54 protein-coding genes, 2 pseudogenes and 1 riboswitch (1 of these 57 only partly in view) are annotated in these 57,671 nt (G+C 43.9%); of the genes and pseudogenes, 42 read left to right on the forward strand and 14 right to left on the reverse strand.

Going from position 1 to position 57,671, the window contains the following annotated elements:
• The 11 genes and pseudogenes from DX130_RS07540 to DX130_RS07590 form a co-directional block, all read left to right on the forward strand.
• On the forward strand, positions 1 to 670 hold the 3' portion of the coding sequence (locus DX130_RS07540; protein ID WP_116044067.1) for a hypothetical protein. It extends 305 nt beyond the left edge of the window; the window shows 670 of its 975 coding nt (coding positions 306–975); its start codon lies beyond the left edge, outside the window; it ends in the stop codon at positions 668 to 670.
• Between the two features lie 15 nt (positions 671 to 685).
• On the forward strand, positions 686 to 1,141 hold the full coding sequence (locus DX130_RS07545) for a DUF6630 family protein (protein ID WP_116044069.1): 456 nt from the start codon (positions 686 to 688) through the stop codon (positions 1,139 to 1,141).
• A 165-nt stretch (positions 1,142 to 1,306) separates the two neighbouring features.
• Positions 1,307 to 1,456: pseudogene (locus DX130_RS07550) on the forward strand (nucleosidase); the annotation flags it as partial.
• Between the two features lie 162 nt (positions 1,457 to 1,618).
• Positions 1,619 to 2,611, forward strand: a complete 993-nt coding sequence (locus DX130_RS07555) for a DUF2268 domain-containing putative Zn-dependent protease (protein ID WP_116044074.1) — start codon at positions 1,619 to 1,621, stop codon at positions 2,609 to 2,611.
• A 207-nt stretch (positions 2,612 to 2,818) separates the two neighbouring features.
• Positions 2,819 to 3,088 (forward strand): CD3324 family protein, encoded by a 270-nt coding sequence (locus tag DX130_RS07560; RefSeq protein WP_116044076.1) that lies wholly within the window; start codon positions 2,819 to 2,821, stop codon positions 3,086 to 3,088.
• A 197-nt stretch (positions 3,089 to 3,285) separates the two neighbouring features.
• Positions 3,286 to 4,257 carry an alpha/beta hydrolase fold domain-containing protein gene (locus DX130_RS07565; RefSeq protein ID WP_116044079.1) on the forward strand — a complete coding sequence of 324 codons (972 nt, stop codon included), beginning with the start codon at positions 3,286 to 3,288 and terminating at the stop codon, positions 4,255 to 4,257.
• 240 nt (positions 4,258 to 4,497) lie between these two features.
• Positions 4,498 to 4,974, forward strand: a complete 477-nt coding sequence (locus DX130_RS07570) for an RrF2 family transcriptional regulator (protein ID WP_116044081.1) — start codon at positions 4,498 to 4,500, stop codon at positions 4,972 to 4,974.
• A gap of 238 nt (positions 4,975 to 5,212) precedes the next feature.
• A complete protein-coding gene (locus DX130_RS07575; protein WP_116044083.1) occupies positions 5,213 to 5,938 on the forward strand; it encodes a response regulator transcription factor in 726 nt (241 codons plus the stop codon).
• On the forward strand, positions 5,935 to 7,014 hold the full coding sequence (locus DX130_RS07580) for a sensor histidine kinase (RefSeq protein WP_116044085.1): 1,080 nt from the start codon (positions 5,935 to 5,937) through the stop codon (positions 7,012 to 7,014). Before DX130_RS07575 ends, DX130_RS07580 begins: the two co-directional genes overlap by 4 nt.
• A gap of 281 nt (positions 7,015 to 7,295) precedes the next feature.
• Positions 7,296 to 8,651, forward strand: coding sequence for an FtsX-like permease family protein (locus DX130_RS07585; RefSeq protein WP_116044086.1), 1,356 nt, complete (start codon positions 7,296 to 7,298; stop codon positions 8,649 to 8,651).
• Positions 8,648 to 10,162 (forward strand): serine hydrolase domain-containing protein, encoded by a 1,515-nt coding sequence (locus tag DX130_RS07590; protein WP_116044088.1) that lies wholly within the window; start codon positions 8,648 to 8,650, stop codon positions 10,160 to 10,162. The genes DX130_RS07585 and DX130_RS07590 overlap by 4 nt, the downstream gene beginning before the upstream one ends.
• Before the next feature lie 206 nt (positions 10,163 to 10,368).
• Here DX130_RS07590 and DX130_RS07595 read toward each other — a convergent pair whose 3' ends face one another.
• From DX130_RS07595 to DX130_RS07610, 4 genes are all read right to left on the reverse strand, one after another.
• Entirely contained in the window at positions 10,369 to 10,716 is a 348-nt protein-coding gene (locus DX130_RS07595; protein WP_116044090.1) for a DMT family transporter, read from the reverse strand.
• Positions 10,717 to 10,734: 18 nt separating this feature from the next.
• Entirely contained in the window at positions 10,735 to 11,049 is a 315-nt protein-coding gene (locus tag DX130_RS07600; protein WP_116044091.1) for a DMT family transporter, read from the reverse strand.
• A 76-nt stretch (positions 11,050 to 11,125) separates the two neighbouring features.
• Positions 11,126 to 11,557, reverse strand: a complete 432-nt coding sequence (locus DX130_RS07605) for a MarR family winged helix-turn-helix transcriptional regulator (protein WP_116044093.1) — start codon at positions 11,555 to 11,557, stop codon at positions 11,126 to 11,128.
• Positions 11,558 to 11,878: 321 nt separating this feature from the next.
• Positions 11,879 to 12,418, reverse strand: a complete 540-nt coding sequence (locus tag DX130_RS07610; RefSeq protein WP_116044095.1) for an NAD(P)H-dependent oxidoreductase — start codon at positions 12,416 to 12,418, stop codon at positions 11,879 to 11,881.
• A 260-nt stretch (positions 12,419 to 12,678) separates the two neighbouring features.
• On the opposite strand from DX130_RS07610, the gene DX130_RS07615 reads away from it, so the two are divergent.
• Positions 12,679 to 13,047, forward strand: coding sequence for a winged helix-turn-helix transcriptional regulator (locus DX130_RS07615; protein WP_116044097.1), 369 nt, complete (start codon positions 12,679 to 12,681; stop codon positions 13,045 to 13,047).
• A 141-nt stretch (positions 13,048 to 13,188) separates the two neighbouring features.
• Here DX130_RS07615 and DX130_RS07620 read toward each other — a convergent pair whose 3' ends face one another.
• Entirely contained in the window at positions 13,189 to 15,012 is a 1,824-nt protein-coding gene (locus DX130_RS07620; protein ID WP_116044099.1) for an APC family permease, read from the reverse strand.
• A 135-nt stretch (positions 15,013 to 15,147) separates the two neighbouring features.
• Positions 15,148 to 15,302, reverse strand: a riboswitch (cyclic di-AMP (ydaO/yuaA leader).
• 295 nt (positions 15,303 to 15,597) lie between these two features.
• Here DX130_RS07620 and DX130_RS07625 point away from each other — a divergent pair.
• From DX130_RS07625 to DX130_RS07640, 4 genes are all read left to right on the forward strand, one after another.
• Positions 15,598 to 18,198 (forward strand): Ig-like domain-containing protein, encoded by a 2,601-nt coding sequence (locus DX130_RS07625; RefSeq protein WP_116044101.1) that lies wholly within the window; start codon positions 15,598 to 15,600, stop codon positions 18,196 to 18,198.
• A gap of 117 nt (positions 18,199 to 18,315) precedes the next feature.
• The gene (locus DX130_RS07630) at positions 18,316 to 18,744 is read left to right on the forward strand and encodes a MarR family winged helix-turn-helix transcriptional regulator (RefSeq protein ID WP_206098771.1); all 429 of its coding nucleotides are present in this window, start codon (positions 18,316 to 18,318) and stop codon (positions 18,742 to 18,744) included.
• A gap of 83 nt (positions 18,745 to 18,827) precedes the next feature.
• Positions 18,828 to 19,868, forward strand: a complete 1,041-nt coding sequence (locus DX130_RS07635) for an NADH:flavin oxidoreductase (protein WP_116044102.1) — start codon at positions 18,828 to 18,830, stop codon at positions 19,866 to 19,868.
• Positions 19,869 to 20,014: 146 nt separating this feature from the next.
• Positions 20,015 to 20,503 (forward strand): NUDIX hydrolase, encoded by a 489-nt coding sequence (locus DX130_RS07640; RefSeq protein ID WP_116044104.1) that lies wholly within the window; start codon positions 20,015 to 20,017, stop codon positions 20,501 to 20,503.
• 101 nt (positions 20,504 to 20,604) lie between these two features.
• Here the strand turns inward: DX130_RS07640 and DX130_RS07645 are convergent, their stop codons facing one another.
• Complete coding sequence (locus DX130_RS07645; protein ID WP_116044106.1) at positions 20,605 to 22,182, reverse strand: copper amine oxidase N-terminal domain-containing protein; 1,578 nt, start codon at positions 22,180 to 22,182, stop codon at positions 20,605 to 20,607.
• Between the two features lie 688 nt (positions 22,183 to 22,870).
• Between DX130_RS07645 and DX130_RS07650 the strand changes: the two genes are divergently transcribed.
• The 19 genes and pseudogenes from DX130_RS07650 to DX130_RS07740 all read left to right on the forward strand — a co-directional run bounded on the left by DX130_RS07650 (position 22,871) and on the right by DX130_RS07740 (position 40,056).
• Positions 22,871 to 24,043 (forward strand): FAD-dependent oxidoreductase, encoded by a 1,173-nt coding sequence (locus DX130_RS07650; RefSeq protein WP_116044108.1) that lies wholly within the window; start codon positions 22,871 to 22,873, stop codon positions 24,041 to 24,043.
• A 49-nt stretch (positions 24,044 to 24,092) separates the two neighbouring features.
• On the forward strand, positions 24,093 to 24,776 hold the full coding sequence (locus DX130_RS07655; protein WP_206098772.1) for a TetR/AcrR family transcriptional regulator: 684 nt from the start codon (positions 24,093 to 24,095) through the stop codon (positions 24,774 to 24,776).
• 451 nt (positions 24,777 to 25,227) lie between these two features.
• Positions 25,228 to 25,818, forward strand: coding sequence for an adenylyl-sulfate kinase (cysC, locus tag DX130_RS07660; RefSeq protein WP_240644344.1), 591 nt, complete (start codon positions 25,228 to 25,230; stop codon positions 25,816 to 25,818).
• Positions 25,819 to 26,544: a Stf0 family sulfotransferase gene (locus DX130_RS07665; protein ID WP_116044111.1), complete on the forward strand. Its 726-nt coding sequence runs from the start codon at positions 25,819 to 25,821 to the stop codon at positions 26,542 to 26,544. It abuts the gene before it with no gap.
• Between the two features lie 112 nt (positions 26,545 to 26,656).
• Entirely contained in the window at positions 26,657 to 27,274 is a 618-nt protein-coding gene (locus DX130_RS07670) for an FMN-binding negative transcriptional regulator (protein ID WP_116044113.1), read from the forward strand.
• A 194-nt stretch (positions 27,275 to 27,468) separates the two neighbouring features.
• A complete protein-coding gene (locus tag DX130_RS07675) occupies positions 27,469 to 28,947 on the forward strand; it encodes a spore germination protein (protein ID WP_116044114.1) in 1,479 nt (492 codons plus the stop codon).
• Positions 28,948 to 28,959: 12 nt separating this feature from the next.
• The gene (locus DX130_RS07680) at positions 28,960 to 30,156 is read left to right on the forward strand and encodes a Ger(x)C family spore germination protein (RefSeq protein WP_116044116.1); all 1,197 of its coding nucleotides are present in this window, start codon (positions 28,960 to 28,962) and stop codon (positions 30,154 to 30,156) included.
• 38 nt (positions 30,157 to 30,194) lie between these two features.
• Complete coding sequence (locus DX130_RS07685; RefSeq protein ID WP_116044117.1) at positions 30,195 to 31,283, forward strand: GerAB/ArcD/ProY family transporter; 1,089 nt, start codon at positions 30,195 to 30,197, stop codon at positions 31,281 to 31,283.
• Between the two features lie 24 nt (positions 31,284 to 31,307).
• Positions 31,308 to 31,466, forward strand: coding sequence for a hypothetical protein (locus DX130_RS26380; protein ID WP_165861192.1), 159 nt, complete (start codon positions 31,308 to 31,310; stop codon positions 31,464 to 31,466).
• A gap of 216 nt (positions 31,467 to 31,682) precedes the next feature.
• Positions 31,683 to 32,897 (forward strand): MFS transporter, encoded by a 1,215-nt coding sequence (locus DX130_RS07690; RefSeq protein ID WP_116044119.1) that lies wholly within the window; start codon positions 31,683 to 31,685, stop codon positions 32,895 to 32,897.
• Positions 32,898 to 33,066: 169 nt separating this feature from the next.
• Complete coding sequence (locus DX130_RS07695) at positions 33,067 to 33,693, forward strand: GNAT family N-acetyltransferase (protein ID WP_240644345.1); 627 nt, start codon at positions 33,067 to 33,069, stop codon at positions 33,691 to 33,693.
• Between the two features lie 161 nt (positions 33,694 to 33,854).
• A complete protein-coding gene (locus DX130_RS07700; protein WP_116044120.1) occupies positions 33,855 to 34,454 on the forward strand; it encodes a spore germination protein in 600 nt (199 codons plus the stop codon).
• A pseudogene (locus DX130_RS26900) lies at positions 34,363 to 35,346 on the forward strand (GerAB/ArcD/ProY family transporter). The gene DX130_RS07700 and the pseudogene DX130_RS26900 overlap by 92 nt, the downstream one beginning before the upstream one ends.
• Positions 35,347 to 35,667: 321 nt before the next feature.
• Complete coding sequence (locus DX130_RS07715) at positions 35,668 to 36,231, forward strand: redoxin domain-containing protein (protein ID WP_116044126.1); 564 nt, start codon at positions 35,668 to 35,670, stop codon at positions 36,229 to 36,231.
• 20 nt (positions 36,232 to 36,251) lie between these two features.
• On the forward strand, positions 36,252 to 36,947 hold the full coding sequence (locus tag DX130_RS07720; RefSeq protein ID WP_116044127.1) for a response regulator transcription factor: 696 nt from the start codon (positions 36,252 to 36,254) through the stop codon (positions 36,945 to 36,947).
• Between the two features lie 49 nt (positions 36,948 to 36,996).
• Positions 36,997 to 38,025, forward strand: coding sequence for a sensor histidine kinase (locus DX130_RS07725; RefSeq protein ID WP_206098773.1), 1,029 nt, complete (start codon positions 36,997 to 36,999; stop codon positions 38,023 to 38,025).
• A 69-nt stretch (positions 38,026 to 38,094) separates the two neighbouring features.
• Positions 38,095 to 38,775, forward strand: coding sequence for a hypothetical protein (locus DX130_RS07730; protein ID WP_116044130.1), 681 nt, complete (start codon positions 38,095 to 38,097; stop codon positions 38,773 to 38,775).
• Positions 38,775 to 39,491 (forward strand): cytochrome c biogenesis CcdA family protein, encoded by a 717-nt coding sequence (locus DX130_RS07735; RefSeq protein WP_116044132.1) that lies wholly within the window; start codon positions 38,775 to 38,777, stop codon positions 39,489 to 39,491. The genes DX130_RS07730 and DX130_RS07735 overlap by 1 nt, the downstream gene beginning before the upstream one ends.
• Before the next feature lie 13 nt (positions 39,492 to 39,504).
• A complete protein-coding gene (locus tag DX130_RS07740) occupies positions 39,505 to 40,056 on the forward strand; it encodes a TlpA family protein disulfide reductase (RefSeq protein ID WP_116044134.1) in 552 nt (183 codons plus the stop codon).
• A gap of 25 nt (positions 40,057 to 40,081) precedes the next feature.
• On the opposite strand, the gene DX130_RS07745 is transcribed toward DX130_RS07740, so the two are convergent.
• Positions 40,082 to 41,293: a chromate transporter gene (locus DX130_RS07745; RefSeq protein ID WP_240644346.1), complete on the reverse strand. Its 1,212-nt coding sequence runs from the start codon at positions 41,291 to 41,293 to the stop codon at positions 40,082 to 40,084.
• Positions 41,294 to 41,633: 340 nt separating this feature from the next.
• Here DX130_RS07745 and DX130_RS07750 point away from each other — a divergent pair, with 340 nt between their 5' ends.
• The 3 genes from DX130_RS07750 to map all read left to right on the forward strand — a co-directional run bounded on the left by DX130_RS07750 (position 41,634) and on the right by map (position 43,612).
• Positions 41,634 to 42,077 (forward strand): cell wall hydrolase, encoded by a 444-nt coding sequence (locus DX130_RS07750; protein WP_116044136.1) that lies wholly within the window; start codon positions 41,634 to 41,636, stop codon positions 42,075 to 42,077.
• A gap of 180 nt (positions 42,078 to 42,257) precedes the next feature.
• Positions 42,258 to 42,863: a TetR/AcrR family transcriptional regulator gene (locus DX130_RS07755; protein WP_116044137.1), complete on the forward strand. Its 606-nt coding sequence runs from the start codon at positions 42,258 to 42,260 to the stop codon at positions 42,861 to 42,863.
• A gap of 2 nt (positions 42,864 to 42,865) precedes the next feature.
• On the forward strand, positions 42,866 to 43,612 hold the full coding sequence (gene map / locus DX130_RS07760) for a type I methionyl aminopeptidase (protein WP_116044139.1): 747 nt from the start codon (positions 42,866 to 42,868) through the stop codon (positions 43,610 to 43,612).
• Here map and DX130_RS07765 read toward each other — a convergent pair.
• From DX130_RS07765 to DX130_RS07780, 4 genes are all read right to left on the reverse strand, one after another.
• Positions 43,593 to 44,924 (reverse strand): sensor histidine kinase, encoded by a 1,332-nt coding sequence (locus DX130_RS07765; protein ID WP_206098774.1) that lies wholly within the window; start codon positions 44,922 to 44,924, stop codon positions 43,593 to 43,595. The two genes, map and DX130_RS07765, sit on opposite strands and share 20 nt — an antisense overlap.
• Positions 44,899 to 45,600: a response regulator transcription factor gene (locus DX130_RS07770; protein WP_116044141.1), complete on the reverse strand. Its 702-nt coding sequence runs from the start codon at positions 45,598 to 45,600 to the stop codon at positions 44,899 to 44,901. Before DX130_RS07770 ends, DX130_RS07765 begins: the two co-directional genes overlap by 26 nt.
• Positions 45,600 to 46,544, reverse strand: a complete 945-nt coding sequence (locus tag DX130_RS07775; protein WP_165861193.1) for a phosphatidylinositol-specific phospholipase C/glycerophosphodiester phosphodiesterase family protein — start codon at positions 46,542 to 46,544, stop codon at positions 45,600 to 45,602. The genes DX130_RS07770 and DX130_RS07775 overlap by 1 nt, the downstream gene beginning before the upstream one ends.
• Positions 46,545 to 46,739: 195 nt before the next feature.
• Positions 46,740 to 47,633 carry a LysR family transcriptional regulator gene (locus DX130_RS07780; RefSeq protein ID WP_116044145.1) on the reverse strand — a complete coding sequence of 298 codons (894 nt, stop codon included), beginning with the start codon at positions 47,631 to 47,633 and terminating at the stop codon, positions 46,740 to 46,742.
• Between the two features lie 187 nt (positions 47,634 to 47,820).
• Between DX130_RS07780 and DX130_RS07785 the strand changes: the two genes are divergently transcribed.
• The 4 genes from DX130_RS07785 (at position 47,821) to DX130_RS07800 (ending at position 53,089) form a co-directional block, all read left to right on the forward strand.
• Positions 47,821 to 48,702, forward strand: coding sequence for a DMT family transporter (locus tag DX130_RS07785; RefSeq protein ID WP_116044146.1), 882 nt, complete (start codon positions 47,821 to 47,823; stop codon positions 48,700 to 48,702).
• 332 nt (positions 48,703 to 49,034) lie between these two features.
• Positions 49,035 to 50,051 carry an aminoglycoside phosphotransferase family protein gene (locus tag DX130_RS07790; protein ID WP_240644347.1) on the forward strand — a complete coding sequence of 339 codons (1,017 nt, stop codon included), beginning with the start codon at positions 49,035 to 49,037 and terminating at the stop codon, positions 50,049 to 50,051.
• Between the two features lie 314 nt (positions 50,052 to 50,365).
• Positions 50,366 to 50,530 (forward strand): hypothetical protein, encoded by a 165-nt coding sequence (locus tag DX130_RS26910; protein WP_240644348.1) that lies wholly within the window; start codon positions 50,366 to 50,368, stop codon positions 50,528 to 50,530.
• A 1,035-nt stretch (positions 50,531 to 51,565) separates the two neighbouring features.
• On the forward strand, positions 51,566 to 53,089 hold the full coding sequence (locus tag DX130_RS07800) for a methyl-accepting chemotaxis protein (protein WP_116044148.1): 1,524 nt from the start codon (positions 51,566 to 51,568) through the stop codon (positions 53,087 to 53,089).
• An 820-nt stretch (positions 53,090 to 53,909) separates the two neighbouring features.
• Here DX130_RS07800 and DX130_RS07805 read toward each other — a convergent pair.
• The 3 genes from DX130_RS07805 to DX130_RS07815 form a co-directional block, all read right to left on the reverse strand.
• Positions 53,910 to 54,872, reverse strand: coding sequence for an NAD(P)-dependent alcohol dehydrogenase (locus DX130_RS07805; RefSeq protein WP_116044150.1), 963 nt, complete (start codon positions 54,870 to 54,872; stop codon positions 53,910 to 53,912).
• Positions 54,873 to 55,532: 660 nt separating this feature from the next.
• On the reverse strand, positions 55,533 to 56,597 hold the full coding sequence (locus DX130_RS07810) for a flavin-containing monooxygenase (protein WP_116044152.1): 1,065 nt from the start codon (positions 56,595 to 56,597) through the stop codon (positions 55,533 to 55,535).
• 543 nt (positions 56,598 to 57,140) lie between these two features.
• Positions 57,141 to 57,545 (reverse strand): GNAT family N-acetyltransferase, encoded by a 405-nt coding sequence (locus DX130_RS07815; protein WP_116044154.1) that lies wholly within the window; start codon positions 57,543 to 57,545, stop codon positions 57,141 to 57,143.
• Positions 57,546 to 57,671: the final 126 nt, after the last annotated feature.

Consider the following 57,671-nt stretch of genomic DNA (forward strand, 5'->3'; position numbering starts at 1 on the left):
CAGATATCCGGGGATGCGCTTGCGCTATTCATTAAGGGAAGTTGTCGTTACTTTGGTCCATTTTGCAATGTATGGATGGGAGAAAGAAGAGAATCTATTATTTGATTTTATAGCTAACCATTTCGGCGGGCATTTAATGAATGCTAATGAAGGGAACAGGCATGTTTGGTTTTTGCTGGAGTTGTACCTGCAGTACAAAAATAAAACCATTCTGGGAACGAATAAAAAGTTGTATTTAGCTGTGAAAGAAAGCTTTATGCAAAACGGTCAGCGATGCGGCTCAATACCTGATGATTTAGACATTTATGATGAAGTGCTGGAAGGATGGTCGACGGGTGATCTGGTAGAAATAGAGCGCCTGATTACGAAAATGTCCACGTATCATTCAGCATTAGCTTCTGAGATCGGACAACTGGGCGAGTTTGGCGATTTCAGATATGGTTTTTATCCCTTTGAAATATTATTCCTGATACACGTAAGGAGAAAGTTTGGTCTGTCAGTACCTGCTCGATCTGATCATTTGCTGATGAATAATCCAGAAGCCAACATGCTGTTTGCAGACCGTGAGACATATCCGGAATGGGATTCTGTGCTACAGATGATTGATCAATTTTATTGTAAAAACTACCCCGATTATATTTCCAATCAGTATGGAGACTTGTTTCAATAATAGGAGGATGCAAGGATGTCTCTTAAAGAAATAGCACAGTATATATTCAATGACAGCAAGGAAATGGAAACTTTTTTGCAGGAGAATAGAAGCGGTGACTTGCATGAGGATCTATTAAAATATGGATTGACGACGAAACAGTTTTTATATGTTGACTTTAAGGGCGAGGACTATCAGGAAATTGTCAATTTTATTCTGGATTATGAAGCTGCCCACGATATTGAACTAGCCGTACAAGAAGAACTTGAGCAATTAGAAGCATTCCAGTATGAATTTTTGCCTGAAAAGATTAAGGAGACCAACAAAATTTTATTACCGAAAGGGTATGGGCTATTTACATATCCTAATTCGGGCGACTTTTACGCTCTGTTCATTGCAAAATTAGAGAATTTGACAATCTTGCTTCAAGAGGAATTACTGTTCGATGATTACATCCCCTTTCAAGAAAGGTGTATTCAGTATTACAGCTAGCGTAGAAAAATTAAAGTCTTATTTATAAAGAAGAGATCATTCATAATTTAAGAAACCTGTATCGAAATGGTTGGTGCAGGTTTTCTGCACGTCGATCGTTTTGCGTGATTACGAAAAAATATGCGCCGCCTTTGCTTACATGAATAAGCTATAGGAGAGATAACGATGATTCACACAATAATCTTTGATATGGATGGAACCCTCTTTCAAACGGAGACGATATTAGAAATCTCGCTTCAAGATGCCTATGATCGCTTGAGGGCGCAAAATCAATGGAATAAAGAAACGCCCATCGATAAATTTCGCGAAATAATGGATTTTAGCATGATATACACTTTCTCATTATGAAACACCCCCATATGATTGGATTTGGGGGTGTTTGCTTGAGGAATTATGTTTTTATTTCAATAATTTAGGAGGGTTAATTGTTATTATGTCGAAATTAGTAGCAATGCCATAAACTTAAAGGAGATTCAAATGAAACGAATACTTGTCTTACTTCTTATGCTCTCGACATTCCTGCTGCTGATGAGCTGCTCCAGCGATTCTGAAGGGAATAGTGAAACGAATCATTTTCCGGATAAAGTACCTTCACAAGTATACCATCAATTTACTCACAATGAACAAATGTTTGAGATTATTCCTCTCTATGAAGAGGTTCTTGATTACACAGCTCGAATAAAGGAAGATCCTTCTCTCGACAATTGGGAGGAATATTATAACCACGTTGTTATGTCTTTTTATAACATGGCTACTGAGAGAGACTCAGACTTGCCAAGCTTTTTTTATTCCTTTTTTAGTCTGACGCTTCTGGAGCAGGAATTAGAGGATAATACAATAAAATTGCTTAAGATGCAAAACAAGATCAATGAATATATACAAGAATCAATCATTTCCTCTGCTCAGTTGCTTACGGGTGGAAAAACAACGATTTTTATTGTGCCCTTTAGCCCTGACAATCCTACTATTATTCGGGAAATGGGAGGCGCAACAGGCGTAACTTTGAGTGAGAACATCATCTTACTGCACATTGATCCATCATTTTCAAAAATGACTTTAAAATATTTAGTGGCACATGAATACAATCATACGGTCGCTATGAAGGGGCTAGCATTTTCAGACTTCACACCTCTCGATGCCATTATTTTAGAGGGAAAAGCCGATTCATTTGCCACAAACGTTTACCCGAATCATAGGGCTCCTTGGTTAGAGCCACTATCAAAGGATGAGGAAAAGATTATTTTAGAGGAAATAAGCGAACACAAGGATTCTACTGATCAATTTCTTTATCAAACTTTGTTTTCCGGCAATGATAATAAGGGCATTCCCAGATGGTCGAATTATAAGATAGGCTATAGTATTATGCAAAATTATTTAGAAAAAAATTCCAATTTATCTTTTGACGAATGGACCAGTCTTGACCCGATTACAATCCTTCAGGGCAGTGATTACCGAGATTTATTAAAGTAACATGGATATGGTATACTGGCATAGTAAAAGGGGAGGTGCTTTACTGATGGAGAATCTCTTGGGATTGTCTGTGACTACTTTCACTCATGCAAAGCCATTATTGGAAAAGCGTTACTTTGTATGGGGTTAAACTTTTTTAAACGCTGAATAAGCTTTTCTAATCATTTGGCTTTGCACCTTATTCACCAAAATAAGGAGTGAAGCAAATTGAAATATTCAAATGCTAAAAATGTATTGCCTGAAAAGCTTATTATAGAGATTCAACAGTATGTCCAGGGAGAGACGATCTACATTCCTAAGCAGGAGAAGGAATTTCATCATTGGGGAAGCCTAAGTGGCGGAAGACAGTGGTTGGATCAACGTAATGCCGCTATTCGATATGCATTTAGGAATGGCAGCAGTATTGAACAACTTGCTGAAGACTATTCGCTCTCCATGGAAACGATTAAGAAAATGGTTTATTCGAAAAATAAGTAGCTAACGGCACTGATGAGGTTAACTTCATCGGTGCCGTTTTTTATGGCAAGAACATTTCTAAGTCATGATTTACATTTAATTAGCTATTTGCGTTTTATAAAATGGAAGCAGGCGGATGCGTAGTCATACCGAAATTTTTGAAATCAATCCCAACGGGGAATAATGAACCCATCACAAAATACGAGGAGTAGACAACGATGAGCGAACAAAAAAGCAGAAGCAGACATCTGATCGATCAGGAGATTATTAGTGCGATTGATTTAATACCGACGAGCGATCTTTCGGCGGATACGTTAGCAGAATCACGGGAAAATCAGTCCAAAACGATGCACCAAATGGATGTAACGGAGCTGTTCTCTGTTACATTCGAGGAAAGAACGGTCCCTAGTTATTTTGGCGGACCCGATATTCACATAGAAATCATTAAACCCCTTAAACCCAAATACGATAAGATGCCGTTCTATTATTCGATTCATGGCGGTGGAATGGTTTTGGGCAGTCCAGTCGGTGATCGTAAAGGGAATGCGGCACTGGCAGAGCAACATGGTTTTTGCTGCGTATCCGTTTACTATCGTTTAGCGCCGGAGCATATTCAGCCAAGCCAACTGCAGGATTGTTATTCGGGCTTAAAATGGTGTATGGAGCAAGCCGAGGAATTGGGCATAGATACGGGGAAAGTTGCTATTGGGGGCAGCAGTGCCGGCGGTGGATTAGCGGCTGGTCTAGCTCTATACATTCGTGATCAGAAGGAATTCGACGTTCATCATCTAAGACTGCGCAGCCCAATGCTTGATGATCGTACAAGTATTTCACTAGATCATCCCTATGCTGGCGAATTTGTTTGGACCAAACGAAGCAATTATTTCGGCTGGAAATCGGTATTAGGGGATGAGCCGGGACAAGAGGGAACTAGCGAGTATTACGTTCCTGCGCGTGCAGCATCGTTGGCCGGTTTGCCATCCACTTATATCAGCATAGGCAGTATAGATTTGTTCATAGATGAGGCTATGCTGTTTGCGAAACAACTAGCTTTTGACGGTGTTTTGGTTGAACTGCATGTATATCCTGGCTATCATCATTTGGCCCCTATGTTTCCGGATGCGCACTATTCTCAAGAAGGCGCCAAATCAAGCGCGTACGCCTTACTGAAGGCACTGGAGCTTAATTGATGTCATCCAAGCCCGCTCATTGATTCGTACCGCAAGAAAGCGCCCGACCTTCAGCTGGATTTTATGAGGGATGTAGTTTCCCTCAGCTGAAGGTCGGGCTTTTTACTCCTATTACACTTGAAGGTTCAGAGTTCACAACACAGATGGAATGAGCATCTCATTGCAAATTTAATCTCAATCCATTATTATGGACAGTATATATCGACAATTGTTTTGGTACTGAGAAAGGAGGAGCGTGGGATGCAGTTCTCCAAAAGCACAGACTATGCTCTGCATGCTTTAGTTCATTTGGCACATTCTGATACATGCAATAACGTCGGAATCAAGGAGCTGTCTTCAACTCTGGGTGTATCTGATAGTTATTTATCCAAGATTATGTCCAAGCTCAGACAAGATGGAATCGTACGTGCTGTGCCAGGGGTGAACGGCGGTTATGAGCTTGCTCGACCAGCCGATCAGATTACATTCTTTGATGTAATCCAAGTGATTGAAGGAAGACAGCAGCTATTCGAATGCTCGAATTCGAATTCGCAGCAGCATCAGTTGTTGGCGAAAGAGGAGCAGGAACAGAAACATAAAAGGACTAGCAATTGTATGATTGAGAACGTGATGATCGGTGCTGAACAATCTTTGCACCAATACTTACGTGAACATACGATTGGATCGATACTGGAGGAGTCTTTTAAGCGCTGCAGTCATGAGGAACACAAGAAGTGATGCGCTATTTGCGCACCTAATGATAGATGTTGTGAAAACCTATCGCAACTCAACGTGGAGACTATGTTCTGCTGAAGAGTATGTCTAGATCATAAAAGCAGTTCGTCCTCAGCCGAGGATGGGCTGCTTTTGTTTGTGATGTAAGCTTTCCATGGCATAATGTTACAATAACTCCTATACTATGATTAATGTACTTAACTATTGATCAGCTTAACTTGATCAACACAGGGGGAAGCACATGTATCGTATATTCATTATCGAGGATGATAGAAAAATTAGTGCTATCTTGAAGAGGACGATAGAGAAGTATGGTTATGAAGCCGCAACTGCATCACAATTCCGAGATATTATGCCGGAGTTAATAGCGTATGAGCCGCACTTGATCATATTGGATATTAATTTGCCTTATTTCGACGGCTATTATTGGTGCCGACAAATACGTATGAATTCTAACGTTCCGATCCTCTTCATCTCCGCTCGAGCAGGAGAGATGGATCAGGTGATGGCGATCGAAAATGGCGGCGATGACTATATCACAAAACCAGTTCACTTGGATCTCTTCATTGCAAAATTAAAAAGCGTTCTGAGAAGAGCTTATGGAGACTACTCAGCTTCAACTGGGCTTGCTGCATCACCAGAGAATGAATTGAATGTTCACGGTTTGAGATTGAATCTAAGCCGCAATGAACTCGTCTATCACACACGTAAAGCCCAAATCTCCAAGAATGAGCAACTGCTCGTCGAATGCTTAATTAAGCAATATGGGAAAACCGTCTCGCGTGACCAACTTCTTGGATCGCTCTGGAATCATGCGCAGTTTGTTGATGACAACACATTGACGGTCAATGTGGCACGCTTGCGAAAGAGGTTTGAAGAACTTGAGATTCCGAATGCAATCATGACCGTACGCGGATTAGGCTATAAATTGGTCCTTGAAGAAGAACAGAGAGAGCGCGGGATATGAAAATACGAACAGCGGCAAGTTTCATTCGTGATCGCTTCATCTATATTCTGACAGGATTTGTGATAACGGGGCTCGGAGCGGGCCTCATGTTGCTTGAACATGCCCGGAATCCAGAATTTTTGGATCTACATGCACTGTATTACTTTATAGGCGCGTCTGCCGTTTTTATCGTACTCAGCCTTACTATTGACTATATACGGCAGCGGGAATATTATAAGCAAATTCTGAGCGCTATTGAGCGAGATAACGAAATTCAAACTGGAGCGATCGCACAGTCTGCTGTTACGGCTGAACAACAGTATATTGTCCGCTTGTTAGAACAACAGAGCAGCGCCTATCTGAATCAGCTTGGCGCGTATCAACGTAAACAGGAGCTGCATAATCATTTCGTACTGCAGTGGGTGCATCATATGAAAACACCGTTGTCCGTAATCGATCTGCTCCTGCAAGAGGCGGCGATACAGCAGTCATTGTCTGAAGAAGAGCAACATGAATTAAACCTAAGTCTATTCGAAGAAGCTGATCGAATGAGCAAGGGTCTTGAGATGCTGCTGCATACGGCACGCCTCGAAAAGTTCGAAATGGATCTGCATTTGGTGAAATTGTCGTTACATGGTCTTATACATGAAGTGCTCATTACGCACAGACGTCTATGTGTTCGTCACCATGTCATCCCGCAAATCCACGGCGAGGCATCACCAGAAACGGATCGGAAGTGGATAACCGTCGTATTGAATCAAATTGTCAGCAACGCGATTAAATACAGCAAGGACAAGCAAGGGATAAAACCTCTTGTTTTCCATTTGGAGCAGCAAGACTCGGTCAGCAAGCTGATGATTACGGACAAGGGAAGCGGGATTGCGTCGCATGATCTGATGCGCATATTCGATCCTTTTTTCACAGGGGAAAATGGGCAAGTAGCTGGAGAATCAACGGGAATGGGACTTTACTTGGCCAAGCAAATATGCAGCAGACTTGGTCATGAGCTGACGGTTTCCTCTAAGCTTGGAGTGGGGACCACGGTTACTCTAACGTTTCCATCGAAAGGAATCCATATTTTGGATGGGAATAAATAATGCAAACACGCTTTGTGACAATCTTGTCATGTTCGAAGCGTGCTTTTTGTTATATAAATCGATGGGTACAGGGGACGCTGCCCAGTATACTTGACGTAGTTAAGATCTACAGGTTAATTGGAAGGAGGAAATCATACAATGTCTGTGCTAACCGCGCGAGGTCTTATCAATTTATATAGCTTCATAGAAAATATAATTAGTACAGCATGGGATGACATAGATTTGAAGAAAGAAGCTGGGTGTCGCGATGCCACTCCTAAGCGTATGAGGAGGGAATTTCGATGACTTTCCGTTCACTTGCGCTTAGCAATATTCGCGGCAACTTACGCTCGTACAGCGCTTTTTTTATGAGCAGCGTGTTCTCAGTGATGATCTTCTATATGTTTGCTGCGTTTGGCTTTCATCCAGAATTGACCGATAGCCAAGTGATCAGAGTTACCAGTGTAAGACAAGGGATGTGGTTCTGCCAGATCATTATCATCATGTTCTCGTTTCTTTTTGTACTTTATTCAAACACAGCCTTTCTCCAATCGAGGAGTAAAGAATTCGGGCTTTTATCCTTATTAGGCATGACACGCATGCAGCTCCGCAAATTGATTGTAATCGAGAATATGGTTATCGCGGTTGCAGCGATTATTGCTGGTATCGGTATGGGCACATTTTTTAGCAAGCCATTTTTTATGACGCTCGCTGTCTTGCTGAAAATGAAAGACCCGATCACGGCTGTAATATCGTTTCAGGCGCTTTGGATCACAGCTGTGAGCTTTCTCGTTCTGTTCACGCTTATTTCAATTTGGACGGTTGTTCAATTGGGCAATTCTACTATTGTTGATTTACTAAAATCAGCCAACAAAACACATCGAGAAATAGCTTACTCACCATGGCTAGCCTTTTTTTCGATCCTAAGCCTAGCAGCTGCATATAGTATAGCTCTTATTTTAGATATGAATCATCTCGTTGTTCTCGCTGTGTTCATTCTATTCGCAACGATCATTGGTACGTATCTATTATTCACCCAGGCCAGTACTTGTATGTTACGCTGGTTATCAAGGAATCCGAAGCTTTATTACCATCGTACCAATATGCTTGTATTGTCGCAGCTTGGCCATAAGCTGAAGGGAAATGCACGAATTCTGTTCATGGCAACGATTCTAAGCGCAGTCCTTTTAACGGTATCGGGTACGATTTACATGTTAGTACTTGCGGTTCAAATCGATGAGATTCAGACGCAGTACTCGGATGCGCAAGGGCTTCTGGCTCTAACTCTGTTTATAGGCATGTTGATTAGTCTGCTGTTCTTCATCGCTGCTGGGAGTATGATTTACTTTAAGTTATTCACGGACTTGCAGCAGGATCAAGCGCATTATCAGGCACTAAGTCGAATTGGGGTAACGCCGTTCGAACTTCGCAAGATTATCGTAACAGAGATCGGTGTTCTATTCTTTGCACCATGCCTTGTCGGTATCGTCCATGCTTTAGTCGCACTTAAAGCATTGAATAACCTGCTCATGGTATCCAACTGGCTCTATTCGTTTGTCATTATAGGCATTTATGTGATTATGCAGGTGATTTACTTTCTTGTGGCCTGCAATAGCTATATGAGAAGTATTCATTTAAGCAAAGGGGAGCGATTATGAAAAGTTCAGTATTTATGCGATTCATGCTCATAGCTGTGTTTTTAGTTGTGAGTGCTGTAGCGCCAGACATTGCAAGTGCAGACACAAGTGCTCGTATTCAACAAATCGAACTATTTATAGAGGAACAACGAGAATTAAGCAGCACGCCAGGAATATCGCTCGTCATCGTAGAAAAAGGGGAGACGGTCTTTCAGAGAGGATTCGGATATGCAGATCTATCGTCGAAAGAAAAAGTAACATCCGAAACGTTATTCGAGATGGGATCGACTTCCAAAGCATTCACAGGGCTTGCGATTCTGCAATTGGAGAAGGAAGGGCTGTTACAGCGATCTGATGATGTTGAGAAGTACATTCCTTGGTTAAAATTATTACACCAGGGCGAGCCCCAATCCATAACCATCGAGCAGCTTCTACATCATACAAGCGGGATTCCTTCGAATTCAATTACACGAATCCCGGAGAGCAATGCAGACGACGCTCTGGAATTGACCGTAAGGACATTATTGGAGGAGCCGCTTAACCGGAAGCCTGGCCGTTCCTTCGAATATGCCACCATTAATTATGATGTACTGGGACTTGTCATCGAGATCGTTACCAAGACGCCTTACGATGTATATATGAAGGAGCAGGTGTTCGAGCCCTTGGGGATGACTAGTACATTTGCTGGACGGCATCAAGTACAATCCAGCAATATGGCATCTGGATACAAGATCGGATTTAAGCAAGCACAACCTTACAAGGCTCCCATCTATCGGGGCAATATACCCGCTGGTTATATCATCAGCAATTCGAATGATATTGCCAAATGGATGAACGTTCAGCTGGGTTACGATCCGAACAACGCAGTCGACCAAGAGATTATCCGTGCATCCCATATTCCGGATCTGACCATAGCGTCATTTGATCAAGATACGTACTACGCAAGCGGTTGGGAAATTATGGGGAAGAGCAATCAAAGCTATATACTCCATGCGGGGCAGAATCCTAATTTCACTTCTTACTTCATTATGAACCCTGATGAACAGGTTGGTATTGCTGTCTTATCCAATATGAATACAAGCCATACGACGGCCATAGGTCAAGGTGTAATGTTGTTATGGGAAGGGAAGAAGATAACAAACACTTATACGGACCCTTATCAAAGGCTGGATCAAATCTTGACGATTGTTTGCATGATCGGTGCAGGGCTTGGGACCATTTTCTTCGTATCCACGCTGTTATTAGTGAAGAAGCTCGTTTCCAGACAACGTATTAGAGCACCACTGCAAGGCAAGAGATTGTTTTTGCTACTCTTACATACGTTGATTGTGGCTGGAGTATGGACGGTGACGATCATGCTGCCGACAATATTATTAGGAGGCTCGACATGGTCATTTACTTTCGTATGGGCGCCGACTTCTATCAAAGTAATGCTGTATGGAGTAATTGCGATCAGCTTTATCTACTATATTCTAGGTTTATTGCTCTGTCTCACAAGGAAATCGGATACAGGATCAAAACCTCGCCTTTAAGTTAACGATTGTGCTACGTGATACACTAATACATTTTTCTGCTTCCATGGCACACGATGAGAATGAAAGCAGCCCGGAACGTTCGAACCAGTGCCATGTAAGCAGGCGATATTAGCGGCGTTATCGCGTTAATGCAGCGATCGGCACCCCTAAGCAGAGCAGGGGGATCAGCAATATCTTCATCAGTAATACGTATTTGACATCACTTACGCTGCTGTCGACGTGGCTTTCTCATTGCCCTTGGAAGTATTTAATATGAATAGCCCGATGATGATAACTGCAACCCCGGCTAATTTTAGCAGTGAAGTCGACTCTTGAAAAAAAGTGATTCCAATAAGTACTGTAAGCGCTGTTCCGGCCCCTGCCCAAGTTGCGTACGCTTTAGATAGCGCTATGGTTCTCATTGTTATCGATAGGAAGATAAATGCTACTAGATAGCCACTCAAAGAAGCGATGGTTGGTAGGAGAAGGCTAAATCCTTCGGAAACCTTAAGCATCGATGCTGCGAATGCTTCAATTAGAATAGAAATCGTTAAATATATATATCCTCTCATGATGTCTTATTACCTCCTTTATTTTGCTGCATTTAGCAGGACAAGTCCGACGATCAAAATTGCAATTCCGAGTACACCTTTTTTGTTCAGAGATTCTTTAAAAAGGAGAACTCCCATTACTGCAGTTAGAATTGTTCCTGCCGCACTCCATGTCGCATAGACAAGTCCAAGGGGCAGTGTCTTCAATACGATGGATACTAAGTAAAAAGATAGAAAATAGCCAACAAGAGTACCTGTCGTCGGTGCTATCTTTCTAAAGCCATTTGACGCTTTCAGCATGGTGGAACCAAAAACCTCTAAAACGATAGATACTCCTAAGAGTAGATAAGCCATAATGATCACTTCCTTATACGTAATAAATGAAGCAGGACAAGCTCGACAAGTAAGTTTTGAATCCATTTTTGTCGTTTTAATGGGCTGTTTCCAAATAGCATTTACGGGTTTGTTCCAGCATGCGTTGGAACAAGGAAAGCTCTGCTTCGGAATAATTCTGCTCCAAGGCTTTGGCAGCATGGAGCACTCGCTTGTCGTGCTGCTTATACTCTGCCTCTACTTCAGGAGTAATGGAGAGATAATAAACACGACGATCTTTTTCACTTTGTGTTTTTGTTAAGAAACCTTGCTTGATTAGTTCATTCACCTTGATGGTCACGGCAGATTTAGAAATATGCAGGGCATCCGCAAGGTAGCTGACGGTACAGTCCTCTTTATAGGAAATAAGATCCAGATATAAGAGGCTGTTGTAAGTAATATTGGGGTAAGTTGAATTATCATTCATCGATCGCAATTCAGAAAGCGTCATATCGTAATAAAAGCGATGAAGTTCATCGAGCAGTTTCATAATGATCCCTCCGTATTTTAGTTAACTAAATTTAATTATATTTACTTAACTATAATAGCTACTGAATGATTTATTTGTCAAGTCACTCCCCGCAATGATGTGGATACAGGGATATTGTGAAGGGAAAGAGAGAGGTTATGTGAGCGACAGCATGAAACGATTGCGGTCGCTTGTATTTACTATATGGGAACTTTTACGTCTCACTTGGAAATCGGAAACAGTATGTAGAGAAAAATGGATTAGTATTGACTTGAAAAACTGAAAGATCCTATTTCATCTTGAAATAGGATCTTTCTAATGTCTCAGCTACTCAATCAATCGTTAATTCATGAGTGATTCTGCTGAAGCACGGATATGCTCCACATACTTAGCAGCCTCCGATTTCAATTGCTCATCAGTAGCTTCAAGTGCATCGTATGACACGAAAGGTGGGAGGTAGATAGCGTCGGTATACTTAATAGTCACCTCAATTGGTCTCAAGAACTCGTTGACTGTGAATTCGAAGCGACCGCTAGAGAGATAGTCTTGTTTTCTGCCACCCACAGTTGTAGCCACGATGAATTCTTTGCCCTTCAGATGGTCTCCTCCAGACCCAAACGCCCATCCATATAGCCACACTTCGTCGAGCCATTTCTTGAATAGCGGAGGGGTACTGTACCAATACATAGGGAATTGAAGCACGATTCGGTCATACTTGATCAGAAGTTGTTGCTCCCGTTCGATGTCAATATTCAAATCCGGATACTCCCCGTAAAGGTAGTGGAAATCAATGTTGTCATACTGATTCAGCTCCTGAATAAGAGCGGCGTTAGCTCGAGACTGCTCCAACGATGGATGAGCGACAATTACTAGAGTTTTCATTTTGTTTTTCCTTCTCTCTTAAGATGTGATATCAGGACTGGTAACCTGATAGCCCCATTATTCGTGAGAATCCGGATACCGTAAAGTACGCTCTTTTTTCGTACTATATTAGGTTGATCGTACTATAGACCACGACTGAATCCTTTGGAAGTATGAAAAATCGTACTAAGTACGCTTTAACAGATCGGTTGGTTAATGTCATAACATTTGCTACAATAACAGCATCTGATGAAAAATATCTGCAAATGAGGAGTAAGTAAATGCCCGAAGATATAAGCAAATCTTTCCTGACAGAAGGAATCATGGTCACTCTTCAATTAATTGGAGGCAAGTGGAAGCCACTTATCTTATATATTTTGTTGAATGAAGGCACCAAGCGATTTGGAGAGTTGAAACGAATGCTTCCTTCGGTTACCCAAGGGATGCTATCTAACCAGCTTCGGGAGTTGGAGCGGGACGGATTGATCATTCGGAAAGTGTACCAGGAGATCCCGCCCAAAGTGGAGTACTTCGTCTCCGAGCATGGGCAAAAGCTTCGTACGGTGCTAGGGGATATGTGCGAATGGGGTTTCTACCACATGGAATATGAGAAGAACGGGAAATTGCAAGAGCAGAAATCAAATTCGTAACAAACTCAAAGAGGCTGCCTCATAGGTCAATCGCATTGACCTTCTGAGACAGCCTCTTTGAGTAAGGCGTTGTGGAGGTTAGTTGTGCCACACACTGCTATTTCGCTCTACCTGCCAAATTTGGGTCAAAGTCACTCTGTTTTATTTTTTTAAATGGTAGGGCACGGTCGTGATGATGATATCTTTGTGGTGGAGCAGGTGCGTCCGGATCATGAAGCTGCTTTGGTTATGAAGCAGGTTATGCCAGCCCTTCTTAGGAATGAACTGCGGAATGACAACAGTCACTTGGTAGTTGGACTCATCTGCTTTGCGCTTCACCATGTCGATGAATTTACTAAGTGGATGAATAATGCTCCGGTAAGGAGAGTGAAGCGTGACAAGACGAACATCTGGTTTCCACTGGCGCCATTTCATCTCAAACTTTCCCTCTTCTTCACGGTCAAATGGGATGTAGACGGCGATGATTTGCTCGACGCCGAGAGATTGCGCATAATTTAGCGATTGCTCCACAACATGTGTAATGCCGGATACCGGCACGATGATGACATTGCCTTCAATCGGTACCGCCGGTTCGCATGTGGCAAGACGTAGCTGATCGCCGACTGCTTCGTAATGCTTCTTAATGCGATGGAACAGTAAGACGATGAGCGGCAGAAAAATAAGCACCGGCCATACCTGCGCTAATTTCGTAATGAAGAACGTCATCGTAACGGTGAAGCTGATGAGGGCTCCCATCGTGTTGATGATCAACTTTGTAATCCAGCCTGCCGGTTTCTCGCGGATCCACTTCACCATCATGCCCGATTGGGACAACGTGAATGGAATGAATACGCCTACGGCATACAGCGGGATCAGATGCTCGGTCTTCCCTTGAAAAGCGACGATGAGCAGGATCGACAGCAATCCCAGGATCAAGATGCCGTTCGAATAACCGAGTCGGTCTCCCCGAACGGTGAACATTCTCGGAATGAACTTATCTTTCGCAAGGTTAACAGCAAGCAGCGGGAATGCCGAATATCCCGTATTGGCGGCGAGTATTAAGATGAGTGCGGTGGTCCCTTGGACAAAAAAGTACATCAAATTCCGTCCGAACGTTTCTTCAGCGATTTGCGAAACGACAGTTGCTTCTTCGAGCGGCTTGATGCCGTACAAGTACGCGAGTACGACAATGCCGGAAAATAAAAGGGCGAGCAAGATGCCCATGGCAGACAGTGTTTTGGCTGCGTTGTTAGGAGCAGGGCTCTTGAAATTCGGAATCGCATTCGAAATCGCCTCGACCCCGGTCAGCGCAGAGCTTCCGGAAGCGAATGCCTTAAGCAGCAGGAATAAGCTGATCCCGGCGATAGGCGTGCCGATTGGCGCATGCAGTTCCGGAGTGATGTCGCCGGTCATGATGCGGTATAAGCCAGCCCCGATCAAGATTAACAGGGACACAACAAACAGATAGACCGGATAAGCCAAGATGGAGGCAGATTCGGTGACACCTCTTAAATTCAACAGAGTAATCAGAAGCACGAACACCACGGCTATTGGAACCTTGTATTCATGCAGCGAAGGGAAGGCGGATGTAATGGCGTCGGTACCGGCTGATACGCTAACAGCGACCGTGAGAATGTAGTCCACAAGCAGGGACCCGCCTGCCACCAGACCGGGATATACACCCAGATTGTTTTTCGAGACGACGTAAGCGCCGCCGCCATGCGGATATGCGAATATGATTTGGCGGTACGACAAGATGAGGGCAGTCAGCAAAATTAATACGCCGATCCCGATCGGGATCGAATACCAGAATGCTGCGGCACTAACCGTAATTAAAACCAATAAAATTTGCTCCGGTCCATACGCGACGGATGAGAGGGCATCCGAGGATAAAATCGCGAGCGCTTTTTTCTTGTTCAATGTTTGCTCGCCAAGTTCGGTTGTTTTCAAAGGTCTGCCGATCAAAAAGCGTTTGAAAGCTGCCATGTCGTTATCCACTCCAATTTATAATGAGTTGCAGCCCTATCCCAATTAACGATACACCTTAATTTCTCCGTCGCAAGGCAAAAAAACCGCAGGAAAGTAGGGACCTTTCCGCGGCTTCTTAAAAAAAGCGCGATGAGTTCCTCTTTCGAGACGCTTACGAGGTTAGCTGACGGATTCAGGTCTGAAAGTAACCTTACGCTGATGGAGACATCAAGCGATTCACCCCTGGAACGGCAAGCATTCCTATGGTTCCCCCGTTTCTGCTGTGCAGAATTAAGCGATCAAGGATTCATTTATTTGTGAGCTTATATTGATAAATCTTACTCCTCGATTCACGCGCTGTAAACAAACATGGAAGGAAGCTTAACGTGATATTGAATAAGATTCCTCTGAAAAAGCGCATATATCCGCTTCACTCTTGGCGTCGCACATTCTTTCTTCTTCTTGCTCACGAAATCGAAAAAAAGGTGTGACGGCCCGATTCCACAATTTTTCCACATGGCTTTCATATTTACTCCCCCATTTTGTTTGTACACTTTCGATATAAGAGCGATTAGATTTGTACGAAGAGGGGGAAATTGAGCAATGTCGAGAAGGTTTCATTCGATTGTTGCGGGATTGTTGATACTGTGTTTACTTATTCAAGGCAGTACGGTAACTATGGCAGCGGAAGCAGAAATATCACGGCTTGTTTTAAACAAAAATGAAGTAGTCCTAGAAGTAGGGGAGTTCGCTTCTCTGACTGCAACAGCGGTACATGTTACAGGGAGCACAAGCGATGTGACGATTAAGACAGAATGGAATAGCGAAAAACCGGATATAGCAACCGTGTATGCCGGTACCATTACGGCCAAAAAGGAAGGGACGGCGGTCATTACCGCTAATTATCAAGGGAAGACAGTCGTTGTCAATGTGACGGTGCGCAAGAAGGTCAAAGCATTGACTGCGGATGTGAATGATTTCGATCTACGTGTCGGGAAGGAACAACAAATTGAACTAACAGCTATATTCGAGGATGGATCAAGTGAGCTTGTAACGAAAAAAGCAGTGTGGTCTGTTGATCATTATAGTGTGGCGAACGTTGTGAATGGTTTGGTGACAGGAAAGAAGTCCGGTACAGCTAAAGTCACGGCCAAGTATGGCAACCAAAGCCTTACAGTGAAAGCAGCTGTTGAAGTGGCCAGACGAATTGATATGGAATATGCGGATCTGAACTTATTAGTTAACGACGAAAAGCAAATGGTCTTGACAGCTACCTATCCGGATGGCTCAACACAAAATGTATCAGATAAAGCAGAATGGGAAAGCGACAATGAGAAGGTTGCGGACGCCATTAAGGGTATGATTAAAGCATACCGTGCAGGAACAGCGGCTATTACAGCTACATACGGAACGAAAACGGCTACCATTCATGTTCATGTCGATGCATCCCGCAAGCTGGAAGCGAGTAAGCAAGAGCTATTCCTGCGTGTTGGAAAGTCTGAGCAGCTTGAATTGACCTTAACTTATATGGATGGAAGTACAGCGCGTATTACGGATAAGGCAAAATGGACATCCTCCGATGATTCCGTGGCCTATGTGGTAAATGGCGAAGTGTTCGCTCAAAAGTCAGGAGCAGCCGAAATTACGGCAAATTACGGTAACAAAAGCGTGACCATTCATGTGGACGTAGAGGTTCCAAAGCGTCTGGATGTAGATACAGATTCCTTCGACCTGGACTTGAATAAGTCCCGTGAATTAAAGCTCTATGCCACATTTGCAGATGGAACTCAGGAATTGATTACAGACAAAGCCCAATGGTCGACCGATAATACGGCGGTTGCCGATGTGATTAAGGGCAAAGTGACGGGTTACAAATCGGGTATGGCCACCGTTAAAGCGTCTTATGGCGGAAAACAGGCAAGCGCGACAGTAAGAGTGGACATCCCGAATCAGATCGTGCTGAGTAAAGCAACGGTGGATATACAGGTTGGTGAGTCGATGACCTTGATTGCAAATGCTAACTACAGTGATAAACGTGTAGTCGATGTTTCCGCCTTGGCACAATGGAGTTCCTCTAATTCCGATGTTGTTGAAGTCAACAAAGGTGCACTAACAGGCTTAAAGAATGGAACATCGACCATTACAGTAACATACGGCTCACGGACAGCGACGATGGTTGTATCTATTGGTGTGATCGAGAAGATGACGCCGAGTGAAAAGAAGTTGTCACTGCGTAAGAATGACACGTCTGCAATCACACTGACAACTACCTATAAAGACGGTCTTGTGAAGAACGTTACGACGCTTGCGGAATGGAATTCGTCCAATCCGGATGTTGCGTCAGTCTACAGGGGTCAAATCACAGCCAATAGCTCTGGTACAACAACCATAACTGCTTTATTCGGCGGAGAATCGGTCACTATTTCTGTGGATGTGGATGTAGCAGTTAAGCTAACGGCAGATACTTATGCAATCACACTGGAAGTCAACGAGAGCAAGCAGATTATATTGACTTCGACCGATAATCTTGGCAACAAGCTGGATGTAACAGATACTGCAGAATGGACTTCTTCCTCGAAGACTATTGTAGAAGTCAATGATGGGTTAATAAATGCTCTTGCTGTAGGCAAGACAAGTGTGATCGCAAAATATGGCGGAAAATCGGTGACTATTACAATCGATGTTGGCACTGTCCAGAAACTAGAAGCCAACTCTGAAATGTTGAAAATGGAATCCGGTAAGACACAGTCGATTAAAGTGACCGCAATGCTGCCAGACGGAAGAACAAAAGACGTCACTACACAGGCGGAATGGTCTACTGGCAACTCGAATGTGGTTACTGTCTCACAAGGTAAAATAACGGCAATCGCTGCTGGTAAAACAAAAGTAACGGCCAAGTACAACGGCAAGACGGTTAGTATCAGTGTGGATGTCGATCAACTGAAGTATTTGGATATTTATCGAAGCGGGAAGCCTGTAGCACAGCTAACCATGAAAAGTGATCAAACGATCCAGCTAGAAGCTGTTGCAACTTACATGGACAACTCCGAACGGATGATTACGACGGACGGTATTTGGAGTTCCTCCAAGTCAACGGTTGCTCATGTAAAGCATGGCGTAGTTACCGCGCAAGGAAAAGGAAGCGCAACACTAACCATTAAGTTTGGGAGCAAATCGGCAAAGATAAGAATTGTGGTTGACTAGTTGAATATGAAGGCAGCCGGTTCTGAAATCGGCTGCCTTTTTCCGGATTTTGACCAATTCAGGCAACCTTGCTACAATATGAACGGTACCAACAATTATTCGCGGGGTGGTCGAATCTTGCCTAACAATACCGAATGCCTGGATCTATGGTTGTCTGTATCCCATTTCCATTCCAGCATCAATGATAAATTGGAACAAGTTCTGCTGGGGCAGTATGATATATCCTTAAAGGAATTTTATGTACTTAAATTTGTGTCCAGCTCATCGTGCAAAGAATTGCGATTGCAGCAGCTTCAAGAGAAGGTAGGATTAAGTCAAAGCGCGACGTCGCGACTTGTGGATCGTATGGGAGCGCCCAGTGTGGGGGCGCTGGAACGGCACACGTGCACGCTTGATCGACGAGGCATATACACCCGCATTACAGAGCTAGGGGAACAAAAGTACGAGCAAGCCCTTGCAACGGTAAGTCAGGTGCTGCATGAAGAGCTTCGACGTTATGGCATTGAAACTGAGCTGGAAAATCTTATCCGAAAGCTCTTGAAATAGGAGCAACTTGACAGATACCTTTTCTTTCGGTAATTTATATGCATGCGCATGCTTTTAAAAAACAGATATAATGGAGGGTAATCATGACTAACACACAAGCAGTGCAATCCCTGTTTCGTCCTTTCACATTGGGCAAGCTATCCTTGTCTAACCGAACGGTAATGGCACCAATGACACGTCAAAAATCACCTAACGGCGTTCCCGGATCGGATGTCGCTGCTTACTACCGTCGCAGAGCAGAGAACGGAGTCGGATTAATCATAACGGAAGGCACAGTCATTAACGATGCCGATTCGAGCAATCAGAAGGACGTCCCATTTTTCTACGGGGAAGAAGCTTTGAATGGCTGGGCGAATGTCGTATCCGAAGTACATGATGCGGGAGGTAAAATCGCTCCTCAAATCTGGCATATGGGCGCTCGTGGCAACGTGAATGAGTATACGGAAGAAGAAATTGCACATATCGTGCAAGAATTCGCGAATTCAGCCGCATCCGCCAAGCGTTTGGGATTTGACGGTATTGAGTTGCATGGCGCTCATGGATATTTAATCGATCAATTTTTCTGGGCGAAAACGAATCAGAGAACAGATCGATACGGAGGCAGCTTGATCGCGCGTACGACATTTGCCGCAGAAGTTGTGAAAGCTTGCCGCGAAGCCGTAGGCCCTGATTTCCCGATTATCTTGCGTATCTCGCAATGGAAGGGTATCGATTATTCGGCGAAGCTCGTAGAAACAGCAGAGGAGTTAAAGCAATTCCTCGAACCATTGGTGAACGCTGGTGTGGATATTTTCCATTGTTCGACGCGACGCTTCTGGGAGCCGGAATTTGAAGGTTCCGATTTGAATTTCGCAGGCTGGGTGAAGCAGTTGACCGGCAAACCGACCATTACAGTGGGCTCCGTCGGGCTCGAAGGGGACGTAACGACTTTCTTCTCGGCCGGAAGCGGCTCCGGGAACGCAAGCTTGGACGGCTTGATTCCCAAGCTGGAGAATCAGGAGTTTGATCTAGTCGCCATCGGCAGAGCGCTGCTTGCGGATCCGGCTTGGGTCAGCAAGATTAGGGATGGCCGGGTGGAAGAGCTTATTCCTTTCTCACCTCAATCGGTCCAAACCTTGTATTGATTCGACATATCGTACTCCAATGAGTATTCGGAAGCACCTCTTAGAAGCTTAGGCTTTTGGGAGGTGCTTTTTTATAACGTGCAGGCAGGAATGCGAAGCAATCATATGGAACTAATATACAACCCTACGTATTAGGAGGTCGAGAAATGATGTTTCCGACACATATTGTATCGGCAGGCGGAATTGTAGAAGATGGAGCTGGAAACATCCTATTGGTAAAAGCCCACGACGATGGCTGGGTGTATCCTGGCGGAATAACGGAAGTGGGAGAAAACCTGATTGACGGCGTGATTCGTGAGATCAAAGAGGAAAGTGGAATAGATGCCACTGTCAGCCATTTAGTTGGCGTTGTATCTAATACAGCGATCCATAAGTGGTATGACGGTGTGACGGATGTACCAACGAAGGTCATGTTTGATTTCGTGTGCAAAGCAGAGGGGGGAGAGCTATCTACTTCTGACGAGACGAGCGAGTGCAAATGGGTCCCAAGGGAAGAGGTTCTAGAATGGATTACTTTACCCGGAATCCGCAAGCGATACGAGGCATATCTGAACTTTAACGGCTCTGTGAATTATATAGAGTACGCTACTGCGACAAACGCGGAATGTAATGTCAAGCTTCAAAGACAGGTTTAATTGTACTTATGGAGCAGAAGAATAGACGGAATTTAAGAAAGGACCATCCGCTTAAGGATGGTCCTTTCTTCCAATAGCTCTTATTTTTCATTGATGATTATCTACCCAAGCCAGTTCAGATGCGCTTTAAAGCGAAGCTGCTTCATTTCTTTTGCTGTAAGCTGTGGGAGACTTTTATCGGTCGTGACCAGCACGAGTCTAGAATCCACGTTCCAGGTCACTTGCGCGCCAAATGCTTCGAGCACAAGTCTTGCAGGAATATAGGTTCGGCCGCCGGTAATTCGAGCTGGCGTATCAAGCTTTTGCGCCTTGCCATTAATAACTACCGTAGCGGAGTCAATCGTAAGTTCAATGACCGTGTCATTTTTGCTGGCTCTCACTAATCGTTTCTCGGGAACCCATGTGATTTTAGCGCCGAGCTTCGTGAGCAGTTCGCGAAACGGTATCATCGTATAGCCATTCTGAATGATAGGCTCGTTCGCAAGCTCTAGCAGTTCATGGTTCCAGACGACCGCAGCGGTGTAACCAACCGCACGTGCTGGAACAGCCGTATCGATGAGCCAGTCGCCAACCGGTGGAAAAGCAGCTGTAACAGGTTCGTTCAGAAAATCGCGCCACTCGCCTGTATTCGCATCGATAGAGGGTTGCACGGCGTTATAAAACGCCGAGAACACGGGAACATCCGGCTTTATGCGGAGTTTATAATACGGTTTGTTGGTTGTACCATCTCCTATGTATGACCGATCTAATTCATAGAGAGACAGCAGACGAAGCTTCGCAAGTTGAGCCTGGTAGTGCGGCTTGATTTTGTCTGTGAAAGGAGGCGTCTCCTGATTCAGCGATGCTGGGAACTTACCGGCTGCATCCATCACATAATAATCATGCAGGGAATACACAAGCTTTTTGTTGGTGCCCGTATTGTCACTCCAATTCAAGAATGGTATCACGTCGTTAAACATCTTTTTGGCAGCATTGTCAAAGGAAATCATGTTGGCACTCGATTCAAAATTCGCTTTTTGCCAGAAAACGCTATAGGACTGTACATTACCGGTTACGTTATCGACAGTGATTCCTAAATAGTTGCTCTCATAACGGATTCCTTCGTGAGCTCGATGATAGTTAATCCCATGAAAGCGTCTTTCGGACGTTTCGCTTGCAGCACCTTCACGCCAATCAAAATAGTTGGAGCGAGGATAGAAGTTATAGATCCAGGTATCACTCCCAAGCTTCCATGTCAGTTCTTGAATGAACCGATCCGCTATTAGTACCGCTTCCTCGAAGGATACCTGTTGCTCCCCTTTATCGGATGAGACGGTATCGCTAGACATACTGGCTTTATAAAACAGTACTTCGCCGTTCTCCGCACTAAGCCATATCTCTCCCAAATGATGATTCCGTACGTTTTTGTCCTTTTCATCCGTTGTATAAAAAATTTCCCACTCACCGCTGTGTCGTTTCTCTGCTTTCGTGACGATTGTGCCTTCTGGCAATACGTTTAAGGATTTGGCATGTTCAATTGCTTGTTTGTTATTCGTGAGTGTGATGGAAGCAGTCTCGGATGCATGGGCTGGCACGACATCTGCCACAGTAATCGTTCCATAGGCGATAGTAGCAGCAAGCAACAGCCTGGTCACACTTTTAGCTACAAGTGTAAGAGTGAACCTATCCGTTGAAAACATGATTGATCAGCACCTTTTGTATGAAAATACCTTTCGTTACCATTAGACGTATCTTCCATAAAAAGGTTGCGAAGCGCTCATTCGAAGCTCTCATTTATTCTCAAGTGAAAATGTGGTTCCTACCATAACGAACTATGTTCTTTACGAACAGTGTTCGTTATGATATAACAGATAGTGCAGGCGTTAAGAATGATTGCTCCAACAGACAGAGAAGCCGGCATCACTGTCTGATGGGGAAAGCGCTTGGCAAGACGTAGCATGGCGTTACCTTCCTCATTCAACACCAAGCAAAAGGAATGAAATTGGATGTTATAGGCGCGATCATTGCCCCAGTCGTATTTGCATCGTTAGTATTCAGTATTCATCGTTGGATGATAAGAGCTGGCAAAATGAATGGACGTTGAGTTCGCTTTAACGCATATTTCAGTTGATACAAGTGCAATGTACTTGATGTGCAGTTTAGTTTCGTAGGACTTGGCCAAGACTTGACGACGATGCAACTCAATACAAATGTACTCAAATCAGCACCCATAGAACTTGTAAATCGAGTGACCAAAGCTTACGGCGACACCTTTTGGATGACTTTATTATTTGCTTTAGCCGCTTGCTGTTAAGTTTATTTTTGAGTAAAAAATCAGAATCTTAATGGCTCTTATCTATAAGAAGTAGTATAAAGGAGAGATATCTTATGACGAATACACCAAAGAAAATTGCGATTATCGGGGCCGGACCCGGAGGATTAACACTCGCCTTGCTTTTGAAACAATACGGTATTCCTTCTGTCATTTATGAACGGGAAATGCAAGATATCAATAAGGAACGAGGCGGCTCTTTGGACATCCACGAGGAGTCTGGCCAAGCTGCTTTGAAGGAAGCAGGTCTTTATGAGACTTTCCACAGCCTCGCTCGTTATGAGGGAGAAGAATTTCGGTTAATGGATAAAACCGGGAAGATGTATCTGGAAGAAACGGTTGAGCTTGATGACCCTGGAAGCAATCGTCCGGAAATCGACCGTGGCGTGTTATGCAGCCTGTTACTGGATGCTTTGGGTACAAAGCATATCCAATATGGATACAAGCTTGAAAAAGCTCTTACTCTCGATAATGGGATGACGGAGCTTCATTTCGCTAATGGTTTTGTGGATCAGGTTGATCTGTTGATTGGTGCGGACGGCTCATTCTCTCATGTGCGGCCACTGCTAACCGATCAAGATGTGGAATACTCGGGGCTGACGATGGTGGAGTTGAATGTGTTGGATGCAGCCAATCAATATCCAGACTTGGCTGACTTTAATAAACGAGGCAAGATGTTCGCACTGGATGATCATAAAGGAATTCTAGGCCAATTAAACGGGGATGGCCGCATTAAAGTGTATGCCAGCTTCAGAGCGGAGCGAGATTGGCTAGATACCTGCGGTATTCCATTTAAAGAGAATCCGAAGGAAGCTAAGGAACAATTACTGGAATTGTTTCATGATTGGGATGAGCAATTGAAAAAATATATCCATTATGCCAGTGATTTGATTTTGCCTAGAAGGATATACATGCTTCCGATTGGCTTCAAGTGGGAACGCCAGCCGGGTGTAACGCTTATTGGTGATGCTGCCCATGTGATGTCTCCATTTGCGGGCGAGGGCGTGAACTTGGCGATGTTTGATGCGTTGGAGCTCGCTAAGGCGATTAACCGTCATCCTGATGATTACGCTAAAGCTATTGGGGAGTACGAAGATATCATGTATGCCTTCTCATCGACCAAAGCCGAGGAATCCGATGCAAGCCTACAGATTTGTTTTGGTGAGAATGCCGCCGATCAACTGACTACTTTAATGAATTCTTTTCAAGAGCAGCCTTCACCGCAATGAATAAGTTGAAATCATTGTAATTCTAATGGTGGTGTATTATAACAGAAATATGGATAATTCTAATCGAGTAATTGTAAGCCGTCGCAATCGCCCAGCCAAAGAGCCGCTTAGCCGTGAGCTTATTGTCAAAACCGCTTTTGAGCTTCTGAAGGAGCAGGGTATGGAGGGCATGAGCATGCGTAAAGTAGCCAAAGCCTTGGATACGGGCCCTTCATCCCTATATGTCTACTTTAATAATCTGGGTCAATTAAGTTCTTATGTGCTTGACTACGGATTTAAAGAATTGACCCTGCCTTCTGATGGGGAATGGAAGGAGCGATTGTTCGGTGTCTTACAGGCTTACTTCCAACTGTTGAAGGAGCAACCGGGCCTAGCAGAGATTTCATTCACCATTTTGCCAGAAGGGGAGAATTACCTAAAGCTGCTTGAATTCGTGCTTGAAGCGTTACGTGAAGGAGAGATCAATCCACAATCTGCAGCATGGGGTGCTGATATGATGTTGCTCTACGTTACTTCTGTAGCGTTCGAACAGCATTCACGGAGAAAAAATGATTCCTTTAAGCTGTCGAATACAAAGGCTGCTTTGAAAAATGTGGATTCCGCGCGGTTTCCGCTTATTCATAGTATGAATGAATATCTGTTTTCCGGAGATGTTGTGGTCATGGAACGTTTCTGGTGGGGCCTTGAGGTTATACTGAAAGGAATTAAGGATCTGCCTGTTATGAAAGAGTGAGAACGACAAGAAGGAATGTCCGAAAAGTCACGCTAGATGATGACTAAGCACAACTATAATCATAGTTTACCGTGATAAAAGAACCGCTGACATTTATACTGGAAACAAATAGATGGAATGGTGGGATCATGAAGATGACGTTCTTGACAGCAGCTATCGGCTAATCGATATCTGAATAGCGCATGCATGTGACGGAGCCCTTAGGTAAAACAACTTGCACAGGTTTGCAGGGTTTGTTTACTGTTTCCGCGCTACGTGTTGCGCAAGTCAAGAACAATTCCTCATTATGGCGATTGTTTGCGTGATCGAGTGGGCGCGAGATTTGTTCGCATGTGCCAGCTCATGGAAGCAAGCTTAAAGCCGTGGATGAACGATTGTTCGTCTGCGGTTTTTTGTCGTTCTCCCACACATGTTATATTGTATATCTTCGATAGGAAGGAGGAAGCAATACATGAACAGGCAAGAACGTGAATATATCAATGGACATCGCGGAGGGATCTACTGGTTTATAGGCTTATCGGGTTCAGGCAAAACGACATTGGCCCTTGCGGCCGAGCGTGAGCTCGTTACAAAGCACGGTATGCGTTGCGTAGTGCTGGATGGCGATCGTTTGCGAAAAGGATTAAATCGTGATCTCGGATTTTCGGATGCTGATCGCAGTGAAAACTTGCGAAGAGCCGCCGAAGTGGCGCAGCTATTTCTAGAACAAGGCTTCGTCGTTCTCGTATCCATGATAACGCCCTATGAATCATTCCGCAGGAAGTTGAAGCAGCAGTTTGCTTCCGATGATTATGCGGAAATCTACGTGATGTGTTCGCTTGCGGCTTGCGAGCGACGCGATCCCAAGGGGCTATACCGTAAGGCAAGGGCAGGCGATATCCCGAATTTCACGGGAATTAATGCTCTATTCGAGCCACCCGTACAGCCCGATCTTACCATTCATACTGATGGGAACGAATTCAATGCTTGCATAGCCGAACTTGTAACATTCATTGAAATACACGCAACACAAAAAAGCGATGAAAGAAAGGATGAAGTTTAGATGAGACCCACACAAAGCTATACCATTTGGTTTTCGCAGCGCACAGGCAGCACGCTTCTGGGCGCCGCTCTTGGATCGACAGGAGTGGCAGGCAACCACGTAGGGGAGTGGCTGCACGGTCTGAAGCCTCACGAGATGAAAGTTGAAGATATGGAACAGATGTGGGCACAGGGTACTTCCCCGAATGGTGTCTTCGGTCTGAAGACTAGCTACCAGAAGGAATGGATTAACGTGTTCCGCGATATCTTCGAATTGCCAAAGGAGACTTCACGGGCAGACATCTGGAATACCGCATTCCCGAATTGCAACAAGCATATCTATATGACGCGGAGGAACAAAGTAAGGTTGGCTGTTTCGTGGTGGCGTGCAATCGTCTCTGACGAATGGCATCGTAATCGCGGTGAGAAACCGAGTGAGGTTGATCTTGCGAACCGCTACAATTATGAAGCGATTAATCATTTGCTGTTGGAATGTACGCTGCGAGAAGCTGCGCTGGAGGATTTCTTCTCCGAGGCAGGCATCGTGCCGCTGACGATCGTCTATGAAGACTTTATATTCGAATATGAAGCGACAGTCAGAAGGGTATTGGCATTTTTGGAAATTCAAGATGAAGGCGTCATCGTTGCGCCGCCTGCGTATGATAAACTCGCTGACGAAGTAGCCGAGGAGTGGGTCCAGCGCTTCCGTCGCGAACGGCAGGCCGAGAATGAAATGCTAGTCTGGTAAGCTGCAAGCCCGTTATGAGCGAGTACTAAACTGCCACTCCAAGAGGAGTAGTTGTTTGGCTCATCTGACACCTATATAATTTGTCTAAGTAATCAACGAGGAGGTGAAAATCATGTATATTCCGTCACACTTTAAAATCGAGGATCCAGAAGAGGTTTATGCAGTTATTAGAGAGAACAGTTTTGCAACACTTTTTTCACAACATAATGGAGAACCCTTCGCTTCACATTTACCATTACTATTGGATCAGGAAAACAAATACTTATACGGGCATTTTGCACGTTCAAATTCGCAGTATAAGGATATAAGTAATCAAAACGTATTAACCATCTTCCATGGTCCGCATTGCTACATCTCTCCTTCATGGTATGAAACCGAAATAGCAGTGCCAACATGGAATTATGTGACTGTTCATGTATATGGCGAAGTGATACTTATAGATGACGAAAAGGAGTTAATGAATTCCTTGCATGAAATGACAATGAAGTATGAAGCTCCAGATAGTCGTTATCAATTTCAAGATATAGACACAGACTTCATAGCAGGGATGAGTAAAGGAATTCAAGGATTTAAAATAAGAATGAACAAGATAGAGGGAAAAGCAAAGTTAAGTCAGAACCATTCCCTTCAACGACAAGAACTTGTTATGAAACAGCTGGAACAGATTAAGAATGGACATGAATCAAAGATCGCCTCCCTTATGAAAACAAACTTGCAAAATAAGCTTTAGAAGAAATGGATTCCCCCCTGAGAAATAGTGATGTAATCACAATGTTAGAGTGGGGATGAATCTACGCTATAGTCAGGTTTGAAATGCAGGGAACAAGCGATGTCACACCGTGATATCGCTTGTTTTCGTATAATCCGAAAACAGATAGCTCATATTAATAAAAATCAGTTAACCAAAAAAAGGATGATTTCGAAATGGCACCCAGCGAGCAACGAGAAAACGCTGCCAGCAGTTATACGCTGAGTGCAGATTTGAATGAAAATTTCAAGCAATTTCAGACTGTTTTTGACAAATGCGGGGACATCCAGTACCGGCAGTTCGAATGGAATACAGCGCAGCGAGGTGCATTTATTGTTTTAAACGGTGTGGGGGATATCAATGCCGTTAATATGGACTTGTTGAAACAGGCTGTTGAATCCAGTCTAACAGGAGCTGTTCAGGAGCTCACTGAGGAACATAGGGCGGCCATCCAGTCCAAGCTTAGCTTCACGTCACAAACGAGCTGGAGCGACGATTTTCAAACATCCGTCGAAGAGGTTTTATCGGGAGCACTTGCCGTGCTTCTGGATGGTTTCACACAAGTCTTATTATTGAACGTGAAAGGACTGGAGACCAGATCCATTGAAGAACCGGCTACGGAAGCTGTAATCCGCGGCCCTAGGGACGGTTTTCAAGAAAACATAAGCACGAATATCAGCCTGATTCGCAGAAGGCTAAAAACGACGCAGCTAAAGCTGGAAATGTTTACGGCTGGAAAGCTATCCGGCACCGATATTGCGATTACCTATCTGGAGGGCATTGCAAAAGAGAGTTTAATTACAGAAGTGAAGGAACGAGTAGGCCGAATTCAAATTGATGCCATATTGGAAAGCGGATATGTGGAAGAACTGATTGAGGATCATTCCTTATCTCCTTTCCCGCAGGTGTTAGTGACCGAACGTCCGGATAAAGTAGTCGGGAATTTGCTGGAAGGAAAAGTCGCTATTATCGTTGACAATACGCCCTTCGTAATTGTCGTCCCGGGCACCTTTTTTCAACTGCTTCAAACGCCTGAAGATTATTATCAACGATATTTTGTTGCTTCTGCTATTCGTATTTTGCGTTTTATAGCGGTTGTTTCCTCACTGCTCCTGCCATCTCTATACATTGCACTAACAACCTATCATCACGAAATGATACCGACGATGCTGCTCATCAGTATCGCTTCTTCCCGGGAAACGGTACCATTCCCCGCATTTGTTGAGGCTTTACTGATGGAGGTTGCTTTTGAGGGATTAAGGGAGGCCGGTGTCCGTCTGCCGCGTCCAGTAGGACAAGGGGTAAGCATTGTGGGTGCCTTGGTTATCGGTCAGGCCGCTGTAGCAGCTGGAATCGTATCCTCACCGCTATTGATTATCGTATCGATGACCGGTATCGCTTCTTTTTTGTTTCCAAGCTTTCAATTGGGGCTAGCCTTCCGGCTGCTTCGTTTTCCGATGATGATCGCAGCTGCAACATTTGGCCTCTATGGCATATTAATGCTGGTTCTGCTGCTGCTGCTTCATATGCTCCATCTCCAGTCATTTGGCGTTCCCTATATGGCGCCGTTGTCACCTTTACGTGCAGGTGAACTCAAAGATGTTCTTTTTCGGGCCAATTGGATGAAGCTGAAGAAGTCACCTAGATCGAGCTGAGAGGGTACCGTGATGAGAAAATCGATCCTTCTGTTGCTTACGCTGCTGATCCTTATTTTGCAAACCGGCTGCTGGAGCAGGATAGAATTAAACGATGTCGCCATCGTCACAGCATCAGCAATAGATCTTGCTCAAGATGGAAAGTACAAATTAAGTGTTCAGATTCTGAAAATGAAAATGACCAAGGGAATGAGTGAAAAAGGCGGTTCCAGTGAAAAGGCTACTCTGATTATGTCTGCAAGAGGAGATACGATCATGGAGGCTTTTAACGTTCTTGATAAAAAAATCCCGCGTCTTATTATATTCTCTCATAATCGAGTCATTATTGTCGGTGAAAAACTGGCCAGAGCCGGGCTTGCACCCGCTATAGACTTTTTCTCCAGGCACCGGGAGGCTCGGGGGAACAGCTTTTTGCTGACGACAAGGGGAGAAGCTGCCGAATTATTGAAAGTTCCTGCGAACTTTGAAATTTTCACAGCAGAGGAGATGCGGGAGGAAGAGAAAGCAAGCATGCTGGATACCGCCAGTATCAGAGATTTTATTTACCGCTTATTTGAAAAAGGAATAGAGCCTACAAGCTCACAGATGCAGATCGTCCCTATGAGTGATCCGAATGGCGACCCGACAAAAGAAGACGAGATGGGCCTGGGACTGGTCGGTGTCGGAATTTATCGCAAGGACAAATTACTTGGATGGATGGATCGCCCTGAGGCCGAATGTTTATTATGGCTTAGAAACAGGATGAAAAACGCTATTCTAACTGTTGCTATTCCCGGGAAGGATAAATCGACTGGTAGAGTAAGCGTTCAGGTTAACGGTGCGAAAACCAAGTTCAAATCGAAAATATCAGGGGAGAAGATTCAATTTGATATATCGGTTAAAATGACCGGAGAATTATTCGAAAATTCAACCAAGTTAAGCATAAAAGAAATGAACAATTTGAACATCATTCAACAGGCGCTTGAAAAAGAGATCGAAAACCGTGTTACCATGACGGTGACAAAACTGCAAAAGCAGTTTAAGTCGGATGTCATTGGTTTTGGGAATATCCTGCACCGTCAGCATAAGAACGACTGGAACAAAACATACGTGTCCAGATGGGAAGAGGAATTCCCGAATATTGAAGTCAACACGAAAGCCACATTCAAGCTCATCGGGACAGGACGTGCGAATGAATCCATTGTGGATGAAGAAGAATTGGAAAAATAGAACCATTAAATCCGCATAAGGAATAGGGATATTTCGTTATGGATACGATTTCTAGGCACCAATTGCTGGCCATCTCCATTATCTATCAAATCGGGACAACCATCATATTTGGTTTCGCCTCCGGGGCAGGAAGAGATTCCTGGCTGGCTGTTTTGATTTCCACCGTTTTGGGAACAGCCATCATCATGGTTTATGTCAGTGTAACTCATTTAAACCCGGGTCTGACCTATATTGAATGTTACCCGAAACAATTCGGCAAATGGCTGGGCACGCCTATCGCATGGCTCCATCCGTTGCTGTTCCTGTATATCGCAGGGAGAATCGTCGCAGATATTAACAATTTGGTGCCTTCGACGATTTTGCCAGGCACGCCTTCGTGGGCCATTCTTGCGATCTTTATCATTGTCATTGGATATGCTCTCTTCCTGGGTTTAAAGGTGATGGGGAGACTAGCCGAAATCATACTTCCGCTTCTAGGTCTCATCTACGTCGTAGAAGTGGTATTAATTCTGAGCTCCGGAGTTATCGATCTCGATAACTTATTCCCGTTACTGGACAAAGGATGGAACAGAGTTTGGAAGGTGGTCTGGCCGCTGGGGATCATTCAATCTTATGGGGAATCGCTTGCTTTGGCGATGATCTGGACTTCAGTCAAGCCCAAAGGACGGGTGGGCCGAACGATGATTCTGTCGACACTTCTGGCAGGAAGCTTTATCGCTTACACGGATGCCATGGCAGTATCCGTATTTGGAGAAGAGATTTTCAAACGGGCGACATATCCCATGTACGCGTTAATTCAAGCCATTAACGTTGCGGATTTCATTACACAGCTTGATGCGACAGGTGTTCTGTACTTTTGCTTCATGGCATTCTTAAAGACCTATATTTATCTCTTTGCTGCGATCCGCAGTATTCAAAAGCTAACCTACGCGCAGAGCAACCGCAGTTTTATTATGCCTGTTACTGTGATTGCGTTTGTACTCGGCTTAACGATGGCGCCCAATGTGATCGTCCATATTACCGTAGTGGAGAAGATCGTTCCGTACAGTCCCATTTATTTATCCTTAATGATTTTCATTCCGATGGTACTGATGGCGGTATCCTGGCTGCGAAGAAAACAGGTCTGATCTGACAAACGGGAAGGTGATTGGATGGCAAGCTTCATTGCGTTTTGGAAATCTGAAATGATGCTGAAATTTCCTTGGGTACAGCCAGTCGTTTTTGTCGTGGTTGCAATCGTGTTGTCGTTTTTCACCTGGTTCAGAAAACCGCGGCAAGAGCGTTCGAAGGATTCCGATTCTGAGGAATAACGGGATAGAATAGGACTGGATGAAAGAGAAGCAAAGTCTGCGACGAAGCAGGCTTTTTTGTCCTGTTCTTTACTTGAGTGCAGGGGTGTCCGATTTTTATTTGTATACAGTACAGACAACTCGTTTAACTTCTAGTAGAATGCTCATTATGGACCAATGCAAGCATTGAAGCTTCCTGTATGATTGATCAGATTGAAAGGATGGAGTAATAGCATCATGGAATTGAAGCAACAAGACAAAAGCCTTCCGGGAGAGGCGAAAGGAAATTTCCCGATCTCATTGATCTCACTCACCGTTGGTGCCTTCGCCATCGGTATGACCGAATTCGTTATTATGGGCATTCTGCCTAACGTAGCGAATGATTTGGGCGTCAGCATACCCGCGGCGGGCCAGTTGATCACGATGTATGCGTTAGGTGTGGCAGTCGGCGCCCCAATCCTTACTTTGCTGACTCACCGGATTCCGCAGAAAAAGCTGCTGATCGTACTTATGCTGCTCTTTATTGCGGGGAACGGCTTAGCCGTAATCGCACCGAACTATGCCTTTCTAATGGGTGCAAGAGTACTCACTGCACTCACGCACGGCACCTTCTTCGGTGTGGGGGCGGTCATTGCGGCAGGCTTGGTACGGCCGGACAAGAGAGCAGGCGCTGTATCCGTCATGATGGCTGGTCTGACCATTTCGAATATTTTGGGTGTACCGCTAGGCACCTACATCGGGCAAAACTTTGGATGGCGAGCGTCCTTTGGAGCTATTGCCCTGATGGGAGTCATCGCCTTGATCGGCATCATGCTATTAATACCGCGTTTGCAACAGCCGAAGGCGACCGGCATTCTTCAGCAGGTAGCGGCTTTGGTCAATCCGAAGCTGATGGTATTTCTGCTCATCTGTGTGCTGGGCAATGCGGGGCTATTCGCAGTCTTCACTTACATTACGCCATTGCTCGTTGATATTACGGGATTTGCCGAGCATAGTGTCACCTGGATACTGGTATTATTTGGCGTAGGCGTGACCATCGGCAATATCGTCGGCGGCAAACTGGCGGACTGGAAGCTCATGCCTTCGCTTCTTGGAACCTATGCCGTCGTCGTTGTTGCATTAACGGCGTTAACCTTTACGATCCAAAACGAGATTGCTGCGATTGTGACGATCTTTGTCTGGGGCGCGGGTGCCTTCGCCGTAATGCCGGGATTACAGGTGCGTATCATGAGCATCGCCAAGGACGCTCCGGCATTAGCCTCCACATCCAGCCACTCTGCCGGGAATCTCGGCAATGCGATGGGTGCTTTTATCGGCGGGTGGGTCATTACTCATCTGTCGCTGGCATCGCTTCCGTGGGTAGGAGCCATCCTTGTTGGACTGGCCCTTGCTATCGGAGCAGGCAGCATGCTGGCGGATAAGCGGGCGGCAGTGAATACATTTAACAAATAGACGGGATTTAAACGAAATAGAAGCCCTGCCTGGTCGAAATCGACTAAGCAGGGCTTTTGGGTATACTGGAATTTTCAGTGTCGCTTTACATAACATCCAATCTCAGCCCGCTCGAAATCCGGTATGATAGAAGGAGAAAAAAATCATAACGAACAGGCGGCGCAATCCTATGAATATGCACATAATGGATGTCGTAATGAAACTGAAGGGGCACACGATCGATCTCGTGCTGCTTGAGCCGAAGCATAAGGAAGAGTTGGCTGCTATGCTGCACAACGATAGAATTTGGGAGTTTACATGGCGGAAAATTACAACGATAGAGCAAGCGAATGCATTGGTTGACGAAGCGTTGCGGGAGCGGTACGGAGGCTCCCAGCTTCCATTTGCCGTTATCGAGAAAAGCACAGGTCTCATCGTTGGCACGACGAGAATCGCAGCGATAAGCGAGGGACATCGTCATGCGGAGATCGGCTATACTTGGCTGTCGCCCCGTGTATGGCGGACCTCCGTCAATACCGAATGCAAGAGGCTCTTGCTTGGACACTGCTTCGAACACTTGCGCACGCTTCGCGTCCAATTTTCAATTAGCCACTACAACGTCAGATCGCAGCGCGCCGTCGAACGACTTGGGGCTGTACAAGAAGGAGTTCTGCGTCAAGCAAGAATTAAACCCGATGGAACCGTACATGATGTCGTGCTCTACAGCATACTGGCTAGTGAGTGGGAGGCCGTCAAGGAGCGGCTCGATGGCTATTTGAGTTTTAATTACACAAGAGATCAACAAATTGTCATCTAGGACGCCAAATGGAACAAATTTATTGATATTGTAAATATAGAAGCAAAAGCGATGCTGAAAGGAGCGATGTCACACATTTGATATCGTTCCTTTTCGTATAAACCAAATAGGATGGATCATATTAATAAAAATCAGTCAGGCAAAAAAAGGATGATTTTGAATTGGTACCCAACGAGCGACAAGACAGCGCTGCTGACAGTTATACGCTGTGTGCAGATTTGGAAGAGAATCTGACACAATTCCGAGCTGTTTTTAACAACTGCGGAGATATCCAGCAGCGACAGCTAGAGCTGAGTTCAGCGCAGCAAGGTGCGTTTATTTTTATAAGCGGACTGAGTGATATCAGTGTCGTTGATATGGATCTATTGAAATATGCCATTGAATCAAGCCTGACTGGCCAATCCGGGGAGCTTACCGAGGCGGATAAAGCGGCTATCCGGTCCAAGCTCAGCTTTACGTCACATACAAGCTGGAGCGACGATTTTCAAACCTCCGTTCAAAAAGTTTTATCGGGTGAGCTCGTTGTGCTGCTGGATGGTTACGCACAAGCCTTAATTCTGAACGTGAAGGAAATGGATACAAGATCGATTGAGGAGCCCGCTACAGAAGCGGCAGATCGGGACAACTATCATATTTGGTTTTGCCTCCGGGGCAGGCAGAGATTCCTGGCTGGCTGTTTTGATTTCCACCGTTTTGGGAGCGGCCGTCATCATGGTCTATGTCAGTGTAACGAATCTGAACCCGGGCTTGACCTATATTGAATGTTATCCCAAACAATTCGGGAAATGGCTGGGAACGCCTATTGCTTGGCTCCATCCGTTGCTGTTCCTGTATATCGCAGGGCGGATCGTCGCTGACATCAACAATTTGGTGCCTTCGACGATCTTGCCCGGCACGCCGCCGTGGGCCATTCTTGCGATCTTTATTATCGTCATTGGATATGCTCTCTTTCTGGGTTTAAAGGTGATGGGGAGACTGGCGGAAATTATACTTCCGTTTCTGGGTCTGATCTATATTGTAGAAGTGATATTAATTTTAAGCTCAGGAGTCGTCGATCTCGACAACTTATTCCCCTTGCTGGACAAAGGATGGAACAGGGTGTGGAAGGTGGTCTGGCCGCTCGGGATCATTCAATCCTATGGGTAGTCGCTGGCTTTGGCGATGGTCTGGACTTCAGTCAAACCCAAGGGGCGCATAGGCCGAACGATGCTTCTGTCGACCCTTCTGGCAGGTTCCTTTATCGCCTACACGGATGCCATGGCCATCTCTGTGTTTGGCGAGGAGATTTTTAAACGGGCTACTTATCCTATGTATGCGCTGATCCAAGCCATCAATGTTGCGGATTTTATTACACAGCTGGATGCGACAGGTGTTCTTTACTTTTGTTTTATGGCCTTTCTGAAAACTTACATTTATCTGTTCGCCACGGTTCAAAGTATTCAAAAGCTTACCTATACGCAAACCAACCGCCGCTTTATTGTACCGGTCTGCATCATTGCGTTTGTTCTCGGATTTACGATGGCGCCGAATGTGATCGTACATTTTACGGTGGTGGAGAAGATTGTTCCGTACAGCCCCATCTATTTGTCGTTAATGATTTTTGTCCCTATGGTATTGATGGCTGTATCCTGGATGCGAAGAAAACAGGCCTGATCTGACAAATGGGAAGGTGACAGAATGACACTTTTTATTGCATTTTGGAAGTCCGATATTATGCTGAAACATCCTTGGGCGCAGCCGGTGTTTTTTGCCGGGGCTGCATTTCTGTTGTCGTTTTTCACCTGGTTCAGAAAGCCACGGAAACGGAGGGATCAATCGAAAAATTCTGATTCTGAAGAATAGCAGGTGTTATGAGCCAATCATTCGTACGGATATATATCTTAATTTAAAGATATTAACTTTCCATCTGTGCTTAAACGAATCTTAACAATTCAATTGTATAGTTAGGACAACAACTGGAAGAGGAGCTTCGATATGAAAAAAACAATCGTCATCATCGCATTATTATTTCTCGTCATATGGGGTGTATATGATATAACCAATAAGGAATCCAATTCATATAGTGATGCGCAAAAGGAACAAATGGCAGCGGAACCTGACTTTATCGTAGGATTGAATAGTGGGAACGCGGCTCCGGACTTCACATTGTCAACACCAGAAGGCAAGGATATAAAGCTGTCTGATTTACAAGGCAAAAAAGTCATACTCAATATGTGGGCCAGCTGGTGTCCGCCATGCATAGATGAAATGCCGTACTTGCAAGCCTATTACGATGATCATCAGGCAGAGGGCGTCGAAGTGATCGCGGTTAATTTAACGCAGGCAGAAAATAATGAAGATGACGTGATGCGTTTTATAAAGGATTTTGAGCTGTCGTTTCCGGTTGTGTTAGATCGCGAATCTCGTGTTGCGAACATGTATCAAGTGAGAACGATCCCCACGACCTTTATTTTGGACTCCGACGGTAAGGTTGAGCAGAAAATAATTGGACCGCTAACCTACGAGATGATTGACGAGTTAATGGAGCAGGTGAAGTAGAGAGGTGAGCGGAGGTAATCATGATGGAGTCAAGGGGCAAGACCATTCTGGTTGTAGAAGATGATCCCAAAATCAGGCGTTTGATTAAAATTTATCTCGAAAAATCAGGCTTTGATGTCGTGGAGGCCGGAGACGGCATAGTGGGGCAGCAGATGTATGAGAAGCATGATCCGTTTTTTGTCATCATGGATTTAATGTTGCCGAGACTGAGCGGGGAAGCGCTCTGTCAATGGATACGAGGAGATTTGAGGAGCGATGTGCCCATTATTATGCTTACGGCCAAAGTGGATGAGCATGAGCGGATTAAAGGCTTGCAGCTTGGAGCGGACGATTACGTAACCAAGCCGTTCAGCCCCCAGGAGTTAGTTGTACGAGTAGAGACGGTATTAAGACGCACCCCTCATCCATGCAGCAAAATTAGCTACAAAGGTTTGACTGTACAACCGATGCGCGGGGAAGCCAAGTTTAACGGAGAACTGCTCTTATTGACTCCGCATGAATTTCGTTTGTTGCATTTTCTGATGAGACATCCCAACCAAATCGTAGCCAGGGAGCAGATCCTTGAAGAATTGTATCCGAACGACGAAAAACTGGTTATTGAGCGAACGGTAGACGTTCATGTCAGCAAGCTTCGAGAAAAAATAAAAAGGATGCAGGGATCACCCGAATTCATAGAAACCATCCGAGGAATGGGGTATCGCTTTGTCGCTTTTTAGAAGAGGAAGATTGTTTTTTTGGGAAAAGAGTATTGTTTGGAAGATTATGATGATCAATGGGTTGGTTCTTGCCATTGTTATTTGGCTGGTAGGCGTGTCTGTCAAAGATTTCGCCTGTTTTTTGGTCGATCAGTACGAATTCGTGGGCAAGGAGAAACAAGTATTTTTTAATAGCACGATGCAATATTACTTAGTACGCGCCAGCCTGATCGCCATTCTGGTCGCTGCATTGATTTATTATATATTAATGCGAAAAGTGCTTCTCCCGCTTCAAATGCTCATGAAGTCAACCCGAATCATGACGGAAGGGAAGTATCCTGAGCCGATTGAAGTGGCTTCTAACGACGAGACCGGACAGCTCAGCCGCCATTTTAATCAAATGATTATGACACTGAAACAAACTGAGCATGGCAGAAGACAGATGTTAAGCGATATTTCGCATGAATTGCGAACGCCGCTTAGCAATCTTAACGGTTATCTGGAAGCGCTGAGCTCCGGTGTCATCCAAGGCGAGCCTGAACTATACCGCTCTTTGCATGAGGAGTCTATGCATTTAACTAAACTTGTAGACCAGCTGCATCAGCTCTCTATTTTGGAGGGCAAAAGGTTAAATCAGCCTCTGAGAGAGTTGGTAAACCTGGATACCGTTGTGCAGGCTGCCTGCCAGCGTTTCGAGCTGGAGCTGGAAGGCAAAGGCATTCAAAGCGATATCCGTCTGGAGCCTGGAAAGGTACAAGGGGACGAGATTGGACTGAAGCAGGTGGTGACCAATCTAATCCAGAATGCCATCCAGTACGATCATGGGGGCTGGATTTCCATAATAGGAGAAGCGGCGGGACAGAACTATACCGTAACCATAAGCAATAAAGGTCAGCCGATCCCGCGGGATCAAGCGAATCTGGTTTTTGAGCGATTTTACCGAATTGACCCGTCCCGGCATCGCGAGACAGGAGGCACCGGATTAGGGTTGGCTATTGCAAAAGAGATCGTAGAGCAGCATGACGGCGAAATCGGATTAACAACAGATGGCTTGGAGCATACCTTTTGGTTCACGTTAAAGCGATTGGAGTCGTCCTGAGGAAATATAGCGTGAACAGCAGCAAGCAATAGTAGAAGAAAGAATACGGTGTTTACGAGGAGGGGCAAATTGAACATCATACAGTTGGGGCCTTTCCTGCTCAATTATTATCTGCTTATTTTTATCGTATCCGCCGTAATTGGTTATGCGGCGATGACATTTCGTCTCCATGTGCTTGGCGCAGAGAAGCAGATTAGCGAACGGCTTTTCCAAGCTTTGCTTCTTGGTTTTATGACCTGGAAATTAAGTCCGGTTTTATTTGACCCGGTTAACGTTTTTCGCTACCCGATGTCTCTTATCTATTTTGACGGTGGAGATGGCGGCATCATGCTGGGATTGTTATTATCATTTGCTTATTTATGGATTCGAACTTGGATAGACGGAACTTCCTTTGGAACAACTATGGATCTCTTGGGTACAGGATGGCTCGCGTTCAGCAGCAGCCAGCAGCTATTTCTCTTTGCTGCGGAACCTGCTGACGGTATGTTTTATAGTCTATATTTACTTTTTAATGCTGCGCTTGCAGTTTTTCTGTACATCATTAGAAATACAGTCCGCGTTAGAGTAAGGGTGAGCCATTGCTGGCTCTGGTACAGCCTGGGCATGATTGGTTTATTTTATATCCAACAAGATCGAACGTTCTGGGTGGCAGGTTTTACGAAAGAGCAAATCATTTTTATTCTAGTCTGTATGATTGCACTGGGAGTAGGCAGCTTTCCAGATAAAAAGAAGATCAAGGAGATTCATTAATGGAAAATCCCACACTTATTATAGCTTTGGCAGCCGGCTTGTTATCTTTTCTTTCGCCATGCGTTTTTCCGCTCATTCCGGCTTATGTGACACATTTAACAGGCTCTTTCATTCAGGATAATCGAATCCATGTTGAAAAGAAATTGCTTATGATCCGCTCCATCAGTTTTATTATGGGTTTCAGCGTTATATTTGTCGCAATGGGGGCATCCGCAAGTCTGATTGGTCAGTTTTTTGCCGGCAACCGAGAATGGATCGAGAAGTTAAGCGGCTTGCTCATTATCATTTTCGGTTTACAGATGGCAGGCATGCTGACCTTGCGTTTTCTTATGATGGATAAAAACTGGATCAATACGAAGCCGCAAAAAAAAGGCAATCTAAGTTCTTTTATTCTTGGACTAGCCTTCGGGTCTGGCTGGACTCCTTGCGTAGGGCTAGCGTTGTCCTCCATACTGCTGCTAGCGGGGTCGACGGAAACGTTGTACAGCGGTATGTTTTTGCTATTTGCGTATTCCATTGGTTTAGGAATCCCTTTTCTCGTCTTGTCATTCGCACTTACTTACTCACTGGGCATTCTGAAAAAAATCAATCGCTGGCTGCCGCTGTTCTCAAAAATCAATGGCTGGCTTCTGGTCGGTATGGGCTTGCTTGTCTTTACGGGGCAACTGCAAAAAATAAGCGCATGGCTAGCCCAGTTTACGCCATTAGTCTATTAATTCGAGGTGCGAGATGCGAAAAAACGTGATAGTGGTCATAGCGTTGCTAATGTTGGTGGGATGGGGCCTTTACGATTTTAATTCTAAGAACAAACAATCGGACCAAAGCGCAAATTCAATGGGGCATGAGATAGAAACGGGGTTAAAGAAGGGCAACAGGGCGCCGAACTTTGAATTGCTGGATATGGACGGCCACCCCGTTAAGCTCTCCCATTACACAGGCCAAAAAGTAATCCTTAACTTCTGGGCAACCTGGTGCCCGCCGTGCAGAGTTGAAATGCCGCATATGCAGAGATTTTATGAAGATTATGGAGAAGAGATCGTGGTACTTGCCGTAAATTTAACGAATACGGAAAAAAAACGAAGCGTAGTACTTGCCTTTATTGATGAGTTTGGGGGCACCTTCCCAGTTGTGATGGATACGAAAGGCGAACTCAGCGACAGGTACAAGATTTTTGCTTATCCTACGTCCTATGTGATTGATTCAAACGGAATAATTCGAGAAATATTTCGTGGAGCGATTGATTATCAAACGATGAAACGAGCAACATCCGCCATAAATTAATCTATTTTTTACTGGCATATGTTGATTAAATGAAAGATATCAACGTGCCGCCTGCAGCACCAGCAACTACGATGATCCAGGGCGGCATTTTCCAAAATAGGAGCATCAGAAACAGAATGGAAGCCAATACAAAATCAGCAGGAGTCAGAATCGCTGTTGTCCAAAGAGGATCATATAATGCCGCTAACAAGATACCTACAACCGCTGCGTTGACTCCGATTAATGCGCCCTGAACTTTCGAGTTTTTTCTCAAAGAGTTCCAGAAGGGCAACGCGCCTGCAATTAATAAAAAAGCAGGGAGGAATATAGCCGCAGTAGCAATGAATGCGCCGGTCACTCCATTTATCATCGCTCCCAAGTAGCCGGCAAAGGTGAATAATGGTCCAGGTACAGCTTGCGCTGCGCCATAGCCCGCTAGAAAGTCGGCTTTGCTCATCCAATCTGGCACGAGTTCCCGTTCAAGCAACGGGAGCACGACATGCCCTCCGCCGAACACGAGTGAACCTGAACGGTAGAAGCTGTCGAATAGAGACAGCCAGTCTGCAATTACAAATTGCCTGAGGAGCGGCAGCAAAAATAGAAGACCAAAGAAAATAGCTAGGCAGAGAATCGCAACGCTTCGGCTTATAGGCACGGAGAGATCCTTTGTTTTGGGGGTTGTTGAAGATTTTCGATATAAAGTTATGCCCACAACGCCTGCCATAACAATAAGCAAAATCTGGCTAAAAGCAGTTTGCCACAAGAGGGTAACCGCCGCAACCATGACGGCGATTGTGGCTCTGTTGCGATCGGGAGTCAGCTTTTGTCCCATTCCAATTACGGCCTGCGCGACGATGACTACGGCGACGATTTTAAGACCGTGAATCCAGCCCATACTGCTAATGTCCATTCCTTGCAATAGGAGGGCGAATAGAACCAAAGCGATGACCGATGGGAGCGTAAAACCAAGCCAAGCTGTCAGTCCGCCCAGAAGTCCGGCGCGAAGGATGCCGATGCCAATTCCAACCTGACTGCTGGCGGGGCCAGGCAAAAACTGGCATAGTGCCATCAAATCCGCATAACTCCGTTCGTCCATCCACTTGCGGCGAAGTATGTATTCATTGTGAAAATAACCAAGATGCGCGATCGGTCCTCCGAATGAAGTAAGACCCAGCTTTGCAGACACCGCTAAAACTTCTATAAGTAACGCTAATTTGCCCTTAGGCTCTTGTCCCTTTTCTACCACAGTGCTTTCCACTAGATGTTGTTCCTCCTTAGCAAAATAAACGGCATGTCCACAATTCGCGACAAGCTGCCAACGATCGGCATCAAGGGCTTTTTCTTACCTATAAAGACAGGGCCTCTCTCTTCATGATATCCGATCGATCGAAGAGGCACAAAGGCGAATTTGAGGACTATTTATATTTTATTGATTAAGCTGACCCGGATACAGCAACAATGCCCAATGTCAGCTTGCATATCGCTAGTGAATACAAGATCCGGATTCCTGGTAAAGGTGCGGGATTTTCATGCCAACCCAGTAACACATCCGCTTTGCCTACAATATGATGAGTTTAGAAATCTAAAGAGGTGAGCCAATGGCAGTCGTAAAAGCCAGGGAACAGGATATTAAGATGTTGGCAAGGTTGCTTCGAGCTGAGGCAGAGACCGAAGGCGAAATGGGGATGCTTCTTGTTGGAAATGTTGGTATTAACCGAATAAGAGGCGATTGCTCCGATTTTAAAGATATTCGAACCATTCCCCAAATGATCAACCAGCCGCATGCGTTTGAAGCGTTGCAGCATAGCATGTACTATCAAAATGCAAGAGAGAGGGAACGTCGTCTGGCGCAACGCTCTGTGAATGGGGAGCGGAATTGGCCAGCCAAGTATTCCCTATGGTATTTCCGTCCAGGATCATTCGATAATCCGGGACCATGTCCGCCCACTTGGTATAATCAGCGGCTCGCTGGACGATGGAAGAAGCACTGTTTTTATGAGCCGATTGCGGGTGAGTGTGATAATATATACAACACGTATTAATTTTATAAGAAGGTTAGCAAGAACTTTATCCCATTTAATGCCGCGTAAATCGCGGCTTCTTTAGGTCTAGACTATACCGAGTTGAACCGACTGTGTGAGCTGAAGTACTTGATCCTTACTTCGAATTGATGTATATTGTTTTTAAATCGACATACTGGTAGGTCTAAAAAAGGAGGAGCCATGTCACCACGTACGAAAGAACAAAATGATGCGATCCGGGAGATGCGGATGAATCAAATTATGCAAGCCGCTGCGGAAGTATATTTGGAGAAGGGCATTCAATTAGAAGTACGCGATGTTGCGGTCAAAGCAGAGCTTGGCTACGGAACCGTGTATCATTATTATAAAAATAAGCACATGCTGCTGGAGGATTTACTGTGGGATGCCCTGGACCGCACGGAGTCGGCTGTACTGCCCGCTTTGATGGGGGACGATGAGAGTATACTTAAAGCTGAGGCGTTCTCCAGGCTGCTCCTGCGGACGTGTATCCAGGATTCTTCTGTATTTATTTTACTTAAAACGGTTGCGGATAATTTTCATCACTTCCCTGGAAACCGATTCAGCAAGCTTTTTGGTGAGTTTCAGAACCGGATCTATTTGCCGTTTGTCGAAATAATTCGAGAAGGAATTGGTCCCCAATCATCGGAGAAAAGGGCAAATCTGATATTTGGTTCTCTTGTGGGTTACGCAGCATTAAACATCCACCACGATATGCGTAGTGAAATCGATGTGGAAGGGATCGTCGATATGATTTTTTCTGGCATACAGTCTAAGGAGAGAGAGTAAAAATGGTCATTTTAAAATCGAGAACAGAAATCGAAGAAATGAGAAGAGCCGGCCAAATTGTGGCTGCATTTCATCAAGCAATTGCGGATATGATCCGGCCAGGAATTACGACGAATGAAATCGAGTCGTTCGCCGTACAGTTCTTGAAGGAAAATGGCGCAAAGGCATATACGATAGGCTACAACGGCTATCCGTATGCGACATGTGCGTCTGTCAATGACGTTATTGCGCATGGTTTTCCGAGCGGGAAGCCGCTCAAGGAAGGTGACATTGTCACCATCGATATCGTGGCGGAAGCGGATGGCTGGATCGGCGATTCAGCATGGTGTTATGCGGTCGGCGAGGTGTCGGAAGAAGCCCGTAAGCTGATGCGGGTAACGAAGGAATGCTTATATCTGGGTATCGAAAAGGCTGTCGTCGGAAACCGGATTGGAGATGTGATGCACGCGGTCCAAACCCATGCCGAGCGTAATGGATTCTCGGTAGTGCGCGATCTGCTCGCTCATGGCGTAGGCAGGGAGATGCACGAGGAACCTAATTTTCCCCATGTCGGGAATCCGGGAAAAGGATTCCGCTTGAAGGAGGGCATGGTTTTTACGATCGAGCCCATGATAAATGTCGGTAAAGCATTAATGACGACTGATGCCGACGGATGGACAGCAAGAACCGCTGATGGCTCGCTTTCCGCACAGTACGAGCATACGATCGCCATTACTGCGGATGGACCGATTATATTGACTGAACAATAGGATTCCATCTTTTTGTTTTGGGCAAGTCCAGTGTTACATTGAACTGATCTCCATTTATCTCAATGCTGATTTTTCCGGCATGCAGCTCTACGATGCTTTTCACAATCGCGAGCCCAAGGCCGGAACCTTCGGTTTGGCGGGACTCGTCCGCTCTCTTGAACCGTTCAAATAGCTCATCCGCGGCGAAATCAATTTCATAAGAGGCTGTGTTCTGGATCTTAAAATGAACATCGTTCTCTGTTTCATCCAGATAAATATAGATTCGTGTTCCCGGCAGAGCATACTTTTTGGCATTGCCGATCAAATTCTCAAATACACGCCAAATCCGGTTTCCGTCCAGATGGGCATAAATATGGGGATTTGCGACTTTCTCCCGGACCGGAGTGGAATCGTCCCCGAAGCTGCTGCTTACCTCGGCAATGGCCTGCTTCAGCAAGGTTGCTACATCAACAAATTGAATATCCAGCTCCACGATGCCGCTGGTCATTTTCGACACCTCGAACAGATCCTCAATTAACACTTTCAGTCGCAACGCTTTACGGTCTAAAATGTCTACATAAGAACGGGTCTTGTCAGAGGGAAGCTCCTCTTTCTTCAACAAGTCTACGTAGTTAATAATCGAGGTGAGCGGTGTTTTCAAATCATGGGAAACATTCGACACCAATTCCGTCTTCAAGCGTTCGCTTTTCATTTGGTTTTCCAGTGCATTCTGGTAACCCAGCTTCATATTATTGATATAGCCTGCCAGTTGGGGTAAGGTTCCTTTGCCTTGAACCGAAATGGCGGACTGAATGTTCCCCTGAGAGATGTCCCGAGTGCCCCTGACAATTTTAATCAACTGCTGCAGCTTGTTCAGCAGATACGGTATAACTATGAAAAGATATAAAACAACATACGGAATAACCAGCCTCAGATCATAACTGTAAGAATGATTAACTAAAATCCATATACAACCTCCTGCAAAAGCCGTCAGGATAAATAAAACCACAAACTTGAACGTCATCAGGGCATCAAGAAATAATATTTGCCACACCGAAAGGTATCTTCTCAGCAGTTGCAAATAAATACGGACTACATGGTCACGATAGTCTGCGTATCGAGTGTAGGGAAAGAACCATTTGCCGGCTAAGATGAGCAGGATCACAACGATAAGAAAAGTAATGATCAACTCGAAAGTAAGTACGTTCATCCATAGAATATTGAAGAAGCGGAGCGCCCAAATCATAATGCCTAACAATAATGCGGCCAGAATGACCCCATAATCTGACGGAATCTGGCTCCGTGATTTACTTTTTTTCGATTTTGTATCCAATGCCCCATACCACCTTTAAATATTTCGGATCCTTGGGATTAATCTCTATTTTCTCGCGAATATTCCGCACGTGCACGGCAACCGTATTGTCAGAGGCAAAGCTCGGCTCATTCCAGACCTTCTCGTAAATCTCATCAATCGAGAACACTCTGCCCTTGTTTTCCATCAACAGCTCCAGAATTTTATATTCCTTCGGCGTGAGCCGCACATCCTCGCCGTCCACTTCAACGGTTTTGGTCGTTTTGTTGAGGATAAGCCCTTTTACTTCAAGAATGTCCTCGCTTTCGATCATCCGAAATGACCCCAAATTCGTAAACCGCCTTAGCTGCGAGCGGACTCTTGCAATTAGCTCCAGTGGTTCGAACGGCTTTGTCATATAATCGTCAGCGCCTATGTTGAGCCCCAGAATCTTATCATTCGCCTCCGACTTGGCGGAGAGCATAATAATCGGGATATTTTGTGTTTCCCGAATTTTGAAGGTAGCCTTGATGCCATCCATCTGAGGCATCATGATATCCATGATAATGAGATGGATCGTTTCCTTCTCCAATATTTCAAGCGCTTCTACACCGTTGGAAGCCTCGAATACATCTACATCGTCACTTTTTAAATAGATCACAAGGGCCTCGCGAATTTCCGGTTCATCGTCTACGACAAGAATATGATGTGCAGCCATTATTTTTTCACCTTCATTATTATTGTGCTTATGCTAAACAGCGCTGACATGTATCCTGTCAATATGGGCTTCAGCGGCTCTGTCATTTCATTCGCCAGTACGGTTGGGGGTGTCTCCGAGTCCGTATAAAATCCATGCACACCGAGTTTCTGCAGCAGCTTCATGTTGGGAACGGAATTAACGGTGTGCACATAGCTTTGTACGCCGGACTTTTTTAATGCAAGGGCCAGATTCGGATTCAGAAATACACGGTAGAGGGGCATTGCGACCGCTGTAAACTGCTTTTCCTTTACAAATTCAATAATACGTTTCGGCGAAGCAGCGGATTTGTAGAGTGAATACATTTTATTAGGAAAAGGATAAATACTCATGACGGTCTCGTGCATTTCCGGGCTGTAAATCTCAGGAATGATTCTGTTCAGTAATGCAGGATTAACGGCTTGGGCTTCCTGAACTAGTGTTGTGAATTGCTGCTTAATTTTCAGCTGGTCCGTTTCTTTCGTATCTGTAATCAAATAAAAATCCGGATAGGTTTGCATCAGATCGAGTATATCCCGGAATGAAAGCGGGCGATAGCGACCGCGAATAAGTGAGCTTTCGAATTGCGGGAGTGTCAATGTGCGACCGTTGAGATTTGCCAGATCAGGCTGGAGTTTTCCGGACCAGTCATGTCGGGCAACAAGTTCACCGTCTGTTGTTTGCAGCAAATCAGCTTCAAACAAGCGATGGCCTTTACGATAATTGGTCATAAATGCTTCGTAGGAGTTGGTATAAGTGGAGCCATGAATGCCTCCCAAAGCGTGTGCAATCCACTTATGTTCTTTCCATCCGCCACCATTGTCAGCTGCCCCCTGTAGAGTCCCAGCAGACCAGATTATTCCCCATCCGAGCCAAATCGAACAAATAACCATGAGTAGACCTAATAGCAAGCTTTTCTTGTACATCTGCTTTTCTCCTTTTCTCGTGCCTTTGTAAGTCATCTTACAGGGCCGATATGAAGGAGAGGCAGGGAAAAAACGAATGAAATTATGAAGATTATTATAGCATAACCAAAAACCCTGCCGAGTTGCTCCTTATGCAGTAATTTTTTGGCAGGTTGGAGAGCCGATGACATGCGTTTCATTTGAAAATATGGCTTTTTAAAGGGTTTCAGTAGTCTCGGAAACATTCCTATACTGCAAATAATCTATAAATCGCTTGACTGCGAGCGATGCAGATTCCCTTTCTTTCATTGCAAAACCGATCTTACGGTAAGCCGGAACTTCGAATTCTTTTGATATAATTCGGTAGGGTATACGCTTCAAAATAAGTTCGGGTAAAATACTGATACCTAAACCACTTTCCACCATTGACATGATGGCATAATCGTCCCATGTCGTGAAATGTACCTTTGGTGTGACATGATAATGTTCTAATATTTCCGACACTTCATTTTTCACGCCTCTTTCCAAGAGCATAAAGGGGTCTTCGCCTAATGCTTGGACAGGAAAACGATCACAATCAGCTAATGAATGATTTTCCGGCAGAATAACAAGAAACTTGTCCTGCTCTAAAAAGATCGTATCCAGTCTGCTTTGGGTGGGGAGCCTTAGAAAACCACAATCCACACGTCCTTCCAATATCCAGTTTTCAATTTCGGTATAGTCGCCAAGCAGAAGTTCGTAATCAATGTTCGGATATTCTTTTCGGAATGCTTTGATTATATTTGGAAGCCAATGGGTAGCTACACTTGAAAAAGTCCCAATTCGAATTAGTCCTGATTGGAGTCCGTGTAGTTCATCTATTTGAGTTTGCAATTTCTGATATTCATTACAAACTCTTTTGGCGTATGGCAGTACTTTAAGGCCTTCAGATGTTAGACGTACGCCAGACCGTCCACGCTGAAGCAAGGATATCTTCCAATCTGCTTCTAAATCATTAATCATACGACTGATACCCGATTGTGAATAGTTTAATGCTTCAGCAGCTTTTGTAAAACTTCCATATTCCACTGTTTTAATTAATGCTAAATATTTCTGAAGATTCTTATCCACGTCATTTTCCCTCCAAGATGTATCTGATTTCGTCATGATATACATGATAAACATTCGCTTTTGTGGTGATAAGTCGAATGTTACACTATAACACAGTTGAACTCAAATGTAAGAATACTAACGTAGGACAGAAGAAACATGGAAGATTTTCAACATCATATTTATAGAAAGCAGGTAGGAGTATTAAATGAAAGGGAAACTATATTTCATTCTATCCATGATCATTTTCGGAGCAGTAGGTGTGTTTGCAAAATATATCGATATGTCTTCAAGTAAAATTGCATTATTTTTGAGCTTAGTTGGAGCCCTATGTTTAGTTATCGTATTCGTATGGAAGAGACAAAAAGTATCGTGGTATAGGGTGAAAAGAAATGCAATAGCTTTATTCTTGGCTAGCATTGCTTTGAGTGGCAATTGGATATTTCTATTTCAGGCATACAAGGAAACAACTATTGCCAATGCGGCATTAAGTTATTATTTTGCGCCTATATTAGTTATTGTTTTGTCACCTTTTGTACTGAAAGAAAAACTATCACTCAAAAAGGCGATATGTATCATCGTTGCTTTGCTGGGCTTGAGCTTAATATTGCTAAATGGAAAGTTAGAAACAAACGGGCATCATCTGCTCGGCATTGGCTATGGACTAGTCGCAGCGGTTTTTTATGCTGCTTTGACTCTTGTCAACAAGTTTATACGAGGCCTGGACGGACTGGTAATTACGCTGATCCAACTTATCTTATCCATTATAGTGTTAACACCATTGGTGTTGTTAACCGATGGCTTCACTTTCTTTTCAATTACAGGTACTACGGTCATCTTGATACTTGTGCTAGGGATTGTTCATGGCGGGATTGGTTTTTATTTATTTTTTGCTGGTATGAAAAGTCTTAAAAGCCAAAGCATCGCTGTATTGAGTTATATCGACCCACTAACTTCACTATTGATTTCAGCCTTTATTGTAGGCGAGAGTATGACTGTTCAACAGGTTATCGGCGCCAGCTTACTATTGGGCTCCATTTGGATAGGCGAAACTGGAGGAATGAAGAGAAGGGAAGTAACAATCCCTTAGAAGGATCAAGTCAGCTTAACAAAATAGTAATTGATAAAAATAGGCTATAATCTAGCTTTCATTGGGTGTTAATAGCAAGATGACTAGCCAGCTACATATAGACAACAAAGGAGTTAAAATTTGGTTATAATCAAACTTTCCTTGGATTTCTCCCAAAGGGTTATGTCACATTATAGAAGTGGAATTGTATGTCAACTTTTTCCCGCGAGAGGAGATTTTAATGACTGCTTATATGGTGTTTCAGGATGATAGACAGAGGTATCTCATGGATAAACGGGTGTGGCAAACGTCGATTTCAATGAGAAATAAGGACAAAATGGAGGATAATATTATTGAACAACCATGATGAAAGATTTGTAAAGAACGAAATACTGGAGCTAGTCTTGAGTAAAATGCTCGACAAAACGATAATTCGTGCAGATTATCAGCTCAAAGAGTTGCAAGGCGGAACAGTAGGAAATGTTAAGCTTGTAACTGGCATGGTTGAGACTTCCGATGGTGAGAGTCTGCCGTATAAGGTAGTTTGGAAAACACAGGAAAAATTTGAGCGATATGGTGATCCGGATGCATGGCGAAGGGAATACGACCTCTATGCATCTGATTTCAAAAAGGTTTTTAGTGATTCGTTCCGTTCTCCGGAGTGTTATCACGCCGAAGTAAATGAAGATGAGATTCAATTATGGGTCGAATATATTGATGGGGTATCAGGCTTAAGTCTGACCTTGGAAATGTATGAACATATAGCCTTGGAATTGGGGAGATTTCAAGGCAAGTTGTACACGGAGCGACCAAATGTGTTAAAGAGTCTGTCCAATTTAAGCAAAGTTGAGTATATGAAAAACTACTACCTGCGGTATAGATCATGGGATGTTGTGTATGATTATATACGCTCCGGTGATTGCGAAATTCCGAAGCATCTTTGTAAAATGCTTATAGACATAGATAACCATGCGGACGAAATTTTTAGTCGAATTGAAAAGCTGCCCATTGTGCTTTGCCACAGAGATTTTTGGGTGGCAAACATATTCTATTCGGATAGTAAAGTCGCACTTATCGACTGGGATACCGCCGGATGGGGATATATGGGCGAGGACATTGCGAGTTTAATCGCTGACGAACCGAACATCTGTCATATGGTCGAATACTACCAAAAATGCATTCCTGCGTATTACAGGGGTTTTTCGGAAAATACGGATGTGTCCCATATTTCCGATCCCTGTATCTATGAACTAATTCTTGTTATGTTCGGATACCGATTTGTGGAGTGGATTAAGTTCGCTGAGTCGCCTGAAGATAAATTAAAGCACCTTAATACGTTGCAAAAAATCTATGAGATCAAAAATATGTAGATTAATCTAACCTTAAATGATCAGTTAGAGACGAATTTCTCTCCTCCATTTCCACCATGGAAAAGCCAGGCCTTGCGAGGTCTGGTTTTTGTATAGTGCCGGTCTAATGAGATCTAAAAGTGAAAGTTAGTTTAATTTTTATATATATATAGATGTATATACGCCATCGTATATATTAAGGTCATGAGATCAGCAAATATGCAGTTAACATTACTTACTCTTGCCGAACTCAATCGATTCAACTAATCGTCCAAGCCCTACGTATTAGCCAGCCGCACGTATCCCGTCATTTGCGCATCTTGAGCGAAGCCGGGATGGTACGCTCACGCAGCAAAGCTCAGCTGCGAATATACAGCCTCGAAGCCGGGCCGTTCCAGGAGCTGGATGAATGGTTTGATTCCTTCAGCATTTTATGGGAAGAGCGTCTCGACAATTTTGAGGAGTATATGCTTGTTCACAAGAAGAAGGGGGATCAATGACAGGAATCAACAGTTTTATCGCGAGCTACATGATGAATTACCGCTAGAGTTAGTTTGAAGGGATTGTTATGAGGCTTGAGTTTGTATTTAATTGTAGGAAGTCAAGAATAGGGGTCTATTAAAAACCGCGTAGATGCGGTTTTTTTGTTATATCCAATTCCGATTTTAATCAATGCATTACTCATTTCAACGCATCTATCAGTTGATTCATCCGAATGTTGCGAGAGTGGGTAGGTCTAAGGTCATGAATTATTTTGAAATACAAAGGTTTATATTCCTTTATTGCATAAGAAAATTCCTTTACAATAGGAGTAGCTAGGTATTTTGTGCTAGAATTTTAGAAAAAATATGATGAGGAGAAATAATGAAACAATTGTATAAGTACTTTAGCATTATGAGGGTCATTTCATTTATAGGTTTTAATATACTTATTCTTGTAAAACAACCAGATAGACCTCCTGCACAAAATGGTGTTCTTGATTTAAGAGAAGGTAGGTTTCCTGAGAAAGGTTTGGTTCCCTTATCGAGGGAATGATTGTTCTACCAGCAAATTGGAATAGAGGAAAGAGTATTTCGTACTGTATTGCCTCTTTTGAACTTGGGGCTATTGCTGTATTTATAGCACTTGCATTGCTTTTTTGTTCATTCAATTGAGAGTTTCAAGAAACGATTGGAATTATCTATCTCTATTCTTTATTAGCATTGCATTAACGATGGCAAGTCAAGGTTCTCTTTTCTTTCGTTTTTATGATGATTATAGGGTTATCACCAATATCATTCATGAGCAGCTTCATCCCCGTTTGGCTAAGTGCTTTTATATCTATATATAGTTACGTGCTCGTTATGATGTTGCAATCACTTAATCAATTCTTCCTCTTTAATAAAAAGTCTTTAGAGCTTTCTTCAAAGTTAAAGCAAGTTAACTTGTCAAAGAATCAGTTTATGGCTAGCATAATTCTTGATTCTCGACTAAAGTCTGACGACAGGCTGACAACAACGTTAGCACAATAAATCAAGGACGGTGTTTTAGTAATTATGCAAATGCAAGACAAGAAAAACAGTTTGATGCTATGGCTCTCTACGGCGGCAGTTGGATTAAATATTATTATTTTTTCTATTACTAAGTTATTTAATCCCTTTCATCATATGATCTCTCATGGATCTGGTTTTGAGATGACAACAGCACTTTACTATGGTCAACTTCTACTTTTTTTGCTTCCTTTCATGACATTATGTACTGCATTTATGCTGTACATGAGGAAAAAAGGGGATGCATTAATCCCGTTATTTAATACACTAACTTTAACACTTTCGAGTTTTTCAATTATTAGTGGAAGTGGTGGGAGTGTTGAATTTCATTTTTCAATCTTCATGGTTCTGGCTGCAGCTGCCTATTATGATCGAATAAAACTGATCGTAATTATGACTGTATTATTTGCAATTCAGCATTTCGTAGGATTCATTTGGTTGCCGGAGCTTGTTTTTGGTACCACACAATACTCTTTTCTAATGGTATCTTTACATGCTGTGTTTTTATTACTAACTTCAGGTGCAACGATATGGCAGATTCACTCCAAACAAAAAATCACATCTCAACTTGAGACCGAGAAGAACGAAAGAGACGACAAGATAGCTGCTTTATTGCAAGAAGTTCATGGTTTATCAAAGCAGATTGGTCACACTACCAAAACAGTTTTACGTTCATCCAGTCTCGCTGTAAGTAGTAATAAAGAGGTACGTAATGTTAGTGAAGAAATTACAGGTGGTTTAGGTTCTCAGAATATATCGATTCAGTTCATAGAACATAAATTACGAGATATTAATCTCGCTGTTCAACATTCACTTGATTCTTCATCAAAGATGAAAGAGGGAGCGAAAATAACAGAAAAAGGTGTTCTATCGAGTCATATAACGATGGTAACAATGGGCGAATTTATTCAGATGACATCGCAGGCGATAAAGGACGTAGCAGATATGATGGTTGTTTTAAAAAATTCTTTAGGGTCAACTGAAGAAATGGTAGAGAAAATTCAAAAATTGGCCGACAGTACGAATTTGCTCGCACTTAATGCTTCTATTGAAGCGGCAAGAGCAGGGGAGCAAGGAAAAGGATTTTCAGTTGTTGCAGGTGAAGTACGCAATCTAGCCATACAAAGTCGAGAAACAGCCATTAACATTAAAGATACGTTGACTGCTATAAGGAAGGAGAGTGACATGACTTTTAGTAAAGTTGAAAGTGGACAACTGGTGGTATATCAATCAATGGCCCATTTGGACACGCTATCTAATGAATTTGAAGGGATGAAATTAACATTGGATGAACTTTTAAGATATATCGATAACATGAATGAAAGAATGGAAGGCATCGAAGAGGGGACAACTGGTGTAACGACAGAAATTTTAGAGATTTCAGCAGTGATAGAACAAGGCATAGCTTCTATGGAGCAGCTTACAGTGATTTGCGGACAGCAGATAAGTGAATCTGAGAAAGTGGATCAAGAAATTAGAGTTTTAACTGAGTTATCAAACAAACTGCAGCAACGTTTTAGTTCATACTAATGTAGAAATTGATAGTAATAGATCTAAGTTTACCTGTTATAATTCCACACAGAATATCTCCGTAACAACACACGCGAGGTCACTGCTTACGCTGCAGTAGATTCCAGAATCGTAGCGGAGATGCTCTCTATTAACAGTCAATTTCACGGAGCGATCAGCACCGCTGAAAGCAGCAAGGCAGGCATTACAGTAAAAGTAAAGTCTGTTATAATCAATTTAATCAAAAAATTCCCAACCCATTTAATGGATGGTTAATCTATTTCTAAATAAAATTACCACATATGCTTATCTATCATAAGCTTCTGTCTAGTCTAGATTTGAAGTTTTAAGTGTATTTATAGGCTGTAATAATAGGGAGGGGGTATCTATCGTTGATTCTAATTTTAATCTTGGGTTTCACGTTTATTATCTTGTATCTTAGAGAGATACATCTATCTTTAAAGAATATAGAAAAGAAAATTACTGAAAAATAACTCCTTGCAAAGTGACTTTATGATAACTTTTGATATACTAGACGGGAAATTTAGCTATCGTGTTGGGGCAATAATCATTGATTCTAATGAGATTTTAATGGAAAAAGATGAAAAAAGCCTCGTCTTAAACTTGTGAATTAAAGTATTTCTTTACTTCATATGAGGGTGCTGATTATCACGAGATTTCTTTTTTTCCCTGGAGCCGCCATTGGCGGCTTTTTCATATCTATTTTTATTAACCCTAAAAAGGCATATAGTGTATAACACGTAAACCAGGACAATTGTCTTGGTTATTTGTTTGAGTACGACTAGTATGGAGGGCACTGCGCGTTCATTCGTCCATACTCTTAGAACGTAATTACCACATTCCCTCTTTTGCGTTCCGTATCCACGTAGGCGTGCGCTTCCGGAACTTGCTCCAGCGTGTATTCGCGATCGATGTTCGCGCGGAGCTTCCCGTCGTTGTAGAGCTCGGTTATATATTGGAGGTTAGCCTTGGTCTGCATGAGGCCGGCTGTTGCGAATTTGGCTTTGCGGCCTCTCGACAAGAAGGAGAGGAGGACCGCGAACAAAATCGACAGGGACGGTACGGTGGAGAGGTAGATGCCGTTGCCGGAGAGCAATCCCTTACATTCACGGTATGTCCGCTTCCCGACCGCGTCGAAGATCACGTCGTACGTGTTGTCATGTCGTGCAAAATCTTCCTTGGTGTAATCGATGACGGCATCGGCACCGTTCGCTAGCAGCAGCTCGGCGTTCGCTCCGCTGCATACGCCGATTACTTCGGCACCGAACGCTTTCGCGAGCTGTACGGCCGCCAGTCCGACGGCACCAGAGGCGCCATTGACCAGCACCTTCTGGCCAGATTTCAGCCTGGCTTTGTCGCGAAGGAAGGTCAGCGCCGTGGGGGTACCGTCACAGATCGCGGCGGCTTCCGCGAACGTCATGCCGTCTGGCATGACCGCAAGCGGCTTGGATTCCGGCAGACATTTGTATTCGGCATGGGCGCCGGAAGTAGCCGCGCTAATGCCGAATACGCGATCCCCGTCGCGAAACTGCTTAACGTGGCTGCCGACAGCGTCGACTACTCCTGCAAGCTCCGTGCCCAGGATGGGCTGCCTGGGTTTCTTCAGACCATAGATGAGCCTCACGATGAGGGGGTCTCCCTTGCGAAAGGCACAATGCGCCGGCCCCACGGTAGTCGCCGCTAAACGAATGCGAACTTCGTCATTCCCGGGCTCCGGCATCTCGACATCTTCCAGCCGCAGGACGTTCGGAGAGCCGTATTGTGTGCAAATGATTGCTTTCATTCTTATTCCTCCTTGAAATAAAAAACTTCCTCAAGCAGACCGCCGAAAGTACGTGTAACGATAGCTCCAGTGACGCCGAATAATTGCCCTTCTCGATGGTGACGATGATTTGCTGTGTAATGAGTAAAGTTTGATATACACAATGTAAAATACACCATACATTAAGTCAAGTGTAATTTACCTAAATTGAAACACGGTAGAACGACTGAGAGGGTATAGTTGCTAAACTTGACTTTGTCGAGCAAAATCAGGACTCAACATTAATTAGTTAAATGTTTCGCTGTTTCTAGGAAAAGGCGTTGAGATTGTGGTATGGAGGTGAAAAATTGGTAGTTGAAACACATGATAAAGGGAGATATCAGGTGGTCGTGTGAGATGTGGGGAAACTGCAAGAGAAGAAATTTTACAAGAAATTTTAACTGTCATAGAGCAACTAGATCCCCATAACTTCGTTCGTTCATCCATTGGCGTTTCGGTTGTATTCATTATGAAAGCAACCTAGATGGGCGATGGGTCTCCAAAAGAGCTTGATCTGCGCCTTAATATTAGACTTAAAAAGCACTCAGTAATAATGAGTGCTTTTTGGCAGTTTCAGTAATTAGCCAAAGTCATGGCAATAGGTATGAATGATGTATCTGAACTTCATAGTCTTTATCTGGATTAACGTTTCGATGAAGATAAGGATCGGAGAGTTGCTGCTGCCACATATTGCGCATCTTCACCAACACCGCCAAGCAGGGCGGAAGACCTGCGCGACTGCCATGGCATGCCAACCACATATAAGCCGCTTACAGGTGTTATTCCGCGTTCATGAATAATAGTACCTGAATGATCAAGCAAGCCAGGAATATGCAGCCAACTGTAGTCGGGTCTAAAACCTGTACACCAGATAATATTGGAGTATTGTTGCATGGTGCCATCAGCAAATAGGATATGCTCATCCTCTGCATCGATTACTTTAGGCATGAGAGTAATAGCAGACGATTTGACGCGTTGATTAAATTCCATTCCAAAGATGGGATCAGGTCTCGATTTGATTTTTCTGCCGATTGTTGATTGAGGTTTGGCTTTTAACAATCCTAGCCTATCCAACCAATAAAATATGTTTTTCCCGAGAATACGCGACGGAAGAGAGAGTGGCTTATGCCCAACGGATATTGAGACTTTTGCCATATTAGAAAGCTCGACTGCGATCTGTGTCCCTGAATTTCCTGCTCCAACGACTAATGATTCCCCATGTATTAGCTGTGTCGGATTCTTGTACCGTGAGGAATGTATCTGATTTATACTAGAGGCCATTTTATTGCTGAAATCGGGAACCCATGGTTTCTGGAAAGGGCCAGTAGCGATAATGACACTACGAGTAAGAATAATGCCCTTATCGGTCATCACTTTGAACTTATCTTTATATTTTGTAATTGATGTTGCCTTTGTATTTAAACGAATGGGTAGTTCGAATACAGCAGCGTATTCAAGTAAATAGTCTGCTGCTTCATCTTTCGTGGGAAGCTGAGCTTCATGACCTGGGAAGTTCATGCCTGGAAGGTTGCTGTAACCTTTTGGTGTGAATAAAACTAAAGAATCGTATCGAGTGCGCCAAGATTCGCCGATAGCAGAACTTTGATCGATCATGAGAAAATCAACGTTACTTCTCTTTAAATAGTAGCCGGTTGATAAGCCAGCTTGGCCGCTTCCAATGACCAGTATATCTGTAGAAAATGTCACAATCAGATCCTCCCAGCAAAAATATGCACTCCCAATTCATATGAGGGAGAGCAGAAGTAAGAACAGCATATCATATAATTAGATAAATGAATACATGTTCATATGATTGTTATTTGGAAACTTGTACAGATTAAGCACATTTTCGGATGAGTGGGCCTCATGAATCAAAAGAAGCACTAGAATGTACTGAGAATAGTAATGAGCCTTAGCAAAGGCCATACAATTAATACATCAAATGCAATTGGTACAGAGGATGAAGTATGAAAAATTATTTTATTCAATCAAAGAGAAGTCAATAAATTGTGTAACATAAATAAATCATAGGTATTTCAAGGGATGAATCTATGACGATGCTACTCTTTTTATTGTTTATACCGAGATAATAAGATGGATTCGATATAGCCTCAAAAATACTGGAAAAGTAGTTGGATAAACGCTTTCCAATACGTGGAGCTCTTTATTTTTATCGTAACGAAAAAGGTAGTGACAGCGACGGCGATCTGATTCCTTGATGCATTGAACTAACGTGTCCCGTTAGTTCAATCATATCAACTCTGAGATAAACATTGGCGTAGCTCCATCCTCTTTATTAAAGCCAAATTTATTATAGAAACCCACTGCATGAGGATAAGAAATTAATACTTTTGTTTTACACCTTTTATATCTATCAAGCATGATATTCATCATTTCCTTACCTATACCTATACTCTGATAACTGGGGTTAATAAGCATATAATGAAAATATACTGTTAGAACACCATCCGACAAAGCATTTATTAAACCGACAAGCTTTCCTCCTTCCCAAGCGCTAACAATTGAATGAGACCCTCCGATTGCTTGTAAAAGCTCATTTGGATACTTACCAGACTCCCATTCTACTGAAAGAAATAACTCTTGGAGTGCATCCTTAGTAATATCCTCTTTACTTGAAGCGTAATAAATACTCACCCCAATACCTTCCTTTCATAAAACTAACTACGGCACAGCATCTATTTTAAACTCCCATATTTCGATAGTTTTGCAATCCTTAAGAAGCCATAAAATGATACCGACAAAGCAATTTCCAATTTCTAG

The sequence above is a fragment of the Paenibacillus paeoniae genome, from assembly GCF_003388735.1.
In the GTDB taxonomy this organism is placed as follows: Bacteria; Bacillota; Bacilli; order Paenibacillales; family Paenibacillaceae; genus Pristimantibacillus; species Pristimantibacillus paeoniae.

Excerpts from the sequence above, each read along its gene's own strand:
- DX130_RS07545 (WP_116044069.1), top strand. The coding sequence starts at position 686 with ATGTCTCTTAAAGAAATAGCACAGTATATATTCAATGACAGCAAGGAA.
- DX130_RS07555 (WP_116044074.1), top strand. The coding sequence starts at position 1,619 with ATGAAACGAATACTTGTCTTACTTCTTATGCTCTCGACATTCCTGCTG.
- DX130_RS07565 (WP_116044079.1), top strand. The coding sequence starts at position 3,286 with ATGAGCGAACAAAAAAGCAGAAGCAGACATCTGATCGATCAGGAGATT.
- DX130_RS07570 (WP_116044081.1), top strand. The coding sequence starts at position 4,498 with ATGCAGTTCTCCAAAAGCACAGACTATGCTCTGCATGCTTTAGTTCAT.
- DX130_RS07575 (WP_116044083.1), top strand. The coding sequence starts at position 5,213 with ATGTATCGTATATTCATTATCGAGGATGATAGAAAAATTAGTGCTATC.
- DX130_RS07580 (WP_116044085.1), top strand. The coding sequence starts at position 5,935 with ATGAAAATACGAACAGCGGCAAGTTTCATTCGTGATCGCTTCATCTAT.
- DX130_RS07585 (WP_116044086.1), top strand. The coding sequence starts at position 7,296 with ATGACTTTCCGTTCACTTGCGCTTAGCAATATTCGCGGCAACTTACGC.
- DX130_RS07590 (WP_116044088.1), top strand. The coding sequence starts at position 8,648 with ATGAAAAGTTCAGTATTTATGCGATTCATGCTCATAGCTGTGTTTTTA.
- DX130_RS07595 (WP_116044090.1), bottom strand. The coding sequence starts at position 10,716 with ATGAGAGGATATATATATTTAACGATTTCTATTCTAATTGAAGCATTC.
- DX130_RS07600 (WP_116044091.1), bottom strand. The coding sequence starts at position 11,049 with ATGGCTTATCTACTCTTAGGAGTATCTATCGTTTTAGAGGTTTTTGGT.
- DX130_RS07605 (WP_116044093.1), bottom strand. The coding sequence starts at position 11,557 with ATGAAACTGCTCGATGAACTTCATCGCTTTTATTACGATATGACGCTT.
- DX130_RS07610 (WP_116044095.1), bottom strand. The coding sequence starts at position 12,418 with ATGAAAACTCTAGTAATTGTCGCTCATCCATCGTTGGAGCAGTCTCGA.
- DX130_RS07615 (WP_116044097.1), top strand. The coding sequence starts at position 12,679 with ATGCCCGAAGATATAAGCAAATCTTTCCTGACAGAAGGAATCATGGTC.
- DX130_RS07620 (WP_116044099.1), bottom strand. The coding sequence starts at position 15,012 with ATGGCAGCTTTCAAACGCTTTTTGATCGGCAGACCTTTGAAAACAACC.
- DX130_RS07625 (WP_116044101.1), top strand. The coding sequence starts at position 15,598 with ATGTCGAGAAGGTTTCATTCGATTGTTGCGGGATTGTTGATACTGTGT.
- DX130_RS07635 (WP_116044102.1), top strand. The coding sequence starts at position 18,828 with ATGACTAACACACAAGCAGTGCAATCCCTGTTTCGTCCTTTCACATTG.
- DX130_RS07640 (WP_116044104.1), top strand. The coding sequence starts at position 20,015 with ATGATGTTTCCGACACATATTGTATCGGCAGGCGGAATTGTAGAAGAT.
- DX130_RS07645 (WP_116044106.1), bottom strand. The coding sequence starts at position 22,182 with ATGTTTTCAACGGATAGGTTCACTCTTACACTTGTAGCTAAAAGTGTG.
- DX130_RS07650 (WP_116044108.1), top strand. The coding sequence starts at position 22,871 with ATGACGAATACACCAAAGAAAATTGCGATTATCGGGGCCGGACCCGGA.
- DX130_RS07655 (WP_206098772.1), top strand. The coding sequence starts at position 24,093 with ATGGATAATTCTAATCGAGTAATTGTAAGCCGTCGCAATCGCCCAGCC.
- cysC (WP_240644344.1), top strand. The coding sequence starts at position 25,228 with ATGAACAGGCAAGAACGTGAATATATCAATGGACATCGCGGAGGGATC.
- DX130_RS07665 (WP_116044111.1), top strand. The coding sequence starts at position 25,819 with ATGAGACCCACACAAAGCTATACCATTTGGTTTTCGCAGCGCACAGGC.
- DX130_RS07670 (WP_116044113.1), top strand. The coding sequence starts at position 26,657 with ATGTATATTCCGTCACACTTTAAAATCGAGGATCCAGAAGAGGTTTAT.
- DX130_RS07675 (WP_116044114.1), top strand. The coding sequence starts at position 27,469 with ATGGCACCCAGCGAGCAACGAGAAAACGCTGCCAGCAGTTATACGCTG.
- DX130_RS07680 (WP_116044116.1), top strand. The coding sequence starts at position 28,960 with ATGAGAAAATCGATCCTTCTGTTGCTTACGCTGCTGATCCTTATTTTG.
- DX130_RS07685 (WP_116044117.1), top strand. The coding sequence starts at position 30,195 with ATGGATACGATTTCTAGGCACCAATTGCTGGCCATCTCCATTATCTAT.
- DX130_RS26380 (WP_165861192.1), top strand. The coding sequence starts at position 31,308 with ATGGCAAGCTTCATTGCGTTTTGGAAATCTGAAATGATGCTGAAATTT.
- DX130_RS07690 (WP_116044119.1), top strand. The coding sequence starts at position 31,683 with ATGGAATTGAAGCAACAAGACAAAAGCCTTCCGGGAGAGGCGAAAGGA.
- DX130_RS07695 (WP_240644345.1), top strand. The coding sequence starts at position 33,067 with ATGAATATGCACATAATGGATGTCGTAATGAAACTGAAGGGGCACACG.
- DX130_RS07715 (WP_116044126.1), top strand. The coding sequence starts at position 35,668 with ATGAAAAAAACAATCGTCATCATCGCATTATTATTTCTCGTCATATGG.
- DX130_RS07720 (WP_116044127.1), top strand. The coding sequence starts at position 36,252 with ATGATGGAGTCAAGGGGCAAGACCATTCTGGTTGTAGAAGATGATCCC.
- DX130_RS07725 (WP_206098773.1), top strand. The coding sequence starts at position 36,997 with ATGATCAATGGGTTGGTTCTTGCCATTGTTATTTGGCTGGTAGGCGTG.
- DX130_RS07735 (WP_116044132.1), top strand. The coding sequence starts at position 38,775 with ATGGAAAATCCCACACTTATTATAGCTTTGGCAGCCGGCTTGTTATCT.
- DX130_RS07740 (WP_116044134.1), top strand. The coding sequence starts at position 39,505 with ATGCGAAAAAACGTGATAGTGGTCATAGCGTTGCTAATGTTGGTGGGA.
- DX130_RS07750 (WP_116044136.1), top strand. The coding sequence starts at position 41,634 with ATGGCAGTCGTAAAAGCCAGGGAACAGGATATTAAGATGTTGGCAAGG.
- DX130_RS07755 (WP_116044137.1), top strand. The coding sequence starts at position 42,258 with ATGTCACCACGTACGAAAGAACAAAATGATGCGATCCGGGAGATGCGG.
- map (WP_116044139.1), top strand. The coding sequence starts at position 42,866 with ATGGTCATTTTAAAATCGAGAACAGAAATCGAAGAAATGAGAAGAGCC.
- DX130_RS07770 (WP_116044141.1), bottom strand. The coding sequence starts at position 45,600 with ATGGCTGCACATCATATTCTTGTCGTAGACGATGAACCGGAAATTCGC.
- DX130_RS07775 (WP_165861193.1), bottom strand. The coding sequence starts at position 46,544 with ATGTACAAGAAAAGCTTGCTATTAGGTCTACTCATGGTTATTTGTTCG.
- DX130_RS07785 (WP_116044146.1), top strand. The coding sequence starts at position 47,821 with ATGAAAGGGAAACTATATTTCATTCTATCCATGATCATTTTCGGAGCA.
- DX130_RS26910 (WP_240644348.1), top strand. The coding sequence starts at position 50,366 with ATGGTACGCTCACGCAGCAAAGCTCAGCTGCGAATATACAGCCTCGAA.
- DX130_RS07800 (WP_116044148.1), top strand. The coding sequence starts at position 51,566 with ATGCAAATGCAAGACAAGAAAAACAGTTTGATGCTATGGCTCTCTACG.
- DX130_RS07805 (WP_116044150.1), bottom strand. The coding sequence starts at position 54,872 with ATGAAAGCAATCATTTGCACACAATACGGCTCTCCGAACGTCCTGCGG.